We start from the raw sequence: 57,671 nt of genomic DNA, 5'->3' as shown, positions 1-57,671 counted from the left end.
AGAGCTATTGAAGACCCCAAAATTGTGATAATACTAATTATCCAAGCGGCAATTTCTAAATACCCCGTCATTGTTGCAATTCTATTTATTAAATCGTCACTGCGTTCAAGACCGAAATTATTTTCTTCTACCGGACTAAGTCCGCGTATGTTTCTGAAGGTAATTATAGCTTCATCTTGTGCCGCTTCCATATACTGTTTGTCGCCAACCATTACACTAATGTTGTAATTAATATTAGGCTGAGTGTACATACTTCGAGCAACTTGAACGGGAATTAAAACCCTTAAATCTTGATTATTGCCAAATGTAGAGCCTTTAGATTCTAGTATGCCTATAACTTTAAACTTAACCCCGCGTATGCTAATTGTTTTATTAATAGGGTCTTCATTCTTAAAAAGACTTTTCATAAAATCGGAACCTATAATACACACCTTATTGTTGTTTTCAACATCAAAAAATGTAAAATTTCTTCCTTTTTCTATTTCTGTACCTGAGGTTTCAAGATAGTTTTCATTAATACCATAAACTTTTACTTCTGGATCTGTTTTTTCAGAGCCAAATTTTACCTCGGCGCCGGCGGTACCTAAAAATGAAAGCGAAGTTTTTGTTTGTGGGAATTCATATTTATTTAAAAACTCACGAACGTTGTTGTAGCTAATTATAGGGTTTACCTTTTCGCGTTCGCCGCTTCTATTACTTTGTACTTCAAATTCGTATCGTTGAATATTAAAAGTATTAGCACCCATAGAGGCGAAATTGCCCGATATAGTGTTTTCTAGAGCTTTTACGGCACTTAAAATACCTACAAGAGCCCAAATACCAATGCCGATAATTACGATAGTTAATATAGTTCTAAGCAGTTGCCCTTTAATAGAGCCAAGTGCAATTCGAACATTTTCCCAAAAGAGTGAAAACATATTTTTAGTTTGAGTTTCTCATTAGACGGCAAAAGTTGGATAAAGTTACTATTATTTAAGATATTTGCGGTTTAAAAGTTCTGAGTTTAGAGTCGGGAGTTAAGAGTTGTGGATGTAAGGATCGAATCCTTCTTCCTAATCCTTTTACTTTATTCTTTTTACTCTGTTCTCAATTCTCATTTATAAAATCTATAATCTATTTTGAAACCGTCTATTCCAAAAGGTACTCGCGATTTTACTCCTGAAGAAGTATCTAAACGTAACTATATTTTTAATACTATAAAAGAAACATTTTCTCTTTATGGTTTTCAGCCTATTGAAACCCCATCATTTGAAAACAGTGATACCTTAATGGGGAAATATGGTGAAGAAGGGGATCGTTTAATTTTCAAAATTCTTAATAGTGGAGATTATCTTTCTAAAGTAGACGATGCGCTTTATTCTGAAAAAAATAGCACTAAAATGACTGCTAAGATTTCTGAAAAAGCCTTGCGTTATGATCTTACAGTTCCCTTTGCTCGCTATGTTGTTCAGCATCAAAACGAAATTACTTTTCCTTTTAAACGTTACCAAATTCAACCTGTATGGCGTGCAGATAGGCCTCAAAAAGGACGGTTCCGCGAATTTTATCAGTGCGATGCAGATGTTGTAGGTTCAAAATCGCTTTGGCAAGAAGTGGAATTTGTGCAGCTCTATGATGCTGTTTATACCAAACTTCGACTAAAAGGAGTAACTATAAAAATAAACAATCGTAAGGTTTTAAGCGGTATCGCAGAAACTATCGGTGCAGAAGATAAACTGATAGATTTCACAGTGGCTTTAGATAAACTTGATAAAATAGGTGAGGAAGGCGTAAAAAAGGAAATGCGTGAAAAAGGAATTTCTGAAGAAGCGTTAGACAAATTGCAACCATTATTTTCTTTCTCAGGAAATAACGATGAAAACTTAAAATCCTTAAGCGAAATGCTTTCTGAATCTGAAACAGGAATGCAAGGGGTGGAAGAACTACAGTTTATCACTAAAAACATAGAAACGCTCGGTTTAAAGTCTGCTTCATTGCAAATTGATGTAACCTTAGCGCGTGGCTTAAACTATTACACAGGTGCTATCTTAGAAGTAGCTGCTCCCAAAGAAGTGAAAATGGGAAGTATAGGCGGCGGCGGAAGATACGATGATCTTACCGGGATATTTGGTTTAAAAGACATGAGTGGGATGGGAATTTCATTTGGTTTGGATAGAACATATCTTGTGCTTGAAGAGCTTAATCTTTTTCCAGAAGCCATTTCTGAAAATAGTAGAGCGCTCTTCCTAAACTTTGGTGAAAAAGAAGCGTTGTACGCCATGAAAACAATTTCAAAGTTGCGTGGTGCTAATGTAAAAGCTGAGTTATATCCAGATTCGGCAAAAATGGGAAAACAGATGGGGTACGCCGATAAGCGCAATATTCCATTTACAATCTTAGCAGGTGAAAAGGAAATGGAAGCCGAGGCTTTTACGCTTAAAAACATGAAAACTGGAGAACAAACTATGATGAATTATTCAGAACTAGAAAGTTTTTTAGCAGAATAGATTAATATTAATTTACATTTATCAATCAAAAATCCCTCTGAAGTTTTATTCAGGGGGATTTTTGATTTTTTGTAAATTTTATAGTTGATAGTGTTGAAGGTTAGCTATTATAATCTTTAGCAAAACTCATTGATAACTATCTAATATATTCTATAACGAATACTTTTAGCTATCAGGATTTCTTAGAAATATTTTCACGACGCTTGAATGTTATCTAAAATTTTAAACAGCGCAATTTCTTTGATTTCAGGCGAATGTAAAAAACATGTTGTAACTTATAACAGAATCAATTAAAACTGTTTTATGAAATCTCCAGACTTCACCAATTTGAGTGCGATGTATGTAAATTGTACATTGAAAAAATCTCCAGAACCTAGCCATACAGATTCATTGATAAATGTTTCAAAACAAATAATGACGAAGGAAAAGGTTAGAATAGATGAAATCCGATTGGTAGATTTTGAAGTTGCTTCTGGGGTATATCCTGATATGACGGAACATAATTGGGAAAAAGATGACTGGCCAATGTTGTTTAAAAGAATCATTAATGCAGATATTCTTGTCGTAGGTACACCAATATGGCTGGGAGAAAAATCTTCAATTGCACAAAAGCTTATTGAAAGACTTTACGCAATGAGTGGTCAAACCAACGATAAAAGTCAATACTTGTTTTACGGAAAGGTTGGTGGTTGTGTTGTTACAGGCAATGAAGATGGAATAAAACATTGTGCAATGGGAATACTATATTCACTTCAGCATATAGGGTATTCTATACCTCCACAGGCTGACTGTGGATGGATAGGAGAGGTAGGTCCTGGGCCTAGTTATGGAGATACCGAATGGCAGGGTAAAGAATTAAAGCAACCCGTAGGTTTTGAAAGCGATTTTACCAATAGGAATACTACTTTTATGACTTATAATTTAATTCACCTAGCTTCAATGTTAAAATCGAATAACGGATACTCAAACTATGGAAATTCTAGAAATGATTGGGATGATGGAGCACGTTGGGAGTTTAAGAACCCTGAATATCGCTAGTATTAAAAAGAATAAAATTTTATTAAAACAAAAGATTTGGGGGCGGAACCTCCTCGATAATATAGGGTTTGTTTGTGTTTAAATTCCGCTTATAAAGATCTGTACTTACAGGATGAGCCTTAAATTCTTTTGAGGTAAAGCCGTTTTTGATTAATTCTAATACATTTCCTTCATTTAAATCAGGATTGAACCATTCGCCGTACAACCCTTCATCAAGTACAAGAGGTTGTCTTTTTTTGATATTGTGAACCTCAGTGAAAAAGGGATTTGCTTCCATAGTAAGAATGGAGCAAGTAAATTGATTTGTTTCATCGTCTATTTCAGAATAAATCCCACCAAATACAAACAAATCACGGTTATCTTCATATTTATCGGTTGGGATATAACAGAAGTAAGGAATAGAATTTCCCGCAGTTTTATGCGGTTCAAAAAAACCATCGGCTATAATTAGGCAGCGGTTTTCGAATGCTGCTTCTTTGGATAACCCTTGAAATAGGGTTTCGGACTTTATATTTAGGGTGTTGTATTTTTTTCTAAACGCTGTGATATCTCTCATTCCCCAACTTGGTACATATCCCCATTCAGCCGGATAAATAGTGTTAGGTTCATTCATTTTTACAATTTGAAGATTGGGATGAGTAAACCCAGAGCGATGGTAGTAAATCTCGTATTGTTCGGGATTAGCAAAGTCTTTATTAAAGTTTTCTTTTACTTCCTTTTTCTTTTTTGTGAGGGCGGTTTCGTAGCACATTATAGATAGGTGTGGTTTTAAGAATTATCATTTACAATAGTTTGTTCCAAATCGTATCTAATTCTGTGCTCTAAGGTACTAAATTCAAAAGTTGATTGCATAAAAAAACGGTTAGGAATAAACCTAACCGTTTGAATTTGAGTATTAACCTCTGTAGCGAGATCGGGACTTGAACCCGAGGCCTCCGGGTTATGAATCCGACGCTCTAACCAGCTGAGCTACCTCGCCATTTTAGATTTTTAATCTAAATTCGCTACAGCCAAAAGGCCTAAGCGGCTGCAAAGATAGTAACAAAATAAACTGACGCAAATTTTATCTCAAATTTATTTCATTTTTTTTATATCTTGATCTCATAAAATTTTTAAACGAATATTTCGGGATTATAATTAATATATATATATTGGGCAGCAACAAATATAGTGCTATGGATGACAAAATTAAATATGAAATGGAATTCCCAATACAGGTATCTCCATCTTTATTATATCAATATATTTCAACACCTTCTGGGTTATCAGAATGGTATGCAGACAACGTAAATTCACGTGGGGAATTTTATACTTTTATTTGGGAAGGTAGCGAAGAGAAAGCTAAGTTACTAAGCAAAAAAAGCCCTGAACGCATCAAATTTAGATGGTTGGAAGATGAAGGGGAGGAGTTTTATTTCGAACTTAGAATACAAGTTGACGAAATCACTAAAGACGTCTCGCTTATGATAACAGACTACGCTGAAGAAGATGAAATAGAAGAAGGAAAAATGCTTTGGGAAAATATGGTTTCAAACCTTAAACAGATTTTAGGATCTGCTTAAAACCGCAATAAATATATTATTTTAGAACCGTCTTAATGCTAAGACGGTTTTTTATATGATAAACTTAAATGGTCAAATAGTAAAAGAACAAGATGCATCTATTTCAATCAATAATAGAGGCTTGCATTATGGTGACGCTGTTTTTGAAACTATGCGTTATGGAAATGGAAAAATTTACTTTTGGAAAGACCATTATCTACGTTTAAAATCGTCATTGAAAATTCTGAAAATGGAAAGTTCAGAGAATTTTTCTAGCAACTTTCTTAAACAAGAAATTTCAAAAACTATAGCTGCACAGGCATCTTTAAATTCTTCGTATAGAGTAAAGCTATTAGTTTGGCGTAAGGCTGGAGGAAAATACACACCCTTTACCAATGAGGTTGAATATGCAATTATGGTTGAAGCTTTAGCTTCACTAACGTATCCATCGAATATTGGAGCGTATAAAATAGGGGCTTATGACGAACACTTAGTTTCTTCAGGAGAGCTTTCCACTTTAAAATCGAACAATAGGTTAATTAATGTATTAGGTAGTGTTTTTGCCAAGGAAAATGGTTTTGATAACTGTTTTCTTCTAAACGAAAAGAATAATGTGGTAGAGGCTTTAAATGGTAATCTGTTTATCGTTTCAGGAAAAACTATTATAACTCCTCCAATTCAAGAAGGATGTTTAAATGGAATAATGCGAAAGCAGCTTATTACTATTGTAAAAAGCGACACAGAATATTCGATAAAAGAAACTTCAATTTCGGTTATGGATTTACATAACGCTGACGAAATTTTTATAACAAATGTTATTCAAGGAGTTGTACCTGTATCTAGGTATAATGAAAAGGCTTTTGAAGATAAAGTTGCAAAAATTTTATTGCAAAAATTGAATGATTTGGTAACAACTAATTAGTTGTAAGTAGGGTTTTCTGGAGCGTTAGACCATAAAACATAATCGCCTCCAAGTTCGATCATTTTTTGTTTCCAAAAATTAGCTTTGGTTTTTCCTATTATCTCATTGTTATAAGTATTTGGGACTACTACCCAGCTGTGTACTTCTAATTCTTGGTCTAATTGGTCGGCTTCCCATCCTGAATATCCTAAAAAGAAACGAATTTGATTTTCGTTTAATTTATCTTCTTTTAGTAAATCTAAGATTGCATTAAAATCGCCACCCCAATAAATGCCTTTCGAAATTTCTATACTTTCAGGAATAATGTCTGGAATACTATGAATAAAATAAAGGTTGTCTTGTTCTACAGGTCCGCCATTGTAAACAGTGAGCTTAGATTTAACTTCCGGAATAAAGTCTCTAAGCTTATGTTTTAATGGCTTGTTGAGAATAAAACCTACAGAACCAGTTTCATTGTACTCTGCCAATAAAACGACAGAACGGTTGAATGAAACGTCACCTATAATAGATGGTTCCGCAATTAAAAGATGGCCTTTTTCGGGTTTAATTATGGTCATTAGTTTTTATTTGGTTTATTAAAGCTAAGTAATTAATTTAAGAATGCCAAAAATTTAATCAAACCAAAGTATAATTATGATTAACTCATCAATATTCATAAAAAAGAATGAATTACTAATAAACTATAAATCAGGCCAATAAAAAAAACCTTCTTATCAATTTAATTGATAAGAAGGTTTTAAATTTTGTAAAGTATTTTTTACAATTAATTTACGCTATTTTGTAAATCAGAACCAGCTTTAAATTTCACTACATTTTTAGCAGCAATTTTGATGGTTTTTCCTGTTTGAGGGTTTCTTCCTTCTCTAGCAGCTCTTTTTGAAACTGACCAAGAACCGAATCCTACAAGAGATACACGGTTACCTTTCTTAAGTGAGTTTTGAACATTTTCTAAGAAAGATTCTAAAGATTTCTTAGCAGCAGCTTTAGTGATTCCGGCATCTTCTGCCATTGCATCGATTAAATCAGATTTATTCATAATTTTTTTTAAATTAAATTGTTGGTTAAACTTCGATTAATTGCTCTACAAATTTAAAAGGATTATCCGTTCAAGCAAGTAACCACGCAGTAAATCCACTATATTGTTAATAACTTTGGTCGATTGTTAATAAACTTGATTGTTTTTAAATAAAATTTAATCAAATCAGTGTTTACGAGGGTTTACGACAGTTTTGAATTCACATCGAATGAATAACCATTTAAAAGCGATGCACTATCCATTTTTCGCTTTCCAGGTAGCTGTAACTCTTTCACTAAAATGTAACCATCAATACAAGCAACTTTTATTTCCTTTTTTGTGGTTTCAATTTTTCCTGACTCTTGATTGTGATCTGCTTTTTCGTATTTGGCTGAGTATATCTTAGCTTTTAACTCTTCATTATTATTATGTAATACAGACCAAGCAACAGGATAGGGGGAAAGACCTCTAATAAATGCTTCAATTTCTTTTCCTGGTTTGTTCCAATCTATTCGAGTGTTCTCAGGTGTGAGCTTTGGTGCCTCTTTAAGGTCGCTATTGTTAGGTTGCATTTTAGGATCAACATTACCATGCTCTATTAAGGTAAGCGTTTCTAAAACTAGTTTGCCTCCTACATCCATTAATTTATCGTGGAGAGATTCGGCGTTTTCATCATCTACAATATCAACTTCTGTATTTGCTATTATTGCTCCAGTGTCGATTTTCTCGTCTATAAAGAAGGTGGTTACCCCTGTTTTCTTCTCACCATTAATAATAGCCCAGTTAATTGGTGCAGCTCCCCTGTATTGTGGTAAAAGTGATGCATGAAGATTGAAAGTGCCCAATTCAGGCATTTGCCAAACAACTTTTGGAAGCATTCTAAAAGCAACAACTACTTGAAGATTTGCTTGTAGCTCTTCAAGTTCATTTAAAAAAGCTTTGTCTTTTAAATTTGTTGGCTGTAGAACCTTTAATCCTTTTGAAACAGCATAGTTTTTTACTGCCGATCCCATTAGTTTTCGTCCTCTTCCAGCAGGTTTGTCTGCTGCTGTAACTACACCAACGATGTTTCTTCCTGCTTCAACCATTTCTTTTAGAACTCCAACAGCAAAATCTGGAGTTCCCATAAATACTATTCTTAAATCTTTTGGCATTTTTAAATCTCTATAATAAGTTTAATGACGTAATAATATATAAATGCGATATCTAAAAAACTCCAACAGAACGCTCTAGATATTTCAATTATAAAGTCAATTTTAAGGTATGTAATATTCGTTTTTTATACTCACTTTTATCTTTTCAGCATCCAGTAATATTCGGATTACTTTTAAAACAGTGTCTTCCGCAAAAGTAAGTTTTTCTGTTATTTCACGCGAACTTAAATCACTTCCTTCAAGCAAGGCTAGTATTTGTATAGCAATGTTTTTTAATTCTTTGTTAGAAGCTTGTGGCGATGATAAATTACAATTAGAGCAAATCCCACATTCTTCTGAGGTTGTTTCTCCAAAGTATTTTACTAATTGAACACTCCGACAGGTTTTTGTGTCGTTTATATAATTTAACACCGAGTTTACTTGAGCGGTCTTTTTTCTATTTAAAGCTTCTACATCCCGTGAAATAACGTTAATAGTTTTATCATCTTCTCTTGGGACGAGGAAAGTAAGGGTAGCATCGGTAATTTGTAATGACAGTTCTACCACTTGATCGCGTTCTAACTTTTTTAAAGTTGAAATAATAGTTTCAATAGATTGCCCTGTTTTTGAAGAGATAAGTTCTAAATTAATTGAAGTGGGCATTTCAAAAACTCCACCGTAAATTCTTAAGATCGTTTTACCAATTATTGAAGATGTGATGTCTTTTTCAAAATAGCTTAATAAACGCTCTGAAGAAATTAAAAATTGAATGGTAGATTTCCGTCCAAATTCTTGTGATAATTGAATAACTCCTAATCGGTCTAAATTGTTTAAAGCATTATACGCAAGAAGAGAATTGATAGCATAGGTTTTACAGAATTCCGAAAACTCAAAGTTGTGCTTTGTAAACTCTCCTTCACCATAAGATATCTGGAAAAAATTGTTCAGTTTCCGATATATCTTTTTTAAATCTATTGCGGTAGGAAGCGATTCTATAAACTGTTTTTGAACTTGTATTTTATCGGAATCATTATAGAGTAAAACTGCTGTTGCAAGCTTACCATCACGCCCCGCGCGACCTGCTTCTTGAAAATAGCTTTCAATGCTTTCTGGAATTTGTAAATGAATTACATAGCGAACATTGGGTTGGTCTATTCCCATTCCAAAAGCATTAGTAGCTACCATAGTCGACACTTCACCTCGTCGCCAAGATTGAAGTTTTTTAGCTTTTTCTTTTGTGGAAACTCCACCGTGATAATAAGTTGAAGAGATTCCTAAGCTATTTAGTTGTTCGCTTATTTCAATGGTGCCTTTTCGGTTTCTTACGTAAACAATTGCTGAACCGGTATTGCTCTTTAAAAATTGCTCTGCCTTATAAAGTTTGTCTTCTTCTTTATAAACCTGATAGGAAAGATTTTTTCTTACAAATGAGTTTTTAAATATCTCAGGTTGTTCGAGTTTTAATTCTGCTATAGTGTCCTTTAAAACCTCTGTTGTTGCTGTTGCAGTAAGTGCAATAATAGGAGTTAAAGGGTGAATTTCACGAAGGATTGTTATGTTTTTGTAGGCAGGTCTAAAATCGTTTCCCCATTGCGATATACAGTGCGCTTCATCAATAGCAATTAAGTTCACATTCATTTGCCTGATGTAATTCTGAACTACTTCCTGTTGCAGTCTTTCAGGAGAAAGATATAGAAACTTGTATTTTCCATAAAGGGCGTTGTCCAAAAGTGTATTCAATTCAGAGAATGAAATTCCCCCTGTTAGGTTTAAAGCTTTTATTCCGCGTTCTTTTAGTGAATTTACTTGATCTCCCATTAGTGCTACCAAGGGTGAAACCACGATGCATATTCCTTCCATGGCAATTGCAGGAACTTGGAAGCATATAGATTTTCCCCCGCCAGTGGGTAATAAAGCCACGGTATCCCTTCCGTTTATTACGGAATTAATTATATCTTCCTGTTTTGGTCTAAAGGAAGTATAACCCCAATATTTGTTTAAGATGTCGTGGACATTAGTCAAACTGATGAAGTTTATTATTTACTAAGTTATAAATAACTATTTATATATATGAGGAATAAGGGGTTTACTTTAAACACCTATTCATTTAAGCTTCTAAGAATATAGTGAGCGCGATCTTCAATTGACCCTACTGGTACTTCATGGATTTTATAACCGAAATTAGTGTAACCTTTTTTTAGAAAATGAAATATTTTTTCAGCTTGGTCAAAAGACTCATACCGTTCGTTGTCTTGTTTATAGATTTCTTTCCAAGGAGGTAGTACAAAAACTTCATCGTATCTATGTTCAATACAGGTTTTTGAAAAATATTCAGGGTATTCGGTATTTACAAAATCCATATAAGCAGTAACATCTGGCATACCGCGATCGTAGAAAAGAATTTTGGCAACACAGTCATTTCCTTCTAGGTACTGTTTTAATCTTCCCTCTAGCAGTTTTTGGCTAAATAGGATGGGTTTTTCCAAAAAAAGTTGATCAATACCCTCTTTTTGAGCTTGAAGTGTAACTTCTCTGGAGATTTCTTCTTTTACTTTATACCCCTTATCTTCTAAATACTTAATCAAAGAGGTTTTTCCCGAGCCTGGCCCACCAGTAATTACAATTCGTCTTGTTTTCAAAAGTTATAATTTTATACAAAGTAAGTAAATAATTATTTGTGGTGAAAGTGTATCTTTGCAGTTCACCCAACTACTTACTATATAAATGAGTCAAGATAAAAAGACTACAGAGTTTTACGAACGTTTAAAAGAGCAACTTAAAGGAGATACTACTTGGCCTTCACCATACCTCTATAAATTTGTAGTGCCTGCAGATCTTGAAAAGATAGCAGAAATACGTGCGGTTTTTGATAAAACTGATGCAGTGATTAACACAAGAGATTCTTCAAAAGGCACATATACAAGTATATCGGTAAGGGTTACAATGTCTTCACCAGAAGAAGTTGTAGAAAAATATCTTGAAGTTTCTAAGGTTGAAGGTGTAATTTCACTTTAATTTTTAGTAATTTGCAAGTGAAATGATTTTTCAATCTTTCCAAGTAAAATAATTCTCTCCCCTAATATTAAAAATTTGATACAAGAAGTTTCACAGATAGAGTATAATACAGAGCGTCCAAAATTAATAATACCTGAATACGGTCGCCATATACAAAAAATGGTCGATCAGGCTATTGCTACCGAAGACAAAGAAGAACGCAATAAAATGGCAAAAGGTATTATTGCTGTTATGGGTAATCTAAACCCTCACCTTCGCGATGTTCCAGATTTTCAACCGATGCTGTGGGATCAACTTTTTATAATGTCTGATTTTAAATTAGATGTTGATTCTCCATATCCAATTCCTTCAAGAGAAGAGTTATTGGAAAGACCAGAACCTTTAAGTTATCCACAGAATCATCCAAAGTACCGTTTTTACGGAAACAATATTAAAAGGATGATAGATGTTGCTAATAGCTGGGAAGATGGTGATAAAAAAGATGGTTTAATTATAACTATCGCAAACCACATGAAAAAGTGTTTCCTTAATTGGAATAAAGACACTGTTGAAGATGATGTGATTTTCGGACACCTTTATGAGCTTTCAGAAGGGAAAATCAATCTTAAAAATAGTGATGAAGACTTAAGCGATGCTTCAAACTTACTAAAAGTTAAAAAACGCTATTCATCTTCAAGTTCAAATAAGAAAAACTACAAATCGAATTCTAACAATCGCAACCGAAAGCGTCACTAAATTTCCAATCTTTATTTATGGGTAGTTTCCAAATAGAAGGTGGGCATAAACTAAAGGGCGAAATAACCCCTCAAGGTGCCAAAAATGAAGCCTTACAAATTCTTTGTGCAGTATTATTAACTCCTGAAAAAGTGATTATTGAGAATATTCCAGATATTCTTGATGTTAATAAGCTTATACAGATACTTGGTAATTTAGGAGTAAAAGTTGAAAAACTTGACAAAGGAAAATATTCATTTATTGCGGATGAAATTAACCTTGAATACTTAGAATCTGAACTTTTTAAGCAAGAGGGTAGCTCTCTTCGCGGTTCTATCATGATTGTAGGTCCGTTATTGGCTAGATTTGGAAAAGGATATATTCCGCGACCTGGTGGCGATAAAATAGGAAGAAGACGATTAGATACCCACTTTGAAGGGTTTATTAAATTAGGCGCAAAATTTAGATACAATAGAGAAGAGCGCTTTTATGGAGTAGAAGCTCCAGAGGGTTTAAAAGGAGCTTATATGCTTTTAGACCAAGCTTCAGTTACTGGAACTGCAAATATAATAATGGCTGCAGTTTTGGCTGAAGGAACAACTACAATTTACAACGCTGCATGTGAACCTTATATACAACAACTTTGTAAGATGCTTATCTCGATGGGAGCTAAGATTAAAGGTGTTGGTTCAAACTTACTAGAAATTGAAGGGGTAGAAAAACTTGGTGGATGTAATCATCGTGTTTTACCAGATATGATTGAGATTGGTAGTTGGATTGGTCTTGCGGCAATGACAAGAAGTGAAATTACCATTAAAAATGTAAGTTGGGAAAATTTAGGGCTTATTCCTGAAACCTTCCGCAAACTTGGTATTACACTAAATAAGGTAGGGGATGATATCCATATCCCATCGCAAGAAGAATACGAAATTCAAGGCTATATCGACGGTTCTATACTTACAGTAGCTGATGCGCCTTGGCCAGGATTTACTCCAGATTTATTGAGTATTGTTCTTGTAATTTGTACTCAAGCAAAGGGAAGTGTGCTTATTCATCAAAAGATGTTTGAAAGCCGCCTGTTCTTTGTGGATAAATTAATAGATATGGGGGCAAAAATCATTCTTTGCGACCCGCATCGTGCAACAGTAATCGGGCATAACTTCCAGTCTAATTTAAAGGCAACTACAATGGTTTCGCCAGATATACGCGCAGGAATTTCATTGTTAATTGCAGCGCTTTCCGCACAAGGTACAAGCGTTATTCACAACATCGAACAAATAGATCGAGGTTACGAAAATATTGATGAAAGATTAAGAGCTATTGGAGCTAAAATAACAAGAACGGAAAGTAATTAAACTTTCCTGTTCTTGTTGATTTCGTCTTGAAGTTTTCTACGTAATTTTTGCTCGCGTTCTAAGCTATTTCTACGATTATCTTCTAATTCAATCTCTATTTCAGCCATTTTTAATTGAGCTGCTTTAGTGATTTTATGACTGTTTAAGAATCTATAGAATAAAAAGCCTGAGATTAAAAGAAGAATTCCTATAATAGACCACATAATGGTATTATAAGTAGTTTTTGAAGTAAGTATTCCAAATAATTCAATACCGTCTTCCTTTTCTTTAGAAGCCGCTAAATTTTCTTGAGTTTGTTTTAAGTTTTGAGTTAGCGAGTCAATTTCAGTATTCTGATTTTTTATTTCACTTTCTAAACCTGTGATTTTTCGCTCTAAAGTAGAAACAGAATCTAAAATATTTCTTTTTAATGTTGCTAGTTGGGTTTTCTTAATCACCTTATACTCTTGATAACTGTTACTTTTATCAAAGGCATCGGTCATTTGGTTGTTAAGTGTGTTTTTTTCAATTTGAACAGAATCCTGAGCATTAGCACTTAGGCTAAACAGAAATAGAGGGATAGTTAATAATAAAATTTTCTTCATGTCTTTAAGTTTGTTTGCTTGCCTTAATTAACTGCACAAGAGTAGCAAAATTGTGTAGAATACCACAAAATTAGGCTTGATTTACCTTTTTTTTAACAAATGAAAAAAATCTAGGGAGTAAAACTTAGGAAATAGCAGCTTTATACACTTTTAAACATCGTTCTCTAGCTTCTTTATGATCGACTATTTTTTCAGGGTATTTGGCAGTTTCAAATTCGGAAACATACTTTTTAATATACATGTAATCCTTATCGTATTTTTCAATCTGTGTTGTAGGATTAAAAATCCTAAAGTAGGGCGCTGCATCTACACCGCAACCCGCTGCCCATTGCCAATTTCCAACATTGCTAGAAAGCTCGTAATCCAATAACTTTTCGGCAAAATATGCTTCTCCCCAGCGCCAATCTATTAAAAGATGCTTACACAAAAAACTCGCTACAACCATCCTTACGCGGTTGTGCATATAACCAGTAGTATTTAACTGCCGCATGCCAGCATCCACCAAGGGGTAGCCAGTTTTCCCTTCTTTCCACATTTGAAATTCAACTTCATTGTTTCGCCATTCAATTCTGTCGTATTTCTTTTTAAAGGCATTTTCTACCGTTTCAGGAAAGTGCCATAAGATTTGCATAAAGAATTCACGCCAAATTAGTTCTTGCCAAAAAACTTCATTTTTCTCAGCTGTAGCCTTCTTCATTATTTCTCTAATACTAACCGTACCAAATCGCAAATAGATTCCTAAATGCGAAGTAGCATCTTCAGCAGGGAAGTCTCTTTTGTTTTCATATTGCTGAATGGTTAAAGGAGTTAGGGAGTAATCATGGACTTTAATTGTAGACTTCTCAAATCCGATATCATATAATGAAAGATTTGGTAAACGTGAATTTTGATATAAATTTTTAAAGTGTTTTATTGAATTTAATATTTCACCTTTAAACTCCATATTAAACTGCGCTTTCCATTTTTTCATATATGGAGTGTAAACGAGGTAAGGAGTACCGTCGCTTTTAACAATTTCATTCTTCTCAAAAATCACCTGATCTTTAAAAGTGTGAAGTTCGATTTTGTTATGACTTAGAAATTTTTCTATCTGCTGGTCGCGATCTCTCGCATAAGGTTCGTAATCGTGATTCGTAATCACATTTTGAACCTCAAATTTTGAAATTATTGCTTGGAAAACGTCTTTGGTTTTTCCGTGGTATATTGCTAAACTACTCCCGTGCTTTTGTAATTCCTCACGCAAACTCTGAAGTGTTTGAAATATAAAAGTGATGCGTGCATCGTTTTTTGGAAGTTCACTAATTATTTCTGAATCAAATATAAAAATTGGAAGTACTGGAAACTTCCCGTTTAGAGCTTTATGAAACCCCGTGTTGTCATGTAACCTTAAATCTCTTCGAAACCAAAATATATTTACTTTATCTGTCAAATCTTAATTAGTGTTTAAGGTTGGAGTGCTTTCGTCAAGTTTTAATAATGAGCTATAAAAATTATCTGTAAATTGACTTTTACTGACGAAATTAATTTAATTCGAAGAATTTCTTAATAGATCTGTTTCCTTCAAAAGGTTTGTTTTTAGTGTTATAAGGTGCCGAAGAGCTCGTGTAATTTGTTTTTACGATATTCGAATATTTCGTCTAGTTTCGGTTTAACCAACAGCGGGTGGACTAGTTGCCCAAGAAATCCAAAAGGAAGTTTATAATGAAGTAAGTCTTCCATTTCAATTCCGCCGTCAATTTCTTTAATAAAATGCTTGTGATGCCAAAGGGAATACGGGCCAAACCGTTGTTCGTCTACAAAATACTCTCGATCTACAACGTGTGTAATCTCGGATACCCACTTAGTTTTAATGCCTAAAATTGGGGTTACTATATACTCAATTATTTGTCCGGCAAACATAGGTTTATCTGATCCGGACAGAATATCGAATCCCATATAATCGGGAGTAATAACTTTTAGATTTTTAGGGTTTGAAAGAAACGCCCAAGCTTCATCAATTGTTATAGGTAATTTTTGTTTTGCTTGAAGTGTATAAATTTTCATTAAAGATTTATCTACTTCTTTTGATTGTAAGTCTTTTGTTCATTGATAGTAATCTGTAAGTGTCTACATCTAAAGCTTTATATCTCGACTTAACTCTTATTTTATTCCTTAATTTTTTCAACATAGCTCAAATTTTTCCTTAAAATTACCTTGTTTTAAATTGTAATAAAAAGGATAAACAAAAATTTAACACATAGAGGTCGTTTCTTGTATAGCTTAGACTTGGAAGTATTGTGTTTGTGGGTTTTTTAAGTTTTTATTAACTTTAAAGAAGGTATTCAAACAGTACCTTCGTAAGTAATATAAACACCCAAAAACCAATAAAGATGAAAAAGATAATTTTACTTTTTTCTGTTTTAATGCTAACTGCAAGTATTCAAGCACAAATAGAAACTCCACAACCGAGTCCGTTTCAAAAAATTGAACAAAAAGTAGGGCTTACAGATATTACATTAGAATATTCTAGACCTTCTATGAGAGGTAGAACAATTTTTGGCGATTTAGTGCCTCACAATAAAATGTGGCGTGTAGGAGCTAATACAAATACTAAAATCACGTTTAGTGATGCAGTTGAAATTGGAGGAAAAAACCTCGCAGCTGGTTCGTATGCAGTGTATGCAAAGCCTGGTGCTACAAATTGGGAAGTGTACTTCTACAGCGATTCGAACAACTGGGGATTACCTGAAAAATGGGATGATAAGAAAGTAGCTGCAAAGGTTTCAGTTCCAGCTTACCCAATGCCAGTAAAAATTGAAACGTTAACAATGACGTTTGATAGTCTTACAAATGACTCTGTAGTATTAGGAATTCTTTGGGCCGATACTTATGCTGGAGTACCAATTAAATTGTTTACTGATAAAGCTGTTACAGCAAACATAGAACGCGCAATGAGCGGTCCTAGTTCTAACGACTATTACGCTGCAGCGGTATACTACTTAACTGAAGGAAAAGACATCAATAAAGCTAAAAATTGGATTGATAAGTCGTTTGAGATGAATAAAGACCCTAAGTACTATCAAATCCGTCAGAAAGCGCTTATTTACGCAGCTGCAGGTGATAAAAAAGGAGCAATTGAAGCTGCTAAGCAATCACTTAAAATGTCTAAAGAGGCTGGAAACGACGATTATGTAAAAATGAACGAAAAGTCTATAAAAGAGTGGGAAGGTAAATAATCTTATTTACTAACCTGAATCTATAAAAAGAGGCTGTCTAATTTAGACAGCCTCTTTTAGTATATATATAATTGGTTTGATATTTATTTAGCCTCTAAAGCTTCCCAGTATTCATAAGCTCTTCGTAAATGAGGAATTACTATGGTTCCGCCAATAAGAAGTGAAATGCTCATCCCTTCGACAACTTCTTCTTTTGTAAGTTCGAGTTTATGACATTCTTCTAGATGATATCGTACGCAGTCATCACAACGAAGGACTAATGAGTTTCCTAAACCTAGGAGTTCTTTTGTTTTCTTTGGGAGTGCACCTTCTGTAAATGCATTGGTGTCCAAATTAAAAATACGCTTGATGATTTTGTTATTATCTTCAAGCATTTTTTGATTCATCTTTTCGCGATAAGCGTTAAACTCTTCAACAATATTATTTTCCATAGCTGTTATTTTTATTAAAAATTTTAGATGCACTAATACTCAAAATAAAGTTCGGTTGTTAATTGAAACGCTACCATAAATACTATTTCAACTTAACCTTTCAATTGGTATTTATGCATTTTTCATTTTTTTCAATTCTCTTTCTTGATTTCTAACTACAATTTTTGATATGTAGATACTTACTTCATACAGTATTAGAATTGGGATAGCCACGATTATCTGACTAACAATGTCTGGAGGAGTAATTACAGCAGAAAGGATTAACACAATTACCAACGCGAATTTTCGGTATTTGCGAAGAATTTCAGGTGTTACTAGGCCAATCTTAGTTAAGATGTACATTATAATTGGCAACTCAAATACTATTCCTGAAGCCAATACAGATGTACGTACCAATGAGATATAACTATCTAAATCGAAGTCGTTAAAAACCCTATCACTTACTTGATAGTTTCCTAAGAAATTAATTGAAAGCGGTGTAATAATGTAGTAACCAAATAAAACACCAATAAAGAAAAGTATAGATGCGATTACAATAAACCCACGGCTAGACTTTCGTTCTTTTTCTTTTAAGCCAGGGCTAATAAACTTCCACAATTCATAAAGTATGTAAGGAAAAGCAATTATAATTCCCGCGTAAATGGATGTCCACATATGAGCGGAAAACTGCCCAGCCATAGTTCTACTCTGAATTCTAAAAGGCATTTCATCAAAACAAAAGGCGTCCATACCTAGTTTTTGAGAAAAATCACAAAAGATACGATAGGTGTAAAAACTTGGCTTTGAAGGTCCAAATATTAATGTATCGAATATAAAACTCTTAAAAATAAAGGCAAGTATTCCAACTAACACTACTGCCATTGTTGAACGTACTAAGTGCCAACGTAATTCTTCTAAATGGTCCAAAAAGGACATTTCTTTTTCGGGGGAAGCTATTTTTTTCATTAAATAATACCCTCTTTAGTAAGGTTATGAATATGTACGATCCCGCTATATTTTCCATCTTCTTCAGCGATAATTTGCGTGATTCCAAATTTCTCCATCATTTCCATCGCTTCAACAGCCATAGCATTATTGTCTATTACCTTTGGATTGTTGGTCATAATATCTTTTGCGGTTAATCCTGCAAAGGTATCTGCTTTAGTTAACATTCTACGCAAATCTCCGTCAGTAATTATTCCTACAATCTTATCGTTTTCTATAACTGCAGTAACGCCAAGCATTTTCTCAGATATTTCTACAATTACCTGTTTTACATCGGTATCGGGAGCTACTTGTGGCTTTTCGTTTAGTGAAGTAAGATTGCTTACACGTAAGTACAACTGCTTACCCAAAGACCCTCCTGGATGAAATCTTGCAAAATCTTTGCTTGAAAATCCTTTTAAATCTAATAGACACATGGCCAAAGCATCACCAATTACCAATTGCGCAGTAGTGCTAGTAGTAGGAGCAAGGTTGTTAGGACAAGCTTCTTTTTCTACATAAGCATTCAAAACAAAGTCTGCTTGCTGACCTAAAAAAGATTCTGTGTTTCCTGTAATGGCTATAAGTTTATTTTGTGCCGCCTTAATTAAGGGTACTAAAACTTTTATTTCAGGAGTGTTTCCACTTTTAGAAATACAGATTACAGTATCATCGTGTTGAATTGTACCTAGATCGCCGTGAATTGCATCGGCAGCATGCATAAAAATAGCAGGTGTACCAGTGGAGTTCAAAGTCGCAACAATTTTTGTTGCAATGTTGGCACTTTTGCCTATACCAGTAACAATTACTCTACCTTCAGAATTAAAAATATATTCAACAGCTTCGGCAAATTCTTCGTTTACTAAATGAGCGAGATTTGCAATTGCTTTGCTCTCAGTTTCAATGGTATTCTTCGCAATTGAAATTATTCTATTTGTTTTGTTCAAAACTTAATGCTTTTGAATGTTTGTAACTGTACATTTTATTAGTATATTTAAATATAAAAAAAACCTAATTTAGTATTTTTAATCTTGAGTTAACAAAAAGATACAGTTGCTTAATTTGATTACAAAATTACAACTGTTATTGATAATATAATCTAAATGTTGATTAAAACTGAATTACTCCCTAAAACTATTATGACGTGGTAGATTATGACATTTACGCAGACTTAAAGAAATATTTTGGATTTTCTCAATTTAAAGGTTTGCAAGAGGATGTTATTAAAAGCATCCTAGAAGGCAATAATACTTTTGTAATAATGCCAACTGGTGGAGGTAAATCCCTCTGCTATCAACTTCCTGCACTTATGCAAGAAGGAACAGCTATAGTAGTTTCCCCGCTTATAGCACTTATGAAAAATCAAGTAGATGCATTACGTGCCTTATCATCAGAAGATGGAATAGCGCACGTATTAAACTCATCGCTTAATAAAACTGAAGTAAAACAAGTTAAAAGTGATATTGCTAGCGGAATTACCAAACTACTTTATGTTGCTCCCGAATCGCTAACTAAAGATGAGTATGTTGATTTTCTTCAAACTCAAAAAATTTCATTTTTAGCCATTGATGAAGCGCATTGTATAAGTGAATGGGGGCACGATTTTAGACCTGAATATCGAAATCTAAAAAGTATTATTACTCGTATAGGAAACGATATTCCTATTATCGGTCTTACGGCAACCGCTACTCCAAAAGTACAAGAAGACATTCTGAAGAACTTATCGATGCAGGATGCAAATACGTTCAAAGCTTCTTTTAACCGTCCAAATCTGTACTATGAAATTCGTCCAAAAACGAAAAATGTAGATGCGGATATTATTCGTTTTGTAAAACAGAACGAAGGTAAAAGCGGAATTATTTACTGTTTAAGCCGGAAAAGGGTTGAAGAACTCGCACAAGCTTTACAGGTAAATGGTATTAAAGCTGTTCCGTATCACGCAGGGCTCGATGGAAAAACACGTGTAAAACATCAAGATATGTTCTTGATGGAAGATGTAGATGTGGTTGTTGCTACCATTGCTTTTGGAATGGGAATCGACAAACCAGATGTACGCTTTGTTATCCATAACGATATACCAAAGAGTATTGAAAGCTACTATCAAGAAACTGGTCGCGCCGGTCGCGATGGTGGTGAAGGTCATTGTTTAGCTTTTTATAGCTACAAAGACATAGAAAAGTTAGAGAAGTTTATGAGTGGAAAACCAGTTGCCGAACAGGAGATTGGACACGCACTTCTACAAGAAGTAGTAGGTTTTGCTGAAACTTCTATGTCTAGACGAAAATTTATACTTCATTATTTTGGAGAAGAATTTGACAATGAAACCGGTGAAGGTGGAATGATGGACGATAATATGCGTCATCCTAAAAAGAAACACGAAGCTACAGCGGAAGCTAAAAAGCTGTTGGAGGTTGTTTTAAAATCTAATCAACAGTATAAGAGTAAAGAGGTTGTAAATGTTCTGATTGGGAAAGTAAACGCCTTAATTAAATCGCATAGAACAGATACACAAGAGTATTTCGCATCGGGAGCCGACCATGACGCTGCTTATTGGATGGCGTTATTGCGTCAGCTACTCGTTGCTGGTTACCTAAAGAAAGACATTGAAACCTACGGTGTAATTAAACTTACAGATGCCGGGAAAGAATTCATTAAGTCTCCTACAACTTTTATGATGACGGAAGATCATTCATTTAAAGATGCTAACGACGATATAATAGTTTCGGCTAAACAAGGAGGAGATGTAGTAGATGATACACTCTTTAAACTATTAAAAGCTGAACTTAAAAAAGTTGCCAATAAACTAGAGTTGCCACCATTTGTGATTTTCCAAGAACCATCTTTGGAAGATATGGCTTTAAAATATCCTATTACACTAGAAGAACTATCTAACGTTCACGGGGTAGGAGAAGGAAAGGCAAAGAAATATGGGAAGTCGTTTTTAAAACTAATTCAGGATTATGTTGAAGAAAATGATATTATAAGACCTGAAGACTTTGTTGTAAAATCTACAGGTAGTAATAGCTCCCTTAAGTTGTATATCATTCAAAACGTAGACAGAAAGCTTTCTTTACCAGATATTGCAGATGCAAAAGGTCTTGAAATGCCTGAGTTTATTAAAGAAATGGAGGCTATCGTGTATAGTGGAACAAAGTTAAATATCGATTATTGGATAGATGAAGTGTTAGATGAAGATCAACAAGAAGAAATCCACGATTATTTCCTTGAAGCCAGTACCGATGAAATTAAAGCAGCTATGGATGAGTTTGATGGAGATTACGATGAAGAAGAACTAAGACTATATCGTATAAAATTCATCAGTGAATTAGGAAACTAATCAAATTAAAGTAAAAAGCATTCCGTTTGTAAACAGTATAAACGGAATGTCTAAATGCAAAAAGAGCAAAACATTTAAAATTTAAATGTTTTGCTCTTTTTATTTTATTGCTTGGCTACAACTATACTTTCTGTTCTTTATTGAAGTAAACTAAGTAGTAGTACATCTGTTTTTCTTCATCCCAACCTTTCTCAACAAATTTATCAGCGCTTTCAGGGTTTATGAAATCGAGTTTGATTTGTATGTTGGTGTCAAGATTGATAACATTCTTAATTTTTTTTCTCGCTGCTGTTACAGCGGTATTTGCAATTGGGAATGTAGTTAAATCTTCGATGCTGTATTTAGGTGCTTTTTCAGCTTTGTAATGACGGAATTCTGGTAATAAATCAGGGTTGTCAATTACTTCATTCATAAAAGCAGTTTCTTCAAAAGTGTCATTTTTCGCAAAATGATTTACTGCTCGGTTCATAAACATTACTTCTTGCTTTTTATCTTCGGCAGGTAAAACTACATCCTTGGCGAAGTCTTGACAAAACTTCAAGTATTTTTTTGTGTGGAAGTTGTCGTCAGCTAGCGGTTCTACACCTAAGAAGCTTTCTAACCAATAACGGGCATCATACCGGTTGCTATCTACTGAAAGTATTTTGTATCCTTCTTCTTTGTTAGCGTTGAAAATGATGCAACCTTTATCAAGTTTATTTAAACTTACACCTTGTTGTAACATTGCGTCCAGTGAATTTCCTTCTTCTAAAAACTGAAGAAAATCTTGTTTCAATTCACTTTTAAAAACACCAATGGCATCCATCTTCACATTGTCCAATTGTACACCTTCAAGATAAGCTACGTAAACCTCACCACTTTTAATATGTGGATGCTCAGACTGATTAAAGAGATAAGTAGCAATTTTTTTACTCTCTTCGTGTATGTTTTCAGGATTGTTAAATATGTTGTTTGCGTTGTTATACAATTCGTGAAACTCTAAATCGGCTTCGTGTGAAAACTTAAAGTAGTTCTCTTCTTTTTCACGAAAAGGCTTTAAGAAAAACTCTTTTAACAATGGGGTAATTTCATCATCCATTTTATAAGGCTCGGCAGAAAGAAAAATATCTTCCCCACGGCTTTTGTTACCCACTCTGTGGATTGAAAGAGATGCAATATGAGTAGAAAAAAGGTTTATCATATAGAATATTAGATTTTAAATTTTAGGAATGTAAATGTGTTGTACTACCTACTAATGATGATCTGTTACTAATAGCTAGTTCCAGTTTTCATCAAAATCCAGACTGTCGTAGTCTTCTGGATCTAAATCGTAATCGTCATCAAAAAAATCATCATCATCACCTTCTATTGGTTCCGAAATAAACTCTTTTTCAGGAGCTTCAGCAGGAATTTCACCGTGAGAGTACATTAGGTTTGGATAAATTCGTCCAGTTTCAACTTCACCTATGTCGGCTAATTCTACCATAAACGTCCACATATTTAGAAAATCGTAAACGTAAAGTAGTCGGGTGTTGTCTTTATCTACAACATCTTCTAAATAAGTATCGCCCATTACTCTTATACCGCCAGGTTCATCACTTACATCAAAAAGTGAAATCTCCTCTTCTTCTTCCCAAAACTCATTACTAGTGTAGAATGAAGCCATTTCTTGGCCGTCAAATCCAAAAGATTGTGTAATTGCATTGTGGAAATCTTCTAAGGTAGCAGAAGCTTCTATCTCGATGTCTCTAAATACATCTTCTTCGGTGTCTAGTATAATTCTAAATCGGTAAACCATTTAAGCTATAAAAAAATTAGTGCGCAAAGTTACAAACTTTTACTCGTTCTATTGGTTAGAAATGCTTCCAACAATATATAAAATTGAACTCCAAAGAGTAATGTGGCAATAACGAGATGAAGCGGTTGTGATAGTACAGGAAAATCAAAATAATACATTAAGATTCCTGTAAATGCTTCAGCGAGAATTAATAAAATTAAAGCATCCAAATACTTTAATCCATAGTTTCTTTTTCTATTGAAGTACCACAATGATAGGTTTACTAAAACTACTAATATTGAAAAAGAGCGATGTAAATAGAAGTCTAATCTCGGGTTTTCCAACCATAATTCTGGGGAATTATATCCAATTTCTTTGACGCGTTCATCAACAAATTCACGAACCTGAGTACCTAAAACCACTTGTATAAGTGTTAGGATTACTGCAAAAAGGATAAGTGTTCTATAACTTCTAGAGGTGAAATAATTTACTGGCTTTTCTTTTGAAGCATATAGGATATAAAGTAATACTGCTAATATAACCAAGGCCATAACCATATGAATGGTTATTTTAACTGGAGAAAGCACCGAGTAAACTACTGTAGCTCCTAGCCAAGCTTGAAATACTAGTAATCCAACGCTCACCCAGGATAAGATGGTAAGTTGTTTTTTAGTTTTCCATTTTCGAAGTGAAAATATTGCCATTATAAGAATTGCAAAACCGGATAAAGCTCCAAATAATCGGTTTACATATTCAATCCATGTGTGCCATACGTTGAAGGTAGCATAGTCGTGCTTGGTGTATAATTCCCAATGAGAATCGGTGTATTGATTGGAGGTTGTAAAATCTTCTTTTGCAACGTATAAGGCATCGTTGTGAATAATTACCTGTCCTTTTTTAAATGTTCTTTCGGGTGCCCATTCTAATTCAGAAATTTCTGTAGGTGGAATATAATATCCGAAACATTTTGGCCAATCAGGGCAACCCATTCCAGAGCCGGTCATTCGTACCATAGCCCCAGCGATAATTACTAGGTAAACTAGTACAATTGAAACTTTAATTGATTTTCTGAACATTAGTTTAATTTGTTTTTAAGCCTAAATCTGCACCTTTTTTTAGCATGAATGCCTTTGCAGCTTCATATTCATTAGGGATTTCACCTTCTAGAATAGCTTCTTTAATTGCATCTTTTATAATTCCAATTTCACGAGAAGGCTTTAAATTAAAAGTCTCCATAATTTCTTCCCCAGAAACGGGCGGTTGAAAATTACGAACGTGATCGCGCTCTTCAACTTCCACAATTTTTTCGCGAACTAATTGAAAGTTTGCGTGGTATTTTTTAAACTTTTTAGGGTTTTTGGTGGTGATATCTGCTTCGCAAAGCGTCATTAAATCTTCCACGTATTCACCAGCATCAAAAATTAATCTCCTTACAGCACTGTCCGTAACGTCATTGGCTAAAGCAATTGGACGTGAACTCATTAAAACCATTTTTTGAACGAACTTCATCTTGTCGTTTAATGGCATTTTTAAACGCTTAAATAGTTTATAAACCATTTTCGCACCCACAAATTCGTGTGCGTGAAATGTCCAGCCTATTTTTTTATCAAACTTTTTTGTTGGGGCTTTCCCAATGTCGTGTAATAAAGCGGCCCAACGCAACCATAAATCGTCTGTAGTTTTAGAAATATTATCTACCACTTCTAATGTATGCCAGAAGTTGTCTTTATGGGTTTGTCCTTCTTTCTCATCAATACCTTGTAAAGCCATTAGCTCAGGTAGGATGTAGCTTAATAATCCTGTTTTATGTAATAACGTAAACCCTTTAGAAGGTACATCCGAAAGTAAAATCTTATTAATTTCATCTACCACTCGCTCTTTTGAAATTATTTTAATTCTTTCAGCGTTTTTTGTGATAGAATTCAAGGACTCTTTTTCAATAACAAAATCTAATTGCGTTGCAAATCGAATTGCACGCAGCATTCGCAATGGATCGTCGCTATATGTAATATCAGGATTTAGTGGAGTTCTTATAATTTTATTTTGAAGATCTTTAATACCGTTAAAAGGATCGAGAAGCTCACCGTAATTCTCGTTGCCAAGGCTAAGCGCCAGGGCATTTATAGTGAAATCTCTTCGGTTTTGGTCGTCTTCAAGGGTGCCGTTTTCTACTGCTGGGTTTCTACTTTCTTCTGTATAAGATTCTTTACGTGCTCCTACAAATTCAAGTTCTATTCCGCCACTTTTTAACATGGCCGTACCATAGGTTTTAAAAACTGATACCTTTGGTTTACCGGGAAGGAGTCTAGCTACTTCTTCAGCAAGGTCAATTCCACTACCAACTGCTACTATATCAATATCTTTGGCTTCACCGCGTTTTAAAATAAAATCGCGGACGTAACCTCCAATAACATAAGTTTCAAGGTTTAAATTAGACGCAGCCTTAGAGATTGTTCTAAAAATAGGATTCTCTAATGCCGATATGTATGTTTGTTTTGCCATTTATTATTTCTAGCAGAGAAGCAAAGGCGTAAATATTTTTAAAAATACTATCTTTTAAAATGAAGTGTTTATGCTAGCAGCGTATTAAAACCTTGCTAGATAAGCCGTTCTGTTTCTTGTTTCTCTTTAGTCTTGTTTCAATTTCTATTTACGGATCACCTTTACACTTCCATCATTTCCAAGCTTAATAATAGCCGAAGGTTTTCCAGTTTTTTTATCGCGGTGCAAATTTACAACATAGTCCACGCCTTCCAAAATTAAAGGGTCTATTTCGGAGTAAGTTCCAGGAGTGGGCGTTCCTGAAATATTTGCCGATGTAGATACAATAGGTTTGCGGAATTTTCTAATCAAGGTTTTACAAAAATCATCCTTAACCACTCGTATAGCAAGTGAATTGTCCTTGGCAATAATATTCTCAGCTATGCGAATAGGGTCGTCGTAAATAATGGTTGTTGGCTTTGCAGCGTATTTTAAAATATCATAAGCAACTTCAGGAACATCCTCTATAAATTCATTTAACATTTTAAAATCACTCACTAAACAAATCAAAGATTTATCATCACTCCTTTGCTTTAGTTTAAATACTTTTTCTACCGCTTCGGCATTTGTAGCATCGCACCCTATTCCCCAAACTGTGTCTGTAGGATATAAAATAAGTCCCCCTTTTTTAAGAGTTAAAAGGGCATTGTTTGTTTCGTCTTTGATATTCATCTGCTAAATTTTGCTTAATTGCAAAGTTCTTCAAAAAAGCAGCATTATCCTTGTCTAATTTCATTAAAATTGAACTAATCTAGATTTGGCAAAAAATATATCTTTGAAGAAATCTCTCAACAAATGAAAACCTCTTTACTTATTTCTACCTATAACTGGCCCGAAGCCCTTGATTTAGTATTGTCGAGTGCTATAAATCAAAAAAATCAGGCAGATGAAATATTGATTGCCGATGATGGCTCTACCGAGGAAACAAAAGCGTTGATAGATAGTTTTAAAAGTAAATCAATAGTACCTATTCGTCATTTTTGGCACGAAGACAATGGGTTTAGAAAAGCGATTATTCTTAATAAGGCAATTGCTGGGGCAACGGGAGACTACATTGTACAGATTGATGGCGATTGCATAATGCATAAAAACTTTGTTGGCGATCATATTGCAATGGCAAAGGAAAATACATATTTGTATGGAAGTAGAGTAAACATTCAAGAAGATTACTTAACAGAACTTTTCAAGAATAGAAAACTAAAATTCGGTTTTTTCGATAAGGGAATAAAAAAGCGAACTCGAAACTTACGGATTCCATTGTTGAGTAGAATGTATGGCAGACATAAAGAGATTTCAAAGAAAATGAGAGGTTGCAATGTGTCGTTTTGGAAGAAGGATGTGATAGATGTAAATGGTTATAACGAAGAGTTTGTAGGTTGGGGGAGAGAAGATTCAGAATTAATACTCAGGATGATAAACAACGGTGTTTTAGGGCAACGCCTCCGTTACCGAGGAATAGTTTACCACATTTGGCACAAAGTAAAAGATAAAAGTGGGTTTAAACGCAATGATGCAATACAGGAGAAAACTATTGCCGAAAAAAGTACTTGGTGTAAAAAAGGAATTGACGCTTACTTATAAAACATTATCGAGATATTCATTTATCGCACTAGCAGCTCTTTCTGAAGGAGTGGAGCCTTCTTCTGTGTAGTAGTTTTCTGAAGTTATTTCCTCTTGTATAGATTTATATGTTTTCTGATGGTTTTCTTTGGAAATTTTTAATGCTTCATTTAATTCATTAATAGAATTAATCACATCACCGCACTGCCAAAAACGGTAATTAATATCATCTTTATAATCGACGCCTTCAGGGTTTAAAAATATACAAGGACGTGGATTAGTCATAAACTCGTAAACCTGACTAGAGACGTCACCCATATAGATATCGGCAGCTTTTGTGTAAGTCATATTTACACTTTTATCGCTTCCCAAATCTATATGTATGTTTTCAGCAGTATAATATTTTTCTGGTATGGCGGCAGGGTCGTCACCTCCAACTTTATTGAAAAGATTAATATGCGGAGCAAAAATTAAATTGTAATCTTTCGACATGTAAAAATACTCCAAGATTTCGTGTCCCATAAAATGCCAAGACGAAAGAGGAGGGGTAAAGTGTGGATTATATAAAACTGTCGGTTTGTTATTGGTGAAAATAGGTTCGGGTTTATCCAATTTTACCACATCTAGTTTTGGGTAGCCTGTAATTTTATATTCGTCATTTAGCAGTTTCATTTCTTTTAAAGACTTATAGTGAAATCTCCCACATTGTAAGTGAAAATCAAAATCTAAGATGTCTTTGTTATAAGCATAAGCTCTTCCGGGTGTACCGTGTTCTAAAAATATAAACTTTGGCTTATTGCGATCTTCTCTAGCTTTTAAGAGGTATTTATGATAGTAATCTGTAAAGATTATAGCGTCAAAATTATTTAGAATATATTTCTTGTGCTTTTTTATCCAAAAGCCTTTTCTAGGTAGTTGTCTGCCTTTTATTCTATCAGTAAATGCTCTAAAAGCAGCTGTTGGCATTTTTTCAACTACTACATTTTTATCATTAAGCTTTTTAAGAGATTCGTGAAGAAAAGTATTTTTCCCAGAGTGGGTGAGAATATGCACTTGATTGGTTTTTGCAAGTTCTACTGCTACACTCACAAAATGATATATATGGTGAATTTCATCAAGAAATATGATGGCTATTTTGTGACTCATAGGTGTTTTTTAAGCTATTTTTCTATAAAGTAACCAAAGATTTATATATCGTTTAAACACTGAAAATGCACTCACATAGGCTAAGATAAATCCTTCTTTTCCGTCTAGAATTCCTAAACGAAATATAAACTGATTCCAAAAACGATAATACGGCCTAAAGAGGAAGTGATAGTAAGTAGGTTTCTTCCCTTTTTTATAAAGCATTTTAGCTTGTAATGCACTGTATTTATGCATTTTTGCGGTATAATCGTCGAAGGATTTATAAGTGTGATGTGGTAAACTGTTTTTTAGATTTTCAGTTTTCCCATCGGTTTCTAAAGTTTCGTGAACTAAATTGGTATTGTATTGACAATGATTTTTATTGAAAAACCTTACGATATAATCATTTTGCAAACCGCTGTACTTTATACGTTTTCCCATAAAATAGAAATCGCGTTTTACATAATAGGCTATAGCTTTTGGGTTTTTCGCTAGTTCAACTATTTCGTCAGCTAATCTTGGAGTTACTTCTTCGTCTAAATCGAAAAAAGTTATCCAATCATTTTTCGCTTTTGAAATCGCAAAGTTTTTTTGAGCCGAAAAGTTATCAAATTTTCTTTGGTACACTGTAACCTTCTCGTGTTTTTCCGCTAAAGAAACTGTTTCATCTTTACTATATGAATCTACAATAATAATTTCATCAGCAAACCAAAGACTATCTAAATAGGCTTCAATGTTATGCGCTTCATTAAGCGTTATGGCAATGGCTGAAATTTTTGCTGTGTTTTTCAAAAACTGAATGTGATTTGTGTAAAAATAATGTTTTTACCTTTCTTTCTTACAATGTCTATTATTGTATTCCTTTTCGCAATAGCATTAACTTTACATACCTTTCAAAAACTCCGTATGCATTTACTGCGGCAACTGTAAGTCCTGGCACCCCGTCTCGAAAACCTCCCTTTAATACAAACGATCTAAAAAATCGATAAGTAGGTTTTATAAATAGGTGAAACCAAGTTGCTTTTTTCCCTTTGTCAAATTGTTGTTGTGCTTGAAACCAGGCGTACGATTCTTTTTTTTGAATATAATTATCTAGTCCCTTGTAGGTAAAATGGAGCATTTTATTTTTTAATTTTCCTATGCTTCCGTTACAATGCAATTTTTCGTGAACCGAACCTGTGAATTTTGCTCCCTCCCGCTTTACTAATCGCAATACATCATCGCTATGATGATAGAGAAAACGATTCATATAAAAATGCGGAAAATTAATTTTATATCCGCCGTGTTTTGGATTTTGAATGGTTTCTAAAATTTCGGCTTCCAAGGAATGCGTTACGCGCTCGTCGGCATCAATAAAAAGAATCCAATCTCCAGTTGCTTCTTTTAATGCGAAGTTTTTCTGATTTGAAAAATTGTCGAACGCTCGCTGTAGAAACTTAGTGGCATATTTCTTAGCTATTTCTGGTGTTTTGTCTGTGCTATATGAATCTACAACAATAATTTCATCGGCAAAAGCTACTGAAAACAGGGCGTCTTCAAGATAGGCTTCTTCGTTGAATGTAGGTATGATTACAGTTAGTTTCGGCATATTTTCTCAGCAGAATTTCTCGAAAAATAATTAATTATTTCTTCGTAAAATCGCAGTTTTTTAATTTTAGCTAAAGATTTAAAATACATTTCGAAATTACTACTTTTTGTTTTGTGCGCCAACTTCCTAAATAACTTTATCTTTGCATAAATGAAGCAGCTTAACACCTCCATAATAATTAGCACTTACAATTCTACCGAATGGTTGACAAAAGTGCTGTACGGTTATAATAATCAAACATATAGACAGTTTGAAATTGTAATTGCAGATGACGGTTCAGACGATGAAACGCGGCTATTGCTAGAAAAAATGCAAGAAGAAGTTTTCTATCCAATCGTTCACGTTTGGCATGAAGACAAAGGTTTTCAGAAGTCTGAAATTCTTAATAAAGCCATTAAGCAGTGTAGTACCGAGTATATTATTATGAGCGATGGCGACTGTATTCCGCGAAAAGATTTTGTGGAACAACATGTAAAATATCGTGAAGAAGGATATTTCCTGTCGGGTGGATATTTTATGCTGCCAATGGAAATTTCAAAGAAAATTACTAAAGAAGATATTTATACCGAAAGATGTTTTGATGTTAAGTGGCTTAAAAAACACGGATTAAAATCTTCGTTTAAAAACAACAAACTTTACTCTGGTTCTGTAAAAGCTAAAGTTTTAAATGCTTTAACTCCTACTAATGCTAGTTGGAATGGACATAATGCTTCTGGGTGGAAGAAAGATATTGTTGCCATAAATGGTTTTGACGAACGTATGCAATACGGCGGACAGGATCGTGAACTTGGCGAGCGATTGATGAATTATGGAATTAAAAGTAAACAGATTCGCTACAATGCGGTTGTTTTACATCTTGATCATCCAAGAGGGTATAAGAACGAAGAGTCTATTGAAAAGAATTTAGCAATACGTAAGGTTACACGTAATCAAAATAAAAAGTGGACAAATTACGGAATTGTAAAAAATGAAGATGATTCGCCTTATGTCTCGGTTATTGTAAGTACCTACAACCAACCTGAATGGTTACAAAAAGCACTTTGGGGATTTGAGCAACAACTAGAAAAGAATTTTGAAATTATTATTGCCGACGATGGTTCGGGAGAAGAAACCAAAAGAATGATTGATTCCTTTAAAGAGAATTCTCCTTTAAAAATCACACACGTTTGGCAAGAAGACCACGGATTTCAAAAAACAAAAATTCTCAATAAAGCAATTGTAGCTTCAAAAGGGGAGTACCTCATTTTTACAGATGGGGATTGTATTCCAAGAAACGATTTAGTTTCTACACACCTTGGCTTGAGTCGTCCAGGATGTTTCCTTTCTGCGGGTTACTTCAAGCTTACCATGAGTATTTCTAAAAAAATTACGAGAGAAGACATAAAACTGCAACGTTGTTTTAATGCAAAATGGTTATTAAAACAAGGATTGAAGAAAACATTCAAGATAAACAAACTTACTTCTTACGGTTTCAAAGAAGATTTTCTAAATACGTTTACTCCTACTAGCGCTACTTGGGATGGTAACAATGCTTCAGGATGGCGTAAGGATGTTATTGCAGTAAATGGATTCGACGAACGTATGCAATACGGTGGGGAAGACCGTGAAATGGGCGAACGCTTAATGAATTACGGAATAAAACCCCTTCAAATTCGATATAGCACAGTAACCTTACATTTAGATCACGCTCGAGGGTATGTTACTAAAGACATGTTTGTAAAAAACAAGGCTATTAGGCGTATTACAAAACAAGAAAAAAGAGTTTGGACGAAATACGGAATTCTAAAGACTGATGCTCCTGAAAGTGTTTTAAAGGAAAAAGTAGAAACTAACTAGATTTTTACATCAGAAAGGTGATGCGCTAAATAGGGCTTCAGCTTTTTGAGAATCATTTCAGGTTTTAATTCCTTGTAAAGCTCTTGAGGATTTTTCTCAATCGACCTTCTTTCTTCTGGTGTAAAGCTTTTAAATAGGTCTGGAACCTCTTCTAGTAGATGAATGGATTGATGGAATACTTCATCTTCAAAACTATTCCAAGCATCTTTATCTATATAAGGTGAATATATTGTGAAAGTTGGTTTGTTTACCGCCTTTGCTATGTGAACACTGCCTCCTTCATTACTGATTAACATATCGCATTGACTCATTAATACGGCAAATCCACGAATGCTATATTCATAAATCTCCATATTTATCTTTTCCTTGTGCGCACACGCATTGTATATTTTTAAAGCTTCTTCTTTTTGATGAGGTGCATAATTGAAAAGGATGGTAGCCTTATAGTTTTTGGTGACAAAATCTATAAGCTCAACAATATACTCGTAGGGCATAGATTTATTTGGCGTGCTTCCTAAAACACCAAACATTATAACAGGCCCACTAATGTTTTGTAATTTATTTTCAGATTTCTCTATTTCGCTTAAATATATTTTCGGCACATAGTCAGGTTCTGCCAATGGAAAAACTTGATGTACTAAGTTAACTCTATCTTCAATCCCTCTTCCGCAAGGCAATGTGGCCTTCTTTTTGAAATTTATTGGATGCGTATAAAAAGGAAGTTTTAGTTTTTTATGTGCTTTTTTGAAGCCAACTCTGTACTGAGCTTTACTTGTAAGACAAATAATTCTACTTTGAAACTTAGCATAGGGGTCGAAGATAATATCGTATTTCTGCTCTCTAATTTTTAAAGCAGTTTCAAAAAGTTTTGGCAGACGCTTAAGCTCTTTTTGGTTAATTGAAATTATACGATCGATATTTGGGTTGTTTTCAAGTACACCAATTGTATAATCGTAAGCAAAAAAGGAAACTTCACTTTCAGGAAATACTTTTTTAATATTATTAGCAATAACCGAGCTCAGTAGCACATCGCCAATTCGTTTGTTTTGTATGATTAGTATTTTCTTCATAGTGTATTACTTTGTTAGACTTCGTCTTCTTTGCCAAAATTTGTACATCGCCTTAAAGTAAAGTTTGTATTTTCGTATAAAATCCCATAGCATAAGCACGGGATAAAGATTTTAAATTACCTTCGCAAAATACCTTTTTTGACTGTATAAATATTAAAAATGCGCGAGAATTTCGTAATCAATCCAAAATATTCACACTTGCAACCTGCGTTGAAAGACGCACTTTATCAATTTGAAAAAGTAGGGAAGTATGTAACCAAAGGTGAGCGCAATGTTATAAAAAAAATAGAATTAAATGGTGTTGTATTCAATATTAAGAGTTTTAAAACGCCTAATTTATTTCAGTCTATAATATACCAATTCTTTAGAAAAAGTAAGGCAAAACGCTCTTTTGAGTACGCTTCTAAACTAGCTAACTTCGGAATTGGAACGCCAGCCCCAGTGGCGTATATAGAGTTTTTTTCTTTTGGATTAAAACAGAGCTATTATATAAGTGAACACCTCGATTACGATTTCGATTTTCGAGTTTTAATTCATAAACCAAAGTTTGAAAATCGGGAAGAAATATTACGACAGTTTACCCAATTCACTTTTAAACTACACGAAAACGGAGTAAACTTTTTAGATCATTCCCCTGGGAATACTTTGATTACCGATGTAGGAGATAACAAATACGAATTCTATTTAATTGATTTGAATAGAATGCGATTTGAACCTATGAGTTTTGAAAAGCGAATGAATAACTTCCGCAGACTCTGGCCTTCAAAAACTATGGTTAAGATTATGGCCGATGAGTATGCTAAACTCTACAGCAAAAGCACTTCAGAAACCTATGAAACTATGCTGAAGTACAGTCGTGATTTTCAGAAAAAGAAAAACAGCAAAAAGCTGAGAAAGCGTAAAAGACAGCGTTCTCGAGCTTAAAACTTCGCTGAAAGCTTCACATTAAAAATTCTCGGTGTCAAGTAATTCGGAATAGCGTATTGAAGTTTGCTATAAACATCTCTTACAAAAGTGTTTGTAATAGAGTTTTGCACATCGAATATATTGAAAATTTCTGCTCCAACCGAAAGCTCCTTAAATGGTTTTAACCACCCGCTATCTCTTAATTTCGTATCATCTACAATTACGTAGCTAACCCCAATATCGGCACGCTTATAGTCTGGTAAACGCGTTTGATAGTTATAAGGGTCGGCATAACTTGGGGAACCACCTGGAAGCCCAGTGTTGTACGTTAAGTTAAGATACATTTTAAGCGATGGAATAACTTTTACGTAGTCCTGAAACAACATACCAAATTTTAGGCGTTGATCTGTAGGACGGAAAATATACCCTTTGTCGTTAATGTTTTCCTCTGTTTTTAAATATCCAAAACTCAACCAGCTTTCTGTTCCTGGAACAAATTCTCCTGCCAGACGTACGTCTAAACCGTAAGCATAAGCAACAGCGCTGTTGTTTGCACGATATCGGATACGAACGTTTTCTAAAGTATAAGGATTAACATTATCTAGGTGCTTGTAATATACTTCAGAATTCAATCTAAATTCGCGGTCCCACATTTTAAAGCTGTAATCGTTTCCGAATACAATGTGTACAGATTTTTGTGCCTTAACTCCTGGTTGCACTGTACCCGTTGAATCTCTTAACTCTCGATAGAATGGTGGTTGGTGGTACATACCTCCCGAAAGACGGAAAAGCATATCCATTTCCCAATCTGGTTTTAAAGAAACCTGTGCTCGAGGACTAAATACAGTTTGTGATGTACTTGTAATGTTTTGTCCGCTTACGGTCCAATTGTGCGCACGAACACCTGCATTTAACCAAAGGTCGCTACCTCCAAGAGTAGTTTTTCTACTCCATTGTGCATAACCAGATATACGGTCTATTTGCGTATCATTCATTGCTCTTACGTTTGTGTAAGGAACAATTGGCGAAGTGTCTGGAGAGTAAGGTTGATTGTTAGGAGGGAAGATAGGTGGGCGAATTGAAAACCCAGCCGAATCAATAATTTCGTATTCGTTTACACGGTCGCGAATATCTTCGTGAGTGTATTTTATTCCGTATTCAATATTGTTATCTTCAATAGATAGATTCCCCTTGTGCTCAAAGTTAAGAATTAAGGCATCCAAGTCGTTTCTAGCGTGAGTAAGTTGCCCGCCAATACCTCTTGTAAATTCCACTTGTCCTAAGTCTTCTCCTCCTAGGTCTGTGTTTACTTCTCCTAAACGATATTCAGCAAGGATGTCGTAATATTCTTGTTCAGTAGTTTGATAAACAGATCCGATGAACTTAGCTGTGTAATTATCTGAAACAACCCAAGTCGATTTTAAAGCTCCAAAATAAGTGTTGTATCTATCTTCTTCTTGACCTTCATAAAACACAAGTAGCGCAATAGGATCGGAAATTGTTCCGAAGTTAGTCTGTCTTGTTAGCGGTCTGTAATTGTATTCGTTAATAGATATATTTCCTAAGAACCCAAGTTCAAATTTATTACTGAATTTATAAGTAAGATACGTTTGTGCATCTGCGAATTTTGGTCTGTAATTGGTTTCTGTTTCTTTTGCTTGAACAAAAAGACTGTTATCGCGATAGCGAATTCCGAAAATACCTGATAGACGACCATTTTTTGAAACCCCTTCTACAGAACCACTAGCTCCTAATAAACTAGCTTCAATAGAAGCACCAAAATTTACTGGGCGGCGATAGGTAATGTCTAGAACAGAAGAAAGTTTATCCCCATATTTTGCTTGAAATCCACCAGCTGAGAAATCTACATTGCTAGTAAGGTCACTATTTACAAAGCTTAACCCTTCTTGTTGTCCGCTTCTAATTAAGAAAGGACGATAAACTTCAATTTCATTAACATAAACTAAGTTTTCGTCGTAATTACCACCACGAACAGCGTATTGAGTACTTAATTCGTCATTACCATTTACACCTGGAAGTGATTTTAGAAGGTTTTCAACACCCGCATTTGCACCTACCATTTTACGAATTACCTCTGGTGAAATAGTAGTTACCCCTTCAACGCGTTTGTTTTCTCTACCCGAAATTACAACTTCACTTATTTGCTCAATAGTAGTGTTCATTACAGGATTTAACTCGTAATCCTCATTTGGAGAAAGGTTCACGGTTACCTGTACTTTTTTATGACTTACATGCGAAAAAACGATAGTAACATCTTGATTTGATGGTACTTTAAGTAAGTAGAACCCATTAAAATCTGAAATAGTTCCAGTGTCGTTATAGGTTACATTTGCCCCAGCTACGGGAAAGTTGTTTTCGTCAAGAATAATTCCTTTTACAATCGATTTTTGAGCAAACACAACGGTTGCAAAACATAAAAAGAAAAGTGTGAGCGATAGTTTTATTGTTTTCAAAAGCTTGAATTAGGGGTGTTTTCTGAAAAATTTTGCTTCAAATGTAGCACTATTTCCTACATTATCAATCACTATGAGTTTCAAATTATTTTCAGTTTCTAAGTTTACATTGTCGTTAAAATTATAAACTAGAACGTCTGTTTTATAATCATATTCTGTTAAAATGAATTTTCCGTTGATGGTAGCTCTATACGAGCTTATTCCACTTAAATCATCTTTGATTTTAATTTTTAGAAAATTCTCATTGCTTATCCATTTGTCTTCTGAAAAATTAATAGGCTCTATCACAGGTGGAATTGTGTCTGAAGCAATGATGTATTTCCCAAATGTTCTTGTTTTGGCTACAAGTTTATCGCCGTTTCTACTAGTAGAAGTGTAATAAGGTTCACCCTTAGTGTTTAATCTACCTAAATAAAGCTTGTCCTTGTCTTCTTCTCTATAAGACGAAATATCTGCCGATAAGGTAATGTTGGTGTGAATAGGCACAATATCTTCGTGAAATACTAATGTATCTCCATCGGCGCGAATGTCTAAATAAGTGTCTTCGTATAAACTATTAGCAGGAATATAAATGCTGAACTTACCCTTCGTAATTGAAGTAGCGTGATCTGCATTGATATAATCGTCGGTAACCTTATTGTTTTTCGGATCGAGGATATCCATTTTAGCCCCTTCAATTGGAATTGTAACAAAAGTTGTGTTTCCTTTTAAGTCGTTAATGCTAATGGTGTAAATTGAATGAAGACTATCTTTTACCGTTACATAACCGTTATCGTCTTCGTAGGTGATTACGCTTAATGGATTATTCTTTTCTCTAAATAGTTTTTGAATTCTACTTTTATTTGTTTCAAAGTATTCATAATCTATATACCTGTTGAGGTAGCGAGTTTCAGAGAATGAAAACTTATCGAAGGTAACTTCAAATTTTTCAGAACCATTAAAATTTGTTTGAATTCTATAACTACCGTTTTTGTTTGAAGCTCCATCAAATTGGTCGTAGGTAGTTACTCCAAACCCAATTTTGCCATAAGCTTTAATGCCTTCGGTTTTATAGGTACCATCTTTTTGCTTAATCAATCTTAATTTAGTTCTATTTTGACTTTGATTTACGTGTCCATCTTCATCTATTGTATAAGCGAAAACACCCATTAATAACGGAGCTTTAGAATCTGGAATATCGATACCAAAATGAAGTGGATTAATCGGTCTTTGTGAGGCATCACGGATTTCATAATGTAAGTGTGGGCCGCCGCTACCTCCTGTGTTTCCTGTATATGCAATTAAGTCTCCTTTTTTAACAGCTAAGAAATTTTTATCAGGAAAAAGTTCAATTTCGAATGATTCTTTTGCGTACTGGGTTTCCTTTACGTGTTTTTCAATTTCTCCTGCATAGCTTCTTAAATGTCCATAAACAGTGGTGTATCCATTAGGGTGTAAAATATATAGCGCTTTTCCATACCCGTAATGACTAACTTTAATTCTGCTTACATACCCATCTGCAGGGGCGTAAACTGGCATCCCTTCGCGTTGTTGCGTTTTTATGTCTAAACCGCTGTGGAAATGATTAGAACGAAGCTCTCCAAAACTTCCGGAGAGGATCATTTTTATATCCAATGGGTTTGAAAAATAATTTTTAGGAAAATTGTTTTGGGCATAAGTAAAGCTCCCGATAAGTAGGAGTAACGATAAAATTTTTTTCATAGTGTAAAAATAATAATACGTTAGGAATAAAAAAGGGACAACAACTTAATTAACGGTATGTATGATGATTCTATTTTATTTTGAATCCTTATTTCTTGCTATAATTATTAAAGTCCGATTAAAACTTTACAAAATAACTCTTTATCGAAAGAAATTATGCGCTTAATCCAGATCTAAAAATTGATTGTTGTATATTTATAAAAACTTAAAAACAAATGATTTAAGTGTGTCCTAGTAAAAAATCACTTTAAGAATCGAGTTTTGTGTTTTGTATTGGAATTTGCGGAAGGAAGTAACCAGGTTGCTTATAATCGAGATTAACTTGGGCTTTAAGATTTTAATTGTTAATAACCTTTTGTTTAGAGTTTGCATAGATAGCGAACTGCAATAGGTTGATTATCAAAGATAGTTTTGCAAATTTCTTCCTAATACCATAATTATTTGGTTTATCATTATAAAATACTGAAAAAATAACAGAAAACTGTTTGTGTTTTAGCAAGGGTATGCTAACTTTGTGAAAGAAGTATTGAACAAAAATTTTAATGAGTAATCTTTCTGAAATTGTTGATTCTCTTGAGAATAGAGTGGGTCAGTTGCTTAACAAGCACGAGAAATTAAAAACTGCCAATGCTCAATTGGAAGAAGAGATAATCAATTTAAAGTTAAAACAGCAGCAATTTGAACAAGAAATTGAAGCTTTAACCGAAAAAAACAATTCATTAAAACTCGCAAACTCAATGCTTGGCAGTGACCAACATAAACGAGAAACGAAACTCAAGATAAACGCTTTAGTTCGGGAAATAGATCAATGTATTGCCCAACTTTCCGAATAATATAACAATGTCAGAACAATTAAAAATAAAACTATCGATAGCAGACAGGGTATATCCCTTGACTATCAATCCTTCGCAGGAGGAGGGGTTGAGATTGGCGGCGAAGAAGATAGAAGAAATGATTAAGAAGTTCGAGCAAAGTTATGCCGTGCGTGACAAACAGGATGTGTTAGCAATGAGCGCACTCCAGTTTGCTGCCCAGGTAGAGCAAAAACAAATAGATAGATCTAGTGAAACCAAGGAAGCAGAAGAAAGGCTTAGAGCTTTAAATCAAATCTTGGAGGAGCAACTATCGTAACGTTCTTTTAATTAAATAAGGTAACTGCCTACATTAATATTATTTTTGGTAAACTCAACACGAATTCTTTAAAAAAGGGTGAGTTAAAGTTGTAAAAGCGGGCCGTCTTCGAGCGGATTCTTGATCAGCTTGTTAGCCCTAAACATTTTTTAAGGAGTTTATTCAAAACTAATGTATTGATGTAGGCTTTTTTTTATATATAAATCAACAAATAAATGGATATAGTAACTATAATAATTAGTGCCATCGTTGGGTTAGCGATTGGTTTTTTTATTGCAAAAATACTGGAGAGAAACAACGCATCCCACGTTTTATCAAGAGCCAAAAAAAGTGCTGCAGCAATATTAAAAGAAGCAAAATCTGAGGCAGAAAGCATAAAAAAAGACAAAATATTACAAGCGAAAGAGAAGTTTCTAGAACTTAAAGCAGAACATGAGAAAGTAATATTAAGCCGTGATAAAAAGATTTCTGACACTGAAAAAAGAGTACGTGATAAGGAATCGCAAGTTTCTAACGAACTAGCAAAATCAAAGAAATTAAACGCTGAACTTCAGTCAAAACAACAAGAGTTTGACGAGAGAATTTCAGTTCTAGATAAAAAGCAAAGTGAAGTAGATAGACTTCACCGCAGTCAAGTAGAGCAATTAGAGGTAATCAGCAGCCTTTCTGCTGAAGAAGCTAAAGCTCAGTTAATGGAAAGCCTAAAAGACGAAGCCAAAACTCAAGCTATGGCTTTTGTTCAAAACTCTGTTGAAGAGGCTAAAATGACTGCTCAACAAGAGGCAAAGAAAATCATTATCAATACTATTCAACGTATAGGAACAGAAGAAGCAGTTGAAAATTGCGTTTCTGTATTTAACCTAGAAAGCGATGATGTAAAAGGTAGAATTATTGGTCGTGAAGGTCGAAATATTCGTGCTATTGAAGCTGCCACTGGGGTTGAAATTATAGTAGACGATACTCCTGAGGCAATTATTCTTTCTTGTTTTGATTCAGTTAGAAGGGAAATTGCGCGTCTATCACTACATAAACTTGTAACAGACGGACGTATTCACCCTGCACGTATTGAAGAAGTTGTTCAAAAAACAACCAAGCAGATAGAAGAAGAGATCATTGAAGTTGGTAAGCGTACAGTTATCGATTTGGGAATCCACGGTTTACACCCAGAGCTAATTAAGGCAGTGGGACGTATGAAGTATCGTTCGTCTTATGGACAAAACCTATTACATCACTCACGTGAGGTTGCAAAACTTTGTGGAGTAATGGCTGCAGAGCTTGGTTTAAATGCTAAACTTGCTAAAAGAGCTGGATTATTACACGATATAGGGAAAGTGCCAGAAACGGAAACAGAAATGCCTCACGCACTTTTAGGAATGCAATGGGCTGAGAAATACGGTGAAAAGCCTGAGGTTTGCAACGCTATTGGTGCTCACCACGACGAAATTGAAATGACAAGCTTACTATCTCCTATTGTTCAAGTATGTGACGCTATTAGCGGTGCAAGACCTGGAGCAAGACGTCAAGTATTAGACTCTTACATTCAGCGTTTGAAGGATTTAGAAGATATCGCCTTTGGTTTTGGAGGGGTTAATAAAGCCTACGCAATCCAAGCAGGACGTGAGCTTCGTGTAATGGTTGAAAGTGAAAAAGTAAGCGACGAAAAAGCTGCACAATTATCTTTTGAAATTTCACAAAAAATCCAAACGGATATGACGTATCCTGGTCAAGTGAAAGTAACTGTTATCCGTGAAACACGATCAGTTAATATAGCGAAGTAAATAAGATTAAACTATATATAAAATAAGCCGCAATGTACATTGCGGCTTATTTTTTTTATTGATATTTATTACTTCTTATTCATCATAAAGATTTATATATCCCTTAGATTCTTCTTCAAAGAACTTTCCATTAATGTATCTGTAATGGCGGTCTAATTTGGCAATTTTCTCCATGTCAGAATCTCTGAGTGCCACGTCTGCCGATTTAAAATTCGAAATTATATGTTCTTTGGTTGTTGACTTCGGAATAGCAGCACAGCCTCTGTGATTATGCCAAGCAATAAGTACTTGTGGTACAGTAGCGCTTCTATCCTTTGCAATTTCTTTTAAAACATCTATTTCAAACATATTTGGTTCGTCTTCGGCTTTCATTGCTGAAATACGATCTCCTGAACCTAATGGAGAGTATGCTGTAAGCAAAATGTTTTCACTTTTACAATACTCCAATAAATCGTTTTGTTGCAGTAGCGGGTGAAGTTCTACTTGATTCATTTCAGGTTTTATGGTTGCTTTGGAAATCAGGTCTTTTAGCTTCTTAACACTAAAATTGGAAACTCCAATATGCTTTGCTAGTCCGTTTTTCTTGGCTTCTTCCATTTGTTTCCAAGTTTCTATTAACGGAGCTTCATCTAATGTTAGATAATCACTTGGTTTCTTAGGAAATTCAACTCCATTTCTGAAGGCTACTGGCCAATGGATTAAATATAAATCTAAGTAATCCAGTTGAAGTTTTTTAAGTGAATCTTGTAAGGCTGGGATTACTTGGCCTTCTGCGTGAGAGTCGTTCCATAATTTTGAAGTAATGAATACATCTTCGCGATATATTTTACCTTCTGCAAATATCTCGGCTAAGGCTTCTCCAATAATTGCTTCATTGCCGTAATTTGTAGCGGTGTCTATATGTCTATAACCTGCGTAAATAGCGTCCTTTATCGCCTTTTTCAACTCATTTCCAGTTGATTTCCAAGTTCCTAATCCAATGGCGTGCATAGTATCACCATTACTGAATTTTAATGTCTTCATATATATTTTTTTTCTTTTTAAGTTTCACCTTCAAAATACAAAAGGATTGTAGGAAAAGAAAAAAAATGAAGCTGTTTGGGAGTTTTTTAACCTTATGAATTCAGAAGCAAAAAGTGCTTTCGTAATTGCAATTTCATCATAAATTCAACACCTACCTTCTAGGGTGAAATTTATTGATAACTTCAGTCAAGTGTTTTCTGTCAATATGGGTGTAGATTTCGGTAGTAGTAATGCTTTCGTGTCCTAGCATTTGTTGAATTGCACGTAAATCGGCCCCGTTTTCTAGGAGGTGAGTAGCAAAGGAGTGTCTAAAAGTATGCGGACTAATGGTTTTTTTTATTCCAGCTTTTTCAGCTAAACGCTTTACAATGGTAAATATCATGGCCCGTGTAAGTTGCCTGCCGTGTTGGTTTAAAAAAAGCGTATCGGCATCCTTAGGGTCTATTTTATGATGAACTCGTACTTGTTTTTGGTAAATGGTTATATATTTTTCTGTGATAGGACTAATAGGGACTAAACGCTGTTTATCACCTTTCCCCGTGACTTTAATAAAGCCTTCATCAAAATACAAATCGGATATTTTAAGGCTTGTTAATTCTGAAACACGAAGTCCGCAGCCGTAAAGTGTTTCTATTATCGCACGATTGCGCTCTCCTTGTTTAGAACTTAAGTCAATTGCACTAATAAGAGAGTCAATTTCTTCAATTGCCAAAGTATCAGGAAGTTTTCTACCCAGCTTTGGAGCTTCAATTAATTCTAAAGGATTAGTATTTCGATAATCTTCAAAAATTAAATACGTAAAAAAGCCTTTTAGACCTGAAATTAACCTGCTCTGTGAACGAGGGTTTATTGTTTTTGCTGTGTCATAAATAAACTGTTGAAGCGTTTCTTCAGAAATAGAAGTAGGAGAGGTCTTTATTTCATTTTTTTCTAACCAGCGCATTAGTTTCTTAACATCTAACGAATAATTAATTATAGAATTATCTGAAAGTCCACGTTCTAAGCGGAGGTAATTTTGATAATCTTTTAGAGTTTGTTGCCAGTTCATAGTGCTATATTACTACTAATTATAATAGTTAACAAAATTCTAAATATTTTAATATGTATAACATAAAAGATAACTTGTCGTTTTAATTAACAAATCAAAACCTTACACTATGAAGAAATTAATGATTGCGTTTTGCGCACTTTTTATGGGAGCTACTGCTTTTTCCCAAAACCTTGATTTAGGGATTAAAGCTGGGGCTAACTTTGCGAATATCTCAGATGTTAATGATTTATCCAGTAAAACTGGTTTTCAAGCTGGTATTTTTGCTGGAATTAAATTTACTGATAAAGTTGGGGTTCAGGCAGATGTTCTGTATTCACAACAAGGAGCGGAGTTTGATTATGGAAAATTCGACTTGAACTACGTAAACGTACCCGTTGTATTGAAGTACTACTTAGTACAGGGTTTGAATATTCAAGCAGGACCGCAATTTGGGTTTATTTTGGATGACGATATTTATGTAGATGTTTTAGGGGCTAATTCTATTAAGGCAAATGCAGAAAAAACTGATGTTTCTGGAATTGTAGGAGCTGGGTACGACTTTCCATTTGGCGTTCGTTTAGATGCTAGGTACAATTTTGGATTGTCTGATGTCTCAAAAACCGATGGTTTTGAAGGAAAAAATACAGTGTTTTCTCTTGCACTAGGATACTCTTTCCTGTAGAAACCATGACAATTAAATTATATAAGCCATCCTTTAAGGGTGGCTTTTTTTATATTAGCTATTATTTTTGGTAACCAATTTAAAATACTAATACCGTAAAACAATTTGTTGAAAACCATATTAACAATTAAAGTAAAAGCATTTTAGATTGTTAGATATACTATATATTTGTTTTCTTTAAAACTAAACCGAATTAATATGAAAAAACTGATAGTTGCAGTTATTATCTTATTTATTGGAGTAAATTCTTATTCACAAGAATTTGATCTTGGAGTAAAAGGGGGGATAAATTTCTCGAATATTTATGGCTTAGAACCACTTAATTTAGAATATACAGAAGGGATTGTTGTAGGAGTTTTTGCAGGTATAAAATTTTCAGATAGAATTGGGTTGCAAGTCGATGCATTGTATTCTGAACAAGGAGCTAAATTTACGGATAGTGGTAAGTTTGAATTAACTTATTTAAACGTGCCTGTTGTTTTAAAGTACTATCTTGTAGATGATCAGCCACTTTATATACAAGTTGGACCACAAGTTGGGTTTTTAATAGATGATGATTTAAGAACTGTTATTAATAATACTAGTATAAAAGCAGATGGAAATGATACCGATATTTCTGCTGTAATGGGTATGGGATACGATTTCCCGTATGGAATTAGAATTGAAGGTCGATTTAACCTAGGAATTACAAATGTTACGGATTATCAGTTGGAAAGCGGAAGACATAAGTATATTTCGTTAACCATAGGTTATTCTTTCCTATAGGTAGAATTAAAATATAGATATCACAAGCCACCCATTCAGGGTGGTTTTTTTGTATAAACATTAAGACGATTTCATAAAAACAGCTAAAGTTTGGTAGTTTTCAGTTAAAAGAAAATTAAAAATTAGGATGTGAAATGACTAATTTAAGACCTTTGAAGTGTTAACTAAAAAAACAAATAAATATGAAAAAGTTATTTTTTATTGCAGCAACTATAATGTTATCAGTAACCGCTACACAAGCGCAAGAAGTGCGTTTAGGAGCAAAAGGTGGTGTTAACTTCGCAACTATTGGAGGTGATAATACTGAAGACTTAGAGTCTCTTACAGGTTTCCATTTAGGTGCTTTAGTTGAAATCCCAGTAACGGAGCGTTTTGCAATTCAACCAGAGGTTTTATACTCTGCTCAAGGTGCTAAAATCGAAAATAAAATTCTTGGTGTTACTGCAACATCAAAAAGTAAATTAGATTATATTAACCTTCCGGTGATGGCCAAGTATTACGTTGTAGATGGTCTCGCTTTAGAAGCAGGTCCTCAAGTAGGATTTTTAGTTTCTGCTGAATCGGAACTTGATTTAGATGGAATTGACCCAACAATTGCACAAGCTATTGAAGATGAGTTTGGTTCTGGAGATATCTCTGATTCAGTAAATAGTATTGATTTAGGATTAGCTGTTGGTGCATCGTATAGACTTCCAATGGGAGTTTTCTTTGGAGCACGTTATACATTAGGTCTTTCAGACATTAATGATATAAATGGATATGATGGTAAAAACCAAAACAACGTTTTCCAATTATCAGCAGGTTACTCATTCTAATAATTTAGAATCTTATTAATACAATTAAAAACCACCCATTTTGGGTGGTTTTTTTATATCTAAAACACTGTACAGGTAACGCTGTTGGCGGTAATACCTTTAGTTTTTGTGTTTTCTAATGTGGATTTATATCAATTACCAAATTCTAATCGAAAGCCCCCGAATTCTAAATAGGACTTGTTAAGCCTTAGCTAGATACATACGTTTGTGTAGACATTTTTGGTGTTGTGAAATTATGTTGAATTGAAAAGTGTCCATTAAAATATTCTTGAATTAATAATGGTAACTATTAACTTTTAAACTAAATCAATCAATTATGAAAAAAATTCTACTTTTTATCGCAGTAGTAGCATTAACCTGTACAACTGCTCAAGCCCAGGAAGTTCGCTTAGGTGCAAAACTAGGTCTAAACGTAGCCTCTTTAGGCGGTGATAGTTATGGTGTTGGGAGTCTAGGGTCTAGAACAAGCTTCCATATAGGAGCTTTAGCTGAAATTCCATTAAAAGGAAAATTTGCCCTACAACCAGAATTACTATACTCTTCTGAAGGTTCAAATTGGAGCGCTTGGGGATTGGGTAATAGTGACCTTAAGCTAGATTATTTACGTGTACCTGTATTGGCGAAATTTTATATAATCGAAGGGTTAAGCGCTGAAGCAGGTCCTGTTTTTGGAGTGTTAGTTAATGCAAGTGATGATAGTGACGAGGATATAAAAGACGCTTTTAAAAGCTTTGACGCAGCCTTCGGAATTGGAGCGACTTACCGTTTAAATATGGGGGTTTTCTTTAGTTTGCGTTATAACAAAGGTTTATTAGATGTTAATGACATTGACGATTATTCAGGCTCAAACCAAAGTAACGTATTCCAAGTATCAGCAGGATATTCTTTCTAACCAAATTATATTTTTTTTTTGAAAGCAGGAAATTCATTTTCCTGCTTTTTTTTGTTTTATACAATTCATAAGTAATCTTATATTTTTTATGTGTAGATTAGATAAATTAATATAAACAACCAACACATGAAAAAACTATTACTAATTACAGTACTATCGGTAGTGTCAATTGCTACGGCTAGTGCTCAAGGGATAACCTATGGTGTAAAAGCTGGGGTAAACTTATCGACTTTTACTGGAGATTCATTTACAGGATTCGATACACGGGTAGGGCTTCATATTGGGGGATTAGCAGAGATTCCACTTTCGGAAAAATTTTCAGTTCAGCCAGAAGTGCTCTACTCCCAAAAAGGAAGCGAGTTTTTTGGTACAGAAACACACTTGAGCTACATTGATGTTCCTATTTTGGCAAAATATCACATAATTCACGGGCTTAGTGTAGAACTAGGACCTGTTCCGAGTTTTCTAATAGAAGCGAAACAAACTACAAATGGAGTAGAGAGTGATGTTTCCGATTATACAAAAACTTTTGACTTTGGAATTGGGGGTGGTGTAAGCTATAAACTTCCAATGGGTGTCTTTTTTAGCTTGAGATTTACTAAAGGATTAATAGAAATTAGTGAGCCTGAAAAGTACGATCCAGAAGATGATTATAGATTAAACGTTGAAAACAACGTGTTTCAAATCTCTGCAGGATATACATTCTAAATTTAATTTGCTGTATTGTGTTTAGAATTTATGAGGTGAATTATATATTAAAGAAATGTAATTATTATGAAAAAAATATTCGCTTTTTCGTTTTTGCTTTTATCTCTTTCAATTTCGGTAAAAGCACAATCTGAATTAAGGTTAGGAGTAAAGGGAGGAGTTAATTTTGCTAGTGTTGGAGGTGATTTCACCAATAATACTAGAGGTGTGTTTGGATTTCATCTAGGTGGTTTAGCAGAATTTCCAATTGTAACTAATTTAACTTTTCAACCTGAAATCTTATTTTCTGCTCAAGGTTCTGAGCATAATACGATGGCTACAGATGGTCCAAGAATAATTACAAATCTCAATTACGTTAATCTACCGCTAATGGCAAAGTATTACCTAATAGATAATTTTAGCGTAATGGGAGGGCCACAGCTGGGGTATCTTGTTTCTGCTAAAAATGAAATTACCTCCTCAGGATTTTTGGGTAGATCTACTGTTCAAAAAAACGACATGAAAGGCGATATAAACAATTTCGATTTAGGACTTGGAATAGGTGCAGAATATCGATTAGATTTAGGGATATTTGTTCAGCTACGGTATGTTATTGGAGTGTCTAATGTAAATGAAACCGAAGGTGTAGTTCTTGGCTACCATCGTACATCCAAAGACGTTAAAAGCACCAATAACGTCTTGCAAATTTCTGCTGGGTATTCGTTTTAATTCCTGTTCATTTTGTTTTATGAATAAGAATTTATTGCTCTTTCTTTAATTTTCTATATTTACGGTATGAAAATAATCATTGTAAACGGGCCGAACTTAAACTTGCTCGGGAATAGAGAAAACGATATCTACGGAAACGAGTCGTTTACTGAATTTTTAGAGAGACTACAGAAGAAATATGCAAATCTTGAGATTTCTTATTTTCAGTCTAATATTGAAGGTGAAATAATTGATAAAATTCAAGAAGTGGGCTTCAGTTACAACGGTATTATTCTAAATGCGGCTGCTTACACACATACTTCAGTAGGTATAGCAGATGCCGTAAGAGCAATTACAACTCCAGTAGTAGAAGTGCATATTTCCAATACTTTTTCCAGAGAAGACTTTCGCCATAAAAGCTACATCTCACCCCATGCTAAAGGGATAATAGTAGGTTTTGGATTGCAGAGCTATGAGTTAGCGTTACAAAGTTTTTTGGAAGAAAGACTTTAGAAGATGATTGGTGATTGGTAGGTTTTAGTTTTTTGAGAAGGCTAAAAAGGATATGCTTAGCATGAATAAATAGATTTGGGAACAGGAGCCTGAGTCATAAGTTGTGACCCTTGAGCCATAAACTCGTGGTCTTACTTTTGAAATCGTAGGCTAATCTGACCTCTTCCGACTTTCAAATCGTTTTACGATTTGAAAGCCACCTTCCCCTAAAAGAGGGGAAGGAGCTTTATATTGATTTGAAAAACGGTAACTAGTTACTGTTTTTCAAATCTCAAATCTCAAATCTCAAATCTCACGACTTAGATTTTAAGTTTAAGTTAATCATTTTGTTTTATTCATTCGATTATGAAAAATATAGTATTTTCGCGCGCTTAAAGCAAACATACTTAACGTCATAAATATCAACTTTACTATGAATAACAGAATTGTCTTAACAGCCATTTTAGCTTATTTTATTTCAGTTTCTGCTTTTTCGCAAGTAGGGATTAACAATACAAATCCAACAACTACACTCGATGTTAACGGTGGAATTTCTTTGAGAGAAAGTGTAGCTCCACTTAAAATAAATGATGGTGTTAGTGAAAATATTGATTTAGGAGAAGTGCCTTATTCTCAATACCTAATTGAAGGCCCTACGGGAGCTTTTTCGATAAAGAGTATTAAGCCAATTTCAGGAGCCGATGGTCAAATTGTACGATTGATAAATAGTACAGGTTATGATATGACAATTGTAAATGATAAAATGGCAAATTCTTTAGGTATTTTATGTCCAAATGAAAGTAATTTGAATTTAAAAGGGAAAAACTCATCTGTAACCTTACAATACAGCAAATCTCTTAGGAATTGGACAGTTTTAGGATACGCATCAAAGCAGGGTATGAGAAAAATTGATGCAATAGGAAAATCTAATATTCATCGGCAAAATTCCTCCTGGGATACTTTTGATGAATTAGATATAGAAATTACTCCTTCTAGCCCATTAATTTACTTAAACTTTAATGCTACCGGGCGTCGAGATTTTTCAGCATCTGCTAAATTCCGAATTCTAGTAAATGGCGACCCAATTCCAGGACTTGAAATTAGAGCGTCAAATAGTGGTGGATCCTACAATGCCTCACTTCCAATGTATCCATTAGAAGTGACTCCCGGTGAAAAAATTAAATTTAGTGTACAATGGTTTAGAGAAGGCATAGGTGCTTCTGCCATTTATAATCACCCCTCATCAAACCAATCACATAATAGATATCTTACAATTATAGACTAGGTTTTAGGGTGTAAATTGAAGTGAATTTTATATTAAATCATCATCATAAAAAAAGGGCCAGACTTTTAAGTCCGGCCCTTTTTAATTATTATAACATTTAGGTTTTTAATAGATTCTAAATTTCATCATCTCACATCTAGCTTCTATCTTTTATCCAAAGATTACAAGTGAATCACTTCCCCATAAGCATCTGCAACGGCTTCCATTACAGCTTCACTCATTGTTGGGTGTGGGTGGATTGCTTTTAATACTTCGTATCCTGTAGTTTCAAGTTTTCTACCTAAAACAGCTTCAGCAATCATATCGGTTACACCGGCACCAATCATATGGCAACCTAACCATTCGCCGTATTTAGCGTCGAAGATTACTTTAACGAATCCGTCTTTATTACCTGAAGCACTAGCTTTTCCACTTGCAGAGAATGGGAACTTACCAACTTTAATTTCGTAACCCGCTTCTTTAGCTTGTTTTTCGGTCATACCTACACTTGCAATTTCTGGGCTAGCGTATGTACATCCTGGAATGTTACCGTAGTCTATTGGTTCTACATTGTGTCCAGCAATTTTTTCAACGCAAGTAATACCTTCGGCTGAAGCAACGTGGGCTAGGGCAGGACCAGGAACAACATCACCAATAGCATAGTAGCCAGGAATGTTTGTTTGGTAAAAATCATTTACCAAAATCTTCCCTTTATCTGTTACAATACCTACGTCTTCAAGTCCGATATTTTCAATATTTGATGCGATACCCACAGCTGAAAGAACTATTTCTGCCTCAAGAGTTTCTTCACCTTTTTTAGTTTTTACAGTAGCTTTTACAGTTTTACCAGAAGTATCAAGTTTCTCAACAGAAGAATTTGTCATTACTTTAATTCCAGCTTTCTTAAATGAACGCTCAAATTGTTTAGACACTTCTTCATCTTCTAGAGGTACTAGGTTTGGTAAATACTCAACGATAGTAACTTCGGTACCCATAGAATTGTAAAAATGTGCAAACTCAACACCTATCGCACCACTTCCTACTACTATCATACTTTTAGGCTGCTTTTCTAAAGTCATTGCTTCGCGGTAACCAATAACCTTTTTGCCATCTTGCTTAAGGTTAGGTAATTCGCGTGAACGCGCACCAGTAGCAACAATAATATGATCTGCAGAATATTCTTTTCCGTCAACATCAACTTTCTTTCCAGCTTTTAGCTTTCCGAAACCATTGATAACGTCAATTTTGTTTTTCTTCAACAAAAACTGAACACCTTTGCTCATTCCGTCAGCTACGCCACGACTTCTTTCAATAACTTTTCCGAAATCTTTGTCAAATTCTTTTACGCTAAGGCCGTAGCTATCTGCATGTTTTAGGTAGTCAAAAACCTGTGCACTTTTTAAAAGTGCTTTTGTAGGAATACAGCCCCAGTTTAAACATACGCCTCCAAGGCTTTCTTTTTCAACAATAGCGGTCTTTAAACCTAATTGTGAAGCTCTGATGGCAGTAACATAACCACCTGGCCCACTTCCTAAAACTATTACGTCGTATTTGCTCATTTTATGTATTTAAGTCTGATTTTTTTTGGAGGTACGAAATTACGAAAACTAAAATGAAGATGAAAATGAAATGTTATTAAGGATTTGAGAGGTTTTTTATTGACGTAGGGCTGTAGGACATAAGACGTAGGATAAATTCTGGATGCGAAAGTGTTTAGTGGGGAGATAAGGGTCAAGAATCTAGAATCTAGAAACTAGAATCTAGAATCTAGAATCTAGAATCTAGATGGAGGGCGTAGTGGGTAATTATTAGAAATTGAAAAATATTGGCTACAAACTACAAACTACGGACTACCAACTACAAGCTCCATGCTATCATTTTAACATGAAGTAAGAAACTTGAAAGCAAGAATTTAGATACTAGAATCTAGATGGAGGGTGGAAGGGTTGCTTATTGACGTAGGACTGTAGACATAAGACGTAGGATGAATTCTGAGAACGAAAGTGGTGAGTGCTGAGACAAGAGAGCCAAGAATCTAGTATCTAGACACAGGGGTAGTAGATAAATGAAATGACATTAAAAACGATTCTCTACCAACAACTAACGACCACCGACTAAAGACTAACGACTAAAGACTAAAGACCAACAACCAACCTATCATTTCAGAGGTTTTGATGCTTTTAAATTTCGGTATATTTTGTAAAATGATTTTGCGGTTTTAGTAATTATAAGTGCTAATGATTTATGTTTTCTTAATAAACAACTTCATTTAACATTAAAAAATTAATAAAGTCAACTATAATTTGTAAATTCATTGATGTTTTAACCAATTATGAATTAGGGGTAACCCTTGAAAAGCTTTATTATGAAAATATACTTCCAAAAGGTGGGGATCTTTGGGCTCATATTCCTATTCGCATTATTTTATCAAAACACAATAGCTCAAGTAGGGGTTGGTACTACTAATCCAAACACTAGTGCAGTATTAGAAGTTCATTCTTCACCTGGTGCGGTTGGTGGTTTATTACTGCCAAGTGTAGCGCTTTCATCAACTGATAGTTTTTTACCACTTTCTGCACATGTTGCAGGGATGTTGGTTTATAATACTGTAACAGCTGGTGCTGCTCCAAACATTGTTACTCCTGGTTATTATTTTAATAATGGAGTAAATTGGGTGCGTATAGCCGATGCTTCAGTTCCAAACGATGACTGGACGGTAACAGGGAATAATGGTTTAAACGCTGCCAATAATTTTGTTGGGACTATAGATGCAACAAATTTGCGATTTAGAACTTCAAATACAGAAGCTTTTGAAATTTCAAGTGGCAATGCGATCAATCGTGGGAAATTACGAGCTATGACAGATGGTACTGCGGCATTACCTGTTTATTCTTGGTCTTCAGATACTGATACTGGAATATATAGGGTAGGAGCAAATTCGCTAGGATTTTCAACAAATGGAAGTGAGAGAATTAAAGTTTCAGCAAATGGAAATATGAAAATTGGTTCAGGAGCAAATGCATCTGAAAGGCTAGAAGTGGATGGGAATTTAAGGATTAATGGTGCATTTATGCCTGGAAATCAGGCGGGAGACGCGGGTAGAGTTTTAGTTTCAAATGGTCCGGCAAGTGCTCCAGTTTGGGGTGGAAGTTTAGGGAATGTAAACCAAATTAATAGATATGTTACTTCAACTGGAACGTCTTTAAGTCCTGGAGCTGTAGTTTCGATAACGGTCAATGTACCCGGGCTTACCACTAGTGCATCTGCATTTGTAAATATTCAAGGAGATTGGTCTTCACCTATTTATGATGATATTACAATTCATAATATAGAGATAAGATCAAATGGAGTTCGCTTTGTCGTGTCGAATAACACTAACTTTACTACATACCCAGGAATGCTTTTTAATATTACTATAATACAATAATATGAAAGCAATAAAATTAATATTTATTATGGGGTGCTTGTTTTATTCAGCAATTGGAACAACTCAAGAAAAAAATTATGATCAAGTTAAAACTCAAGGTGAAGAAAATTCGTCTAAAACAAGTACAAGGAATTTAACTCTTACGCCCGTACTAATTAATCCGGCTTCTACAACAGTAGAAAAAACTTTTCATTCAAGAATTCCAAGTACTAATATTGTGGATAACGACTCTTTGCGTAAAGAAACTTTTCTATCCTTAGAGCCAATTACTAATCAAAGTGCTTTAACGTATAAACCAAGTATTGACAGTATTACAAATTCTAAATTAAAGAGCAATAAGAGTGTGATTTTAAATGCTGTTTTAATATCACCAGATGAGTGATTTTTATTAAGCTTGTATTGTATTAATAATTATTTATGTAATTAGGATTTGAATTGGGAATAGTTTAATTTATTAATATTTAATGTGATTAGTGGTAAAAATTTATTTAAAATTAATGATAAATAGGTATTTTATTTTTATGTTTGTTGATGTTGTAAGTGTTTGATTCAACATAATTTACATGTCAAACTAAAAACATAAAACACATGAGACAAATTTTTACTCTGAACAAAATATTTCTTTTCTGTTTATTATCATTTCTATCATTAACGACTTTTGCTCAAGTGGGGATAGGTACTACCGACCCTAACGGTGATGCCCTACTGGAGATAGATGCCTCAACAACACCTGGAGGGTTGCTTTTACCTAGGGTGGATCTTGTTGCAACTAATAATGTAGCTCCCTTATCTGCTCACGTACGTGGAATGGCTGTTTATAATAAAGCAAATACATCAGGTGCTAATGGAGTTACCCCAGGATATTATTTCAACGATGGGAGTCAATGGGTGCGAATTGCAGCAAGTTCTGACGTTAGTGACGATTGGAAACTAATCGGGAATGCGGGAACTGTGCCAGGTACAAATTTTATAGGAACAACTGATAATCAGCCATTACGAGTAAGAACGAATGATGTAGAGCGATTTGAGTTTACAAATAATGGTAGGTTGCGTAGTTTTCATAATGGAGGGCCTGGACAACCTACCTATTCTTGGGTAGATAGATCTAATACAGGAATGTGGAGCCAGGCTGATAATGTTATAAGTTTTTCAACAAATGGAACTGAGAAATTTAGAATACCTAATGCTGAACAAGTATATGCAATGGGTAATGGAACCGCTGCAGCGCCTTTTTATTCATGGAGTTCAGATAGTGATATAGGAATGTATAGAATACAAAATAACACTCTAGGGTTTTCAACTAATGGAAATGAAAGGGTTAGATTTTCAGGAACTGAAGCGGCTTTTAATAATGAAGAAAGTAATTATAATTTTAGAATTGGAAGTAGTGGTCGCTCTAATATGTTTTTTATTAATGCTGCCAATAATCGAATAGGGATTCAAACTTCAACCCCAGCCTTTAATTTTCATATGTTAAATTCTGGTAATGTGGGTGAAAATACTTCCATGGCTACTTTTGTAAATTCAGGAACTAACGCAGTTGCACTTTCTTCACGTAATTCGGGAGTAAATGGTTACAATGCATTTGAAGGAGTTACTGATTATAATGGTACTATATATGCAACATCAGGTGTTTTTGGATTAGCGATAGCTAATTCTGGTGAGGGAATTGGAGTTAGAGGAGCTTCAAATTCAAGCAATGGATATGGGGTTCGCGGATCAATACCAACATCAGGACAGTGGCAAGGTTACGGAGGTTTATTCTTGGGGGGTCTTGGATATGCAAATGGTTTATATAATCTTTCTGATGAAAGAGCCAAAAAGAACGTTATAAAAATTTCATCTGCTTTAGATAACATTCTAAAAATAGAAGGTGTATCATATAATTACGATATGAAAAAATTTAATCCCAATGCATCGGAAGACCCTCATACGTATTATGGCTTTATTGCGCAGAACGTTAAAGAATATTTGCCTTTTGCAGTAGCAGAAAAAAGAGTACCATTCGACGATGCATATATTAAAAGTCAATCAGCTTCTGAATCGAAATCTGAATTATTAAATGTTGTTGACTATACAGCCTTAGTACCTGTACTCGTAGAAGCAATTAAAGAACAACAATCAATTATTGACTCCCAAGAAGCAAGAATTACAAAACTGGAAGCATTAGTGCAACAATTGATTAATAAGTAGTTGTATTAAATTTTCTCATAAACTTTAATAATCCCTGCTCAGTAATACTTTGTAGGGTTTTTAATTTTAAAGCTATAAATGCAGCATCATCAAAAAATGGTATTTTTTCAAAAACATCCTTAAAATATTAAATAGCTATAAGGTGATAGTGTGGTTAATATTTAAATTATTTTAAAAAACCCGCTAATCTTCTCATTAACAAATCCCTTCCACAAAAGCCTTTAACAACTCATTAGTTTTTTATAAATTTTCTTAATAAAACCTTAAAATATTATCAATCTTTTTTCTAAGTTTGTTAGTAATAAGGTTAATTTTTATAAAAAAAATTATAAAGATTTCATCCCCAACTACTTAACTGCATGAAGCGTATCCTCATCTTCAAAAAGAATATTCTACTATTTATTTTTTGCTTACTATCATTACCAATTTTTGCACAAGTAGGTATTAATACTACTACACCTAGAACCACCTTGGAGGTGGCTGGAAATACTACCATAAATGGTGCTATTAATGTTGAAAATTTAGGAGTGGTTCAAAATGAAGATGTTTCCTTTTTGTTAACGCAAAACCAAGGAAATATGATAAAGGAGTTAAACACGACTTACGCAGGAAATTCCTTAGCCTACTTTCAAGAATACAAGTTAACCAATGTGAGTAGAGATTGGGTAAGTGACTTTAATACAAATATAAAGGCTTCAAAATATGGTATGATAGTAATATCAGCCTATTTTAGTCATGAACTAGTGATGGATGGTACCCCTGGGAATTTTGCAATTCCAGCAGTTTCTACAGTTGTAGACCCTATTACTGGAACGTGGCGAATTAGAGCTGATTATCCATCTGCAACAACAGATGGTTTTGTAAATGGAACTTGGACGATAAACACTATTTTAATTACAAGAAATATAGCCAAGGAATTTCCAGACCAAATTATTGAAATGAATGGTGCAACCACTAAGGAGGCAACATCCCCAATTATCGATTAATATGATAAAAATTATTGTTTTTCTATTTGCATTCTGTATAACCTATCTCGGTTATTCTCAAGTGGGAATTGGTACAGACACACCTACCCCAGGGTATGAATTAGATGTTGAAGGCTCACTTTTAATTCAAAATTATTTTAAGTTGGAAAATTTAGAGAGTGTAAATACTGAAAGCACTAACCTTAATCTATTGTTGAGAAAGAGCAATTCCAATCCTCCAGGGGAAGTAGCCAAATTAGATGTAAAATCAATTAGCGTTGCCCCGGTTAATATTATTAACTATAGGTTTCACAATTTAAGGAGAGATAATGTACGAAACGTCGACCTTCAATACGATGCAACTAAATATATTGTAGGTATTTCCAACTTTAAGTATGATGGCGAGCCTATTATTAAAGGGCAGTCCAATAATTCGTATACGCAACTCGGATATTTTGTTTCTAGAACATTTGTGCAAAATGGTACATGGCACTTAGAAATAAGAAATAGAATAAGAAATAATAGCAGTAACAATAGTATAGAATATAATGTGAGCTTAATAGTTTTTGACAGGAAGTATTTTAAAGAACTTCCGCCAAAAGAGGTAGATCTTTATGGATTAAGCGTAGGATCGGCTCCCGCACCTATAGGTCTTTAAATAATTAAATATGAAAAATCATTATTTTCTTTTAGCTATTTTATTTATTCAAAGTTTTGGGATGTTCTCGCAAGTCGGAATTAATAACCCAAACCCTATTGCCACACTTGACGTAATAGGTGATGTTTTGTTAAAGGATAAACTTTATTTAGAAAATCCTGGTGGGGATTTAAATGTTACAAGTTCTAAACTTTTAGTAGTTAAGGACAATGAAACCAAGTTGGTAAAATACGATATTGGAACGAGCTCCTATGGCCCTTTAAACTATATTAAGTTTTTGTTTAGAGATGTTTCTGAATATGGCTTAAGAGATGGTTACAATACTAAAATAAGTGCGGAAAAGTACACCCTTGCCGTTCACGGATATTACCTATTAATTCATGACGATCAAACTACAAATGTGTCGTTTAGGTCTACCGCTGATAACAGTGATATGTATATGGAAGGACATCAGTTTTATGCTTATGTAGAAAATGGAGAATGGTGGATTAAAGGTTTTGTGCAAAACAGTAGAAGCCATAGGTTTGGACCTATGAATACAGATATTTATATGGATGTAACTATCTATAGAAATGACTTTATTACAAAAAAATGGAACGATCCTATTGATGTTGATATGGAGAAGGCTACAACCAAAACAGTTGCAACGCCAGAAGGATTTTAATGAAAAACTTTCAGTCAAATTCTTTTGCTAGTAGCCATTTCCTTAAAGCTGCACTGAAATAGAGAAAAATGGCCACCCTAAGACTAACAGCTGAATAGCAATTTCTTCACTTATAAATGTTTTAATTCAATAATAACTACTTTTAAGCAAGAGCCATTTTAGTGTAATTGATGGAGTATCAAAAAACTTAG

The 57,671-nt window shown here is 34.3% G+C and carries 55 protein-coding genes, 1 tRNA gene, 1 other RNA gene and 2 pseudogenes (1 of these 59 only partly in view); 31 read left to right on the top strand and 28 right to left on the bottom strand.

Annotated elements, in window-relative coordinates; translation table 11 throughout:
- Positions 1-917, bottom strand: the 5' portion of a protein-coding gene (locus G3A46_RS07810) for an ABC transporter permease (RefSeq protein ID WP_165148440.1). It extends 325 nt beyond the left edge of the window; 917 of the gene's 1,242 nt are visible here — the first part of the coding sequence; the start codon lies at positions 915-917; its stop codon lies off the left edge, out of view.
- Positions 918-1,115: 198 nt separating this feature from the next.
- Between G3A46_RS07810 and hisS the strand changes: the two genes are divergently transcribed.
- Positions 1,116-2,486 carry a histidine--tRNA ligase gene (gene hisS, locus G3A46_RS07805; protein ID WP_165148922.1) on the top strand — a complete coding sequence of 457 codons (1,371 nt, stop codon included), beginning with the start codon at positions 1,116-1,118 and terminating at the stop codon, positions 2,484-2,486.
- Positions 2,487-2,789: 303 nt separating this feature from the next.
- Positions 2,790-3,524, top strand: a complete 735-nt coding sequence (locus tag G3A46_RS07800) for an NAD(P)H-dependent oxidoreductase (protein WP_165148437.1) — start codon at positions 2,790-2,792, stop codon at positions 3,522-3,524.
- 22 nt (positions 3,525-3,546) lie between these two features.
- Here G3A46_RS07800 and G3A46_RS07795 read toward each other — a convergent pair whose 3' ends face one another.
- Together G3A46_RS07795 and G3A46_RS07790 are read right to left on the bottom strand one after the other, a co-directional pair.
- Positions 3,547-4,275, bottom strand: coding sequence for an SOS response-associated peptidase family protein (locus G3A46_RS07795; RefSeq protein ID WP_165148434.1), 729 nt, complete (start codon positions 4,273-4,275; stop codon positions 3,547-3,549).
- A 154-nt stretch (positions 4,276-4,429) separates the two neighbouring features.
- Positions 4,430-4,503 (bottom strand) — tRNA-Met (locus G3A46_RS07790).
- 196 nt (positions 4,504-4,699) lie between these two features.
- Here G3A46_RS07790 and G3A46_RS07785 point away from each other — a divergent pair.
- Complete coding sequence (locus G3A46_RS07785) at positions 4,700-5,086, top strand: START-like domain-containing protein (protein WP_165148431.1); 387 nt, start codon at positions 4,700-4,702, stop codon at positions 5,084-5,086.
- 55 nt (positions 5,087-5,141) lie between these two features.
- Positions 5,142-5,987, top strand: coding sequence for an aminotransferase class IV (locus tag G3A46_RS07780; RefSeq protein ID WP_165148428.1), 846 nt, complete (start codon positions 5,142-5,144; stop codon positions 5,985-5,987).
- Here the strand turns inward: G3A46_RS07780 and G3A46_RS07775 are convergent.
- The 5 genes and pseudogenes from G3A46_RS07775 to G3A46_RS07755 all read right to left on the bottom strand — a co-directional run bounded on the left by G3A46_RS07775 (position 5,984) and on the right by G3A46_RS07755 (position 10,774).
- On the bottom strand, positions 5,984-6,544 hold the full coding sequence (locus tag G3A46_RS07775) for a YqgE/AlgH family protein (RefSeq protein ID WP_139854921.1): 561 nt from the start codon (positions 6,542-6,544) through the stop codon (positions 5,984-5,986). The two genes, G3A46_RS07780 and G3A46_RS07775, sit on opposite strands and share 4 nt — an antisense overlap.
- Positions 6,545-6,750: 206 nt before the next feature.
- Positions 6,751-7,032, bottom strand: a pseudogene (locus G3A46_RS07770) (HU family DNA-binding protein); the annotation flags it as partial.
- Between the two features lie 173 nt (positions 7,033-7,205).
- The gene (gene fmt / locus G3A46_RS07765) at positions 7,206-8,156 is read right to left on the bottom strand and encodes a methionyl-tRNA formyltransferase (protein ID WP_165148426.1); all 951 of its coding nucleotides are present in this window, start codon (positions 8,154-8,156) and stop codon (positions 7,206-7,208) included.
- Between the two features lie 102 nt (positions 8,157-8,258).
- Positions 8,259-10,157, bottom strand: a complete 1,899-nt coding sequence (locus tag G3A46_RS07760; RefSeq protein WP_165148424.1) for an ATP-dependent DNA helicase RecQ — start codon at positions 10,155-10,157, stop codon at positions 8,259-8,261.
- Between the two features lie 77 nt (positions 10,158-10,234).
- Entirely contained in the window at positions 10,235-10,774 is a 540-nt protein-coding gene (locus tag G3A46_RS07755; protein WP_165148421.1) for an ATP-binding protein, read from the bottom strand.
- An 85-nt stretch (positions 10,775-10,859) separates the two neighbouring features.
- Between G3A46_RS07755 and G3A46_RS07750 the strand changes: the two genes are divergently transcribed.
- The 3 genes from G3A46_RS07750 (at position 10,860) to murA (ending at position 13,219) form a co-directional block, all read left to right on the top strand.
- Entirely contained in the window at positions 10,860-11,150 is a 291-nt protein-coding gene (locus G3A46_RS07750) for a DUF493 family protein (protein WP_139854916.1), read from the top strand.
- Between the two features lie 75 nt (positions 11,151-11,225).
- Complete coding sequence (locus G3A46_RS07745) at positions 11,226-11,885, top strand: DUF4290 domain-containing protein (RefSeq protein ID WP_165148418.1); 660 nt, start codon at positions 11,226-11,228, stop codon at positions 11,883-11,885.
- Between the two features lie 17 nt (positions 11,886-11,902).
- On the top strand, positions 11,903-13,219 hold the full coding sequence (gene murA / locus G3A46_RS07740) for a UDP-N-acetylglucosamine 1-carboxyvinyltransferase (RefSeq protein ID WP_165148415.1): 1,317 nt from the start codon (positions 11,903-11,905) through the stop codon (positions 13,217-13,219).
- On the opposite strand, the gene G3A46_RS07735 is transcribed toward murA, so the two are convergent.
- The 3 genes from G3A46_RS07735 to G3A46_RS07725 all read right to left on the bottom strand — a co-directional run bounded on the left by G3A46_RS07735 (position 13,216) and on the right by G3A46_RS07725 (position 15,846).
- On the bottom strand, positions 13,216-13,803 hold the full coding sequence (locus G3A46_RS07735; protein WP_165148412.1) for a hypothetical protein: 588 nt from the start codon (positions 13,801-13,803) through the stop codon (positions 13,216-13,218). The two genes, murA and G3A46_RS07735, sit on opposite strands and share 4 nt — an antisense overlap.
- 124 nt (positions 13,804-13,927) lie before the next feature.
- On the bottom strand, positions 13,928-15,232 hold the full coding sequence (locus G3A46_RS07730; RefSeq protein WP_165148409.1) for a deoxyribodipyrimidine photo-lyase: 1,305 nt from the start codon (positions 15,230-15,232) through the stop codon (positions 13,928-13,930).
- Between the two features lie 152 nt (positions 15,233-15,384).
- Positions 15,385-15,846 (bottom strand): SRPBCC family protein, encoded by a 462-nt coding sequence (locus G3A46_RS07725; RefSeq protein ID WP_165148406.1) that lies wholly within the window; start codon positions 15,844-15,846, stop codon positions 15,385-15,387.
- Positions 15,847-16,172: 326 nt separating this feature from the next.
- Here G3A46_RS07725 and G3A46_RS07720 point away from each other — a divergent pair, with 326 nt between their 5' ends.
- Positions 16,173-17,018 (top strand): DUF2911 domain-containing protein, encoded by an 846-nt coding sequence (locus G3A46_RS07720; protein ID WP_165148403.1) that lies wholly within the window; start codon positions 16,173-16,175, stop codon positions 17,016-17,018.
- An 83-nt stretch (positions 17,019-17,101) separates the two neighbouring features.
- Here the strand turns inward: G3A46_RS07720 and G3A46_RS07715 are convergent, their stop codons facing one another.
- From G3A46_RS07715 to G3A46_RS07705, 3 genes are all read right to left on the bottom strand, one after another.
- Complete coding sequence (locus tag G3A46_RS07715; RefSeq protein ID WP_165148400.1) at positions 17,102-17,449, bottom strand: carboxymuconolactone decarboxylase family protein; 348 nt, start codon at positions 17,447-17,449, stop codon at positions 17,102-17,104.
- Positions 17,450-17,560: 111 nt separating this feature from the next.
- Positions 17,561-18,394: a twin-arginine translocase subunit TatC gene (gene tatC, locus G3A46_RS07710; RefSeq protein WP_165148397.1), complete on the bottom strand. Its 834-nt coding sequence runs from the start codon at positions 18,392-18,394 to the stop codon at positions 17,561-17,563.
- Positions 18,394-19,359, bottom strand: a complete 966-nt coding sequence (locus tag G3A46_RS07705; protein ID WP_165148394.1) for a KpsF/GutQ family sugar-phosphate isomerase — start codon at positions 19,357-19,359, stop codon at positions 18,394-18,396. The genes tatC and G3A46_RS07705 overlap by 1 nt, the downstream gene beginning before the upstream one ends.
- Positions 19,360-19,556: 197 nt before the next feature.
- On the opposite strand from G3A46_RS07705, the gene recQ reads away from it, so the two are divergent.
- A complete protein-coding gene (recQ, locus tag G3A46_RS07700) occupies positions 19,557-21,749 on the top strand; it encodes a DNA helicase RecQ (protein WP_165148391.1) in 2,193 nt (730 codons plus the stop codon).
- A gap of 121 nt (positions 21,750-21,870) precedes the next feature.
- Here recQ and G3A46_RS07695 read toward each other — a convergent pair whose 3' ends face one another.
- The 5 genes from G3A46_RS07695 to G3A46_RS07675 all read right to left on the bottom strand — a co-directional run bounded on the left by G3A46_RS07695 (position 21,871) and on the right by G3A46_RS07675 (position 26,718).
- The gene (locus G3A46_RS07695; protein WP_165148388.1) at positions 21,871-22,929 is read right to left on the bottom strand and encodes a nucleoid-associated protein; all 1,059 of its coding nucleotides are present in this window, start codon (positions 22,927-22,929) and stop codon (positions 21,871-21,873) included.
- A 75-nt stretch (positions 22,930-23,004) separates the two neighbouring features.
- On the bottom strand, positions 23,005-23,526 hold the full coding sequence (locus G3A46_RS07690) for a plasmid pRiA4b ORF-3 family protein (protein WP_165148385.1): 522 nt from the start codon (positions 23,524-23,526) through the stop codon (positions 23,005-23,007).
- A gap of 29 nt (positions 23,527-23,555) precedes the next feature.
- Positions 23,556-24,581 (bottom strand): COX15/CtaA family protein, encoded by a 1,026-nt coding sequence (locus tag G3A46_RS07685; RefSeq protein WP_165148382.1) that lies wholly within the window; start codon positions 24,579-24,581, stop codon positions 23,556-23,558.
- A gap of 4 nt (positions 24,582-24,585) precedes the next feature.
- Positions 24,586-26,007: an HD domain-containing protein gene (locus G3A46_RS07680; protein ID WP_165148379.1), complete on the bottom strand. Its 1,422-nt coding sequence runs from the start codon at positions 26,005-26,007 to the stop codon at positions 24,586-24,588.
- 144 nt (positions 26,008-26,151) lie between these two features.
- Positions 26,152-26,718 carry an L-threonylcarbamoyladenylate synthase gene (locus G3A46_RS07675; protein ID WP_165148376.1) on the bottom strand — a complete coding sequence of 189 codons (567 nt, stop codon included), beginning with the start codon at positions 26,716-26,718 and terminating at the stop codon, positions 26,152-26,154.
- A 123-nt stretch (positions 26,719-26,841) separates the two neighbouring features.
- Between G3A46_RS07675 and G3A46_RS07670 the strand changes: the two genes are divergently transcribed.
- Complete coding sequence (locus tag G3A46_RS07670; protein ID WP_165148373.1) at positions 26,842-27,627, top strand: glycosyltransferase family 2 protein; 786 nt, start codon at positions 26,842-26,844, stop codon at positions 27,625-27,627.
- Here the strand turns inward: G3A46_RS07670 and G3A46_RS07665 are convergent.
- From G3A46_RS07665 to G3A46_RS07655, 3 genes are read right to left on the bottom strand one after another with little or no spacing between them, the layout of a single operon-like run.
- Positions 27,622-28,752, bottom strand: a complete 1,131-nt coding sequence (locus G3A46_RS07665) for a CDP-glycerol glycerophosphotransferase family protein (RefSeq protein WP_165148370.1) — start codon at positions 28,750-28,752, stop codon at positions 27,622-27,624. The genes G3A46_RS07670 and G3A46_RS07665 overlap by 6 nt on opposite strands.
- A 9-nt stretch (positions 28,753-28,761) precedes the next feature.
- Positions 28,762-29,523, bottom strand: coding sequence for a glycosyltransferase family 2 protein (locus tag G3A46_RS07660; RefSeq protein ID WP_165148367.1), 762 nt, complete (start codon positions 29,521-29,523; stop codon positions 28,762-28,764).
- Between the two features lie 58 nt (positions 29,524-29,581).
- Entirely contained in the window at positions 29,582-30,319 is a 738-nt protein-coding gene (locus tag G3A46_RS07655; RefSeq protein ID WP_165148364.1) for a glycosyltransferase family 2 protein, read from the bottom strand.
- Positions 30,320-30,469: 150 nt separating this feature from the next.
- Between G3A46_RS07655 and G3A46_RS14340 the strand changes: the two are divergent.
- Both G3A46_RS14340 and G3A46_RS14335 read left to right on the top strand, forming a co-directional pair.
- Positions 30,470-31,288, top strand: a pseudogene (locus G3A46_RS14340) (glycosyltransferase family 2 protein); the annotation flags it as partial.
- Positions 31,277-32,155, top strand: coding sequence for a glycosyltransferase family 2 protein (locus tag G3A46_RS14335; RefSeq protein ID WP_241836876.1), 879 nt, complete (start codon positions 31,277-31,279; stop codon positions 32,153-32,155). The pseudogene G3A46_RS14340 and the gene G3A46_RS14335, both read left to right, overlap by 12 nt.
- On the opposite strand, the gene G3A46_RS07645 is transcribed toward G3A46_RS14335, so the two are convergent.
- Positions 32,152-33,225 carry a glycosyltransferase family 9 protein gene (locus G3A46_RS07645; protein ID WP_165148358.1) on the bottom strand — a complete coding sequence of 358 codons (1,074 nt, stop codon included), beginning with the start codon at positions 33,223-33,225 and terminating at the stop codon, positions 32,152-32,154. The two genes, G3A46_RS14335 and G3A46_RS07645, sit on opposite strands and share 4 nt — an antisense overlap.
- Before the next feature lie 159 nt (positions 33,226-33,384).
- Between G3A46_RS07645 and G3A46_RS07640 the strand changes: the two genes are divergently transcribed.
- Positions 33,385-34,149 carry a lipopolysaccharide kinase InaA family protein gene (locus G3A46_RS07640; RefSeq protein WP_165148355.1) on the top strand — a complete coding sequence of 255 codons (765 nt, stop codon included), beginning with the start codon at positions 33,385-33,387 and terminating at the stop codon, positions 34,147-34,149.
- Here G3A46_RS07640 and G3A46_RS07635 read toward each other — a convergent pair.
- Both G3A46_RS07635 and G3A46_RS07630 read right to left on the bottom strand, forming a co-directional pair.
- Positions 34,146-36,605 (bottom strand): carboxypeptidase-like regulatory domain-containing protein, encoded by a 2,460-nt coding sequence (locus G3A46_RS07635; RefSeq protein WP_206735979.1) that lies wholly within the window; start codon positions 36,603-36,605, stop codon positions 34,146-34,148. The two genes, G3A46_RS07640 and G3A46_RS07635, sit on opposite strands and share 4 nt — an antisense overlap.
- Positions 36,606-36,614: 9 nt before the next feature.
- Complete coding sequence (locus G3A46_RS07630; RefSeq protein WP_165148352.1) at positions 36,615-38,306, bottom strand: M23 family metallopeptidase; 1,692 nt, start codon at positions 38,304-38,306, stop codon at positions 36,615-36,617.
- 542 nt (positions 38,307-38,848) lie between these two features.
- Between G3A46_RS07630 and G3A46_RS07625 the strand changes: the two genes are divergently transcribed.
- The 4 genes from G3A46_RS07625 (at position 38,849) to rny (ending at position 41,215) form a co-directional block, all read left to right on the top strand.
- A complete protein-coding gene (locus tag G3A46_RS07625) occupies positions 38,849-39,139 on the top strand; it encodes a hypothetical protein (RefSeq protein WP_139854892.1) in 291 nt (96 codons plus the stop codon).
- A gap of 7 nt (positions 39,140-39,146) precedes the next feature.
- Positions 39,147-39,437 (top strand): cell division protein ZapA, encoded by a 291-nt coding sequence (locus G3A46_RS07620; RefSeq protein ID WP_139854891.1) that lies wholly within the window; start codon positions 39,147-39,149, stop codon positions 39,435-39,437.
- A gap of 52 nt (positions 39,438-39,489) precedes the next feature.
- Positions 39,490-39,597, top strand: a non-coding RNA gene (gene ssrS / locus G3A46_RS07615) — 6S RNA.
- A gap of 55 nt (positions 39,598-39,652) precedes the next feature.
- Positions 39,653-41,215 carry a ribonuclease Y gene (gene rny / locus G3A46_RS07610; protein ID WP_165148349.1) on the top strand — a complete coding sequence of 521 codons (1,563 nt, stop codon included), beginning with the start codon at positions 39,653-39,655 and terminating at the stop codon, positions 41,213-41,215.
- A gap of 75 nt (positions 41,216-41,290) precedes the next feature.
- On the opposite strand, the gene G3A46_RS07605 is transcribed toward rny, so the two are convergent.
- Both G3A46_RS07605 and xerD read right to left on the bottom strand, forming a co-directional pair.
- A complete protein-coding gene (locus G3A46_RS07605) occupies positions 41,291-42,238 on the bottom strand; it encodes an aldo/keto reductase (RefSeq protein WP_165148346.1) in 948 nt (315 codons plus the stop codon).
- Positions 42,239-42,389: 151 nt separating this feature from the next.
- Positions 42,390-43,286: a site-specific tyrosine recombinase XerD gene (gene xerD / locus G3A46_RS07600; RefSeq protein ID WP_165148343.1), complete on the bottom strand. Its 897-nt coding sequence runs from the start codon at positions 43,284-43,286 to the stop codon at positions 42,390-42,392.
- 109 nt (positions 43,287-43,395) lie between these two features.
- On the opposite strand from xerD, the gene G3A46_RS07595 reads away from it, so the two are divergent.
- From G3A46_RS07595 to G3A46_RS07560, 8 genes are all read left to right on the top strand, one after another.
- Positions 43,396-43,950 carry a porin family protein gene (locus tag G3A46_RS07595; RefSeq protein WP_165148340.1) on the top strand — a complete coding sequence of 185 codons (555 nt, stop codon included), beginning with the start codon at positions 43,396-43,398 and terminating at the stop codon, positions 43,948-43,950.
- 198 nt (positions 43,951-44,148) lie between these two features.
- Positions 44,149-44,715 (top strand): porin family protein, encoded by a 567-nt coding sequence (locus tag G3A46_RS07590; RefSeq protein ID WP_165148337.1) that lies wholly within the window; start codon positions 44,149-44,151, stop codon positions 44,713-44,715.
- A gap of 182 nt (positions 44,716-44,897) precedes the next feature.
- Complete coding sequence (locus G3A46_RS07585; RefSeq protein WP_165148334.1) at positions 44,898-45,530, top strand: porin family protein; 633 nt, start codon at positions 44,898-44,900, stop codon at positions 45,528-45,530.
- Between the two features lie 316 nt (positions 45,531-45,846).
- Positions 45,847-46,422, top strand: a complete 576-nt coding sequence (locus tag G3A46_RS07580; RefSeq protein WP_165148331.1) for a porin family protein — start codon at positions 45,847-45,849, stop codon at positions 46,420-46,422.
- 126 nt (positions 46,423-46,548) lie between these two features.
- Entirely contained in the window at positions 46,549-47,130 is a 582-nt protein-coding gene (locus G3A46_RS07575) for a porin family protein (protein WP_165148328.1), read from the top strand.
- 66 nt (positions 47,131-47,196) lie between these two features.
- Positions 47,197-47,838 carry a porin family protein gene (locus G3A46_RS07570; RefSeq protein WP_165148325.1) on the top strand — a complete coding sequence of 214 codons (642 nt, stop codon included), beginning with the start codon at positions 47,197-47,199 and terminating at the stop codon, positions 47,836-47,838.
- A gap of 66 nt (positions 47,839-47,904) precedes the next feature.
- Positions 47,905-48,330: a type II 3-dehydroquinate dehydratase gene (aroQ, locus tag G3A46_RS07565; protein ID WP_139854881.1), complete on the top strand. Its 426-nt coding sequence runs from the start codon at positions 47,905-47,907 to the stop codon at positions 48,328-48,330.
- 412 nt (positions 48,331-48,742) lie between these two features.
- On the top strand, positions 48,743-49,594 hold the full coding sequence (locus G3A46_RS07560) for a hypothetical protein (RefSeq protein ID WP_165148322.1): 852 nt from the start codon (positions 48,743-48,745) through the stop codon (positions 49,592-49,594).
- A 161-nt stretch (positions 49,595-49,755) separates the two neighbouring features.
- Here G3A46_RS07560 and lpdA read toward each other — a convergent pair whose 3' ends face one another.
- Complete coding sequence (gene lpdA, locus G3A46_RS07555) at positions 49,756-51,132, bottom strand: dihydrolipoyl dehydrogenase (RefSeq protein ID WP_165148319.1); 1,377 nt, start codon at positions 51,130-51,132, stop codon at positions 49,756-49,758.
- 806 nt (positions 51,133-51,938) lie between these two features.
- Between lpdA and G3A46_RS07550 the strand changes: the two genes are divergently transcribed.
- From G3A46_RS07550 to G3A46_RS07525, 6 genes are all read left to right on the top strand, one after another.
- Positions 51,939-53,000: a hypothetical protein gene (locus tag G3A46_RS07550; RefSeq protein ID WP_165148316.1), complete on the top strand. Its 1,062-nt coding sequence runs from the start codon at positions 51,939-51,941 to the stop codon at positions 52,998-53,000.
- Position 53,001: 1 nt separating this feature from the next.
- The gene (locus G3A46_RS07545; RefSeq protein WP_165148313.1) at positions 53,002-53,382 is read left to right on the top strand and encodes a hypothetical protein; all 381 of its coding nucleotides are present in this window, start codon (positions 53,002-53,004) and stop codon (positions 53,380-53,382) included.
- Between the two features lie 206 nt (positions 53,383-53,588).
- Positions 53,589-55,193 (top strand): tail fiber domain-containing protein, encoded by a 1,605-nt coding sequence (locus G3A46_RS07540; protein ID WP_165148310.1) that lies wholly within the window; start codon positions 53,589-53,591, stop codon positions 55,191-55,193.
- A 359-nt stretch (positions 55,194-55,552) separates the two neighbouring features.
- Positions 55,553-56,179 carry a hypothetical protein gene (locus G3A46_RS07535; protein WP_165148307.1) on the top strand — a complete coding sequence of 209 codons (627 nt, stop codon included), beginning with the start codon at positions 55,553-55,555 and terminating at the stop codon, positions 56,177-56,179.
- 1 nt (position 56,180) lies between these two features.
- Positions 56,181-56,816, top strand: a complete 636-nt coding sequence (locus G3A46_RS07530; RefSeq protein WP_165148304.1) for a hypothetical protein — start codon at positions 56,181-56,183, stop codon at positions 56,814-56,816.
- Positions 56,817-56,826: 10 nt separating this feature from the next.
- Complete coding sequence (locus tag G3A46_RS07525) at positions 56,827-57,480, top strand: hypothetical protein (protein WP_165148301.1); 654 nt, start codon at positions 56,827-56,829, stop codon at positions 57,478-57,480.
- The last annotated feature ends 191 nt before the right edge of the window (positions 57,481-57,671 follow it).

The sequence above is a fragment of the Aequorivita sp. KMM 9714 genome (assembly GCF_011065475.1).
In the GTDB taxonomy this organism is placed as follows: domain Bacteria; phylum Bacteroidota; class Bacteroidia; order Flavobacteriales; family Flavobacteriaceae; genus Aequorivita; species Aequorivita sinensis.
Note: the sequence above shows the minus strand (reverse complement) of the source record. Positions and strands in the feature narration are given on the sequence as shown.

Coding starts and splice junctions, on each gene's coding strand:
- G3A46_RS07800 (WP_165148437.1), top strand. CDS start 2,790: ATGAAATCTCCAGACTTCACCAATTTGAGTGCGATGTATGTAAATTGT.
- G3A46_RS07795 (WP_165148434.1), bottom strand. CDS start 4,275: ATGTGCTACGAAACCGCCCTCACAAAAAAGAAAAAGGAAGTAAAAGAA.
- G3A46_RS07785 (WP_165148431.1), top strand. CDS start 4,700: ATGGATGACAAAATTAAATATGAAATGGAATTCCCAATACAGGTATCT.
- G3A46_RS07780 (WP_165148428.1), top strand. CDS start 5,142: ATGATAAACTTAAATGGTCAAATAGTAAAAGAACAAGATGCATCTATT.
- G3A46_RS07775 (WP_139854921.1), bottom strand. CDS start 6,544: ATGACCATAATTAAACCCGAAAAAGGCCATCTTTTAATTGCGGAACCA.
- fmt (WP_165148426.1), bottom strand. CDS start 8,156: ATGCCAAAAGATTTAAGAATAGTATTTATGGGAACTCCAGATTTTGCT.
- G3A46_RS07750 (WP_139854916.1), top strand. CDS start 10,860: ATGAGTCAAGATAAAAAGACTACAGAGTTTTACGAACGTTTAAAAGAG.
- murA (WP_165148415.1), top strand. CDS start 11,903: ATGGGTAGTTTCCAAATAGAAGGTGGGCATAAACTAAAGGGCGAAATA.
- G3A46_RS07735 (WP_165148412.1), bottom strand. CDS start 13,803: ATGAAGAAAATTTTATTATTAACTATCCCTCTATTTCTGTTTAGCCTA.
- G3A46_RS07725 (WP_165148406.1), bottom strand. CDS start 15,846: ATGAAAATTTATACACTTCAAGCAAAACAAAAATTACCTATAACAATT.
- G3A46_RS07720 (WP_165148403.1), top strand. CDS start 16,173: ATGAAAAAGATAATTTTACTTTTTTCTGTTTTAATGCTAACTGCAAGT.
- G3A46_RS07715 (WP_165148400.1), bottom strand. CDS start 17,449: ATGGAAAATAATATTGTTGAAGAGTTTAACGCTTATCGCGAAAAGATG.
- tatC (WP_165148397.1), bottom strand. CDS start 18,394: ATGAAAAAAATAGCTTCCCCCGAAAAAGAAATGTCCTTTTTGGACCAT.
- G3A46_RS07695 (WP_165148388.1), bottom strand. CDS start 22,929: ATGATAAACCTTTTTTCTACTCATATTGCATCTCTTTCAATCCACAGA.
- G3A46_RS07690 (WP_165148385.1), bottom strand. CDS start 23,526: ATGGTTTACCGATTTAGAATTATACTAGACACCGAAGAAGATGTATTT.
- G3A46_RS07685 (WP_165148382.1), bottom strand. CDS start 24,581: ATGTTCAGAAAATCAATTAAAGTTTCAATTGTACTAGTTTACCTAGTA.
- G3A46_RS07680 (WP_165148379.1), bottom strand. CDS start 26,007: ATGGCAAAACAAACATACATATCGGCATTAGAGAATCCTATTTTTAGA.
- G3A46_RS07675 (WP_165148376.1), bottom strand. CDS start 26,718: ATGAATATCAAAGACGAAACAAACAATGCCCTTTTAACTCTTAAAAAA.
- G3A46_RS07670 (WP_165148373.1), top strand. CDS start 26,842: ATGAAAACCTCTTTACTTATTTCTACCTATAACTGGCCCGAAGCCCTT.
- G3A46_RS07665 (WP_165148370.1), bottom strand. CDS start 28,752: ATGAGTCACAAAATAGCCATCATATTTCTTGATGAAATTCACCATATA.
- G3A46_RS07655 (WP_165148364.1), bottom strand. CDS start 30,319: ATGCCGAAACTAACTGTAATCATACCTACATTCAACGAAGAAGCCTAT.
- G3A46_RS07645 (WP_165148358.1), bottom strand. CDS start 33,225: ATGAAGAAAATACTAATCATACAAAACAAACGAATTGGCGATGTGCTA.
- G3A46_RS07640 (WP_165148355.1), top strand. CDS start 33,385: ATGCGCGAGAATTTCGTAATCAATCCAAAATATTCACACTTGCAACCT.
- G3A46_RS07630 (WP_165148352.1), bottom strand. CDS start 38,306: ATGAAAAAAATTTTATCGTTACTCCTACTTATCGGGAGCTTTACTTAT.
- G3A46_RS07625 (WP_139854892.1), top strand. CDS start 38,849: ATGAGTAATCTTTCTGAAATTGTTGATTCTCTTGAGAATAGAGTGGGT.
- G3A46_RS07620 (WP_139854891.1), top strand. CDS start 39,147: ATGTCAGAACAATTAAAAATAAAACTATCGATAGCAGACAGGGTATAT.
- rny (WP_165148349.1), top strand. CDS start 39,653: ATGGATATAGTAACTATAATAATTAGTGCCATCGTTGGGTTAGCGATT.
- G3A46_RS07605 (WP_165148346.1), bottom strand. CDS start 42,238: ATGAAGACATTAAAATTCAGTAATGGTGATACTATGCACGCCATTGGA.
- xerD (WP_165148343.1), bottom strand. CDS start 43,286: ATGAACTGGCAACAAACTCTAAAAGATTATCAAAATTACCTCCGCTTA.
- G3A46_RS07595 (WP_165148340.1), top strand. CDS start 43,396: ATGAAGAAATTAATGATTGCGTTTTGCGCACTTTTTATGGGAGCTACT.
- G3A46_RS07590 (WP_165148337.1), top strand. CDS start 44,149: ATGAAAAAACTGATAGTTGCAGTTATTATCTTATTTATTGGAGTAAAT.
- G3A46_RS07585 (WP_165148334.1), top strand. CDS start 44,898: ATGAAAAAGTTATTTTTTATTGCAGCAACTATAATGTTATCAGTAACC.
- G3A46_RS07580 (WP_165148331.1), top strand. CDS start 45,847: ATGAAAAAAATTCTACTTTTTATCGCAGTAGTAGCATTAACCTGTACA.
- G3A46_RS07575 (WP_165148328.1), top strand. CDS start 46,549: ATGAAAAAACTATTACTAATTACAGTACTATCGGTAGTGTCAATTGCT.
- G3A46_RS07570 (WP_165148325.1), top strand. CDS start 47,197: ATGAAAAAAATATTCGCTTTTTCGTTTTTGCTTTTATCTCTTTCAATT.
- aroQ (WP_139854881.1), top strand. CDS start 47,905: ATGAAAATAATCATTGTAAACGGGCCGAACTTAAACTTGCTCGGGAAT.
- G3A46_RS07560 (WP_165148322.1), top strand. CDS start 48,743: ATGAATAACAGAATTGTCTTAACAGCCATTTTAGCTTATTTTATTTCA.
- lpdA (WP_165148319.1), bottom strand. CDS start 51,132: ATGAGCAAATACGACGTAATAGTTTTAGGAAGTGGGCCAGGTGGTTAT.
- G3A46_RS07550 (WP_165148316.1), top strand. CDS start 51,939: ATGAAAATATACTTCCAAAAGGTGGGGATCTTTGGGCTCATATTCCTA.
- G3A46_RS07545 (WP_165148313.1), top strand. CDS start 53,002: ATGAAAGCAATAAAATTAATATTTATTATGGGGTGCTTGTTTTATTCA.
- G3A46_RS07540 (WP_165148310.1), top strand. CDS start 53,589: ATGAGACAAATTTTTACTCTGAACAAAATATTTCTTTTCTGTTTATTA.
- G3A46_RS07535 (WP_165148307.1), top strand. CDS start 55,553: ATGAAGCGTATCCTCATCTTCAAAAAGAATATTCTACTATTTATTTTT.
- G3A46_RS07530 (WP_165148304.1), top strand. CDS start 56,181: ATGATAAAAATTATTGTTTTTCTATTTGCATTCTGTATAACCTATCTC.
- G3A46_RS07525 (WP_165148301.1), top strand. CDS start 56,827: ATGAAAAATCATTATTTTCTTTTAGCTATTTTATTTATTCAAAGTTTT.